We start from the raw sequence: 56,948 nt of genomic DNA, 5'->3' as shown, positions 1-56,948 counted from the left end.
TGTTTATTGCGTGATTCGCCTTTTTATCGAAATATTGAATGAAGGGTCCAATTAAGAGCAGAATCATAACTGTGCCAATTCCAATCGGGCCTCCAAGAGCGAGGGCAAGCACTAGCGCAAAGACTTCCGTCAACGTTTTCGCTGTTCGTAAACTGAGTCCGAATCTCTTTTGCAGAGCAACCATGAATCCATCGATGGGATTCAGAGAAAACTTCGGTTGTATGTATAAAGACACGCCGAAGGCTATAATGGCAATGCCCCCAACCAACACCGTCAGTTGCAGCCAGAATGAAGTCAGTCCGAAAGAATCAAATATCGACAACATCCAGAAATCAATGAATCGTCCAATAACAAAAATGGTAATAACCGCTAATAAATCCGGCTTTTCTCTAGCTATGAGAGCGTTCGTAAAAATCAGCAGGCCCCCAATGATCATGACCCAGCTCCCCACAGTAAATCCGACCGTTTCAGAAAGACCGACATTCACAGCATCCCAAGCCCCAGCTCCGAGATCTGATTTAATCGTTAATGTTATCCCAAGGGATATGATGATTAACCCAATAAGATAAAAGAAAGCTTTGATTACGATATTCTTCATTCCATCCTCTCCTCTTCCCTTGAAGCATTGTCACATTTTCACTAACCCAATTTAAAATTCCATAATATGAAAAAAGTTGTAGAAAACTCGATTTCGAGATGTTAGTGTGAGTGGTTGGGGCTGCGGGGAATAGCTCGCTTTCCGCGGGAGCGCGGTGAGACCCCGGAAGGCGTAGCCTGAGGAGACTCACCGCCGGCCCCATGGAAAGCGAACGGTTTCCCGGACCCCCTAAACTCACCCAAACACCTCGAAACTGAGTCTTAAAGAAAAGGGAGCTTATTCGCAAGAGAATAAAGCACAAAAAAAGAGCGCTTATCCAAATTCAGGATAAGGCTCTTTCATTTTACTTGCTTAGTTGAATGCACTCAAGCGTTTCTTCTACCTCAATACTATTTTGAACCGATTGAACCATGGAGCAATTCTTCTGGGAAATATCCAGGTTCTTCAACAATTTATCCTGATTCAAGTGATACCCTTTAATCACATAGTGAAGGTAGATTTTTTCAATACGGTTGGCTTCATCAGGATTTCTCTCAACCTCAGCCGTAATTTTAATATCCTCATAGTCCGTTTTTTGTTTGTCCAGAATCTTCCTGAACACACCGATGCTACAGCCTGCAATAGATGCAACCATAAGCTGATATGGGCGGAAACCAAACGTTTCATCCCCAGAAATATTCAATTGGCCGTACTCAAACGATGTTCTTACACCGTTCTCTTTTAAATAAAAGTCCATGATTCATTCACTCCTTTGACTTTTTGATGCGCCTTTAGTCTTATAATAACCGTTTTTAGTAAGGAAATAACCTGCTTCTTTCAGAAGAAAGGCTTGTCCCCTTCTATCCATTTCTTATACGATAAGGAAGTATGAAAAAAGGAGGCCTTCCGCTTATGGTATCCAAACAAAAGAGATTCTGGATTCTAATTGGACTCGTAACCATATCAGGTTTTTCCCAAGGGATGCTCCTACCATTGATTGCTGTCATTCTAGAACAGAACGGTATATCTTCTTCCATCAATGGATTGCATGCCACGGGGCTTTATATAGGTATTCTGATCTCTTCTCCATTCATGGAAAAACCTCTGCAAAGAATTGGATATAAACCCATGATTATGATTGGTGGAGCGCTAGTCATCATATCTCTTGCCTTATTTCCATTCTGGCAGGCGCTATGGTTCTGGTTCATTTTAAGAGTCACCATTGGAATTGGCGATCAAATCCTGCATTTTGGGACCCAAACGTGGATCACAGCTACTGCTGAAAAGCACAACCGTGGTCGAAGCATTGCTTACTACGGTTTATTCTTCAGTGTCGGATTTACAATAGGACCTTTAATGACGAATTTATTGGTTTTTGGTATCTTCGTACCGTTTATCATTTCCTCACTCTTAAGTTTAATGGTGTGGATATTTATGATTTGGGTTAGAAACGAGACACCTGAAAAAGACCATACCACAGCCTATGGAACAAGTTCAATCAAAAGGTTCTCCAAAGCCATCAGGCTTGCTTGGGCCGCTTTTTTACCACCACTTGCCTATGGATTCCTGGAAGCAACCCTTCATGGCATTTTTCCTGTGTACGGGATGAGGATTGGCCATGAAGTGAACTTGTTATCTTTGATTATTCCATGTTTCGCTGCCGCAAGTTTATTTTCTCAAATTCCCTTAGGTGCATTGAGTGATCGGATTGGACGAAAAAAAGTCATTTTGACCGTTGTAGCGGGTGGAATCATTGCTTTCCTTGCCGCTGCCCTATTCGAAAATTCCGTGGCTGCTCTTTTCATCACATTCGCACTCGGTGGTTTGTTCGTCGGCTCCTTGTTCTCTCTTGGCATATCGTTCATGACAGACTTGCTGCCAAAAGACCTACTTCCAGCTGGGAATATTTTGTGTGGCATGGCCTTTAGTGTAGGAAGTATTCTCGGCCCTTTCTTGTCCGGATTTTTCTTGGACCTTTGGCCGAACCTTTCGTTTTTCTACGTCATCGTCACATTGCTGATCATCGTCTTCGCAGCTACTCTTTACAAAAAAGATCCAAGAGTTGCATCACTACAGCACTCCTAAAGCTACTCTTACGAAAAAGCTATTCAACTATATGGCTGGATTGTGGAAGACTCAGTTTCGAGACTTTCTGGGGTTCGTTTGCTATGGGAGGCGTCAGGGGTGGCTGGGAAGTTACTCGCTTTCCTGTGGGGGAGTGGCGAGCTTCCTCGGGCGGTCTGCCGCACTAAGGGATCTCGCCGATCTCCTTTCTCCCACGGGAGTCTCGCAGCTTCCCAACCACCCCATTCCATATTGTGATAAACGAACCCCTATACCAGGAAGGAGCATCCCCACCATCATTACCTATTGTAAGAAAGCGCTCTATAACAAGTGGTTATGAGCTCTATCTATACAATGGAGGTTTTGTGTTATTGCTCCTAAAACGTATAAAGAGCCTAATTCTGGAGGTAGTTTCGAGATACTTATATGGCAGAGGGGCGGAGGGGAATGGCGAGACTCCTATCTTAAGTGTGCAGGCGCCTCGATCAGCGGCGTATGGACTGGACTGAGCTGGCGGAGATAAAGGAAACACGAAGAACGAAGTGATTCGATGTTGACTTATCGTACAGAAGCGAGGGAAGTCTCACTAGCCGCTTGGCGCCGGAACCGGATATCTACGAGGAAAAAAGTGCTTGGTGAGACCCCACAGGACGCAGTCCGAGGAGGCTCACCGCGCTCCCGCGGAAAGCGAGTCATTCCCCGCAGCCCCCATCCACTCAACAAACGTCTCGAAACTGAGTCTTCAAGAAATGGGAGCTTTTGTTTATTATTTAGCGTTCAAGTTTTATATGAATAAGACAGAAAAAAGCCAGAGAAGATATTCTTCTCTGGCTTTCATCGTTTATAGATATCGGTTGTGACGCTTCTCCAGGTAATCTTGAAGAGCGGAGAAAATCATAGTTAGCGGCCAATAAACCAGTGCTGCTGTAATATACATCGTCATCGAATCGACCGTTCGTCCCGCTGCAATCTGCGCTTTGTTCAAAATCTCAGGAACAGAAATCATAGCAGCAAGCGATGTGGCTTTCAATAAATCAAGAAAGACATTCCCAAGCGGTGGAATAGCAATTCTTGTTGCCTGAGGCATGATAATCCTTCTGATTGATTGCCAGTACGTAAATCCGAGTGCACGGGAAGATTCCCATTGCCCATTCGGGACACTGTTCAGTGAAGCACGATTGATTTCTGCAATGTATGCTGCACTGTTTGTTCCGAATCCGATGATGGCGGCTACAGTAGCCGGCATTTTTATACCTACGACAGGAAGTCCGAAATATAAAACGAATAAATACACGAGGATCGGTGTACCTCGCATAAAAGAAATATAAAATCGGGCTGGCCATCTGAGCCAGACGTAATCTGATCCTCTCGCGAGTGCTAAAAAGAAACCCAGAATGAGCCCGACCAGCATACCACTTAAAGCGACCAGTAAGGTCAGCGGCACACCTTCGAGAATAAAAGGAAGGTTTGACCAGGCGCGCTCTGCATTAAACAGCTTTTCGATCTGTATCTCGTTAAATTCGATACCTAACATATGGGAGCTCCTTACAGATCGAGCCCTTCGATTTCACGGATATCCGCTTCTGGTTTTTTAGAAGCATCCTTGCCACCGAAGAACTCTTCAGAAAGCTTCGTCAGGGTGCCATCTTCCCTCATCTCTTGAAGGACAGCGTCGATTTCCTCTTTCATTTCGGTTGCTTCATTCGGGAGTACAATCGCTGAGTTTGTCGGATGAAACTTCAATTCCGGGTGAAGTTGAACTTCGATATTAGGCAGGGCTTTCAATGCAAGGGACTGCAAGTAATAATCATTGATGATAAAGTCTGTGTTCCCGTTTTCAACATCACGGAGGTACACATCATTTGTCACATTCCCATAAGTTTTTGTCTCTGCACCGAAATGTTCAGCAATTTGAGAGAAAACAGTTGTTGCTCCTCCTCCGTGAGTCTTTCCTTCAAGATCTTCCAACTTCTCAATTCCAGATAAATCAGACTCACGGACAATCATCGTGGAATAAGAATATTTGTATGGCTCACTAAATGTAAACTGCTCTTGACGAGCCTTCGTCACTTCCATGTCATTGATGACAGCATCAATTCGACCACTGTTAATAGCAGAAAGCAGACCGTCCACTCCGTATTCTTCAAATTTCAGCTCCAGGCCAAGACGATCAGCCACTTCTCTCATGATTTCTACATCATAACCAGTCATCTCATCAGAGTCTTCTGGATAGTATGAAGCTGGGAATAGCGTTCCAGATGTACCGACAACAATTTCCCCTTCTTCTTGAATTTCGCTCCATTTGCTATCGGAAGCCTCTTCGCTTTCATTGCTATCTGAACTGCTTTCCCCTTCTTCACTTGAACCACAAGCAGCGAGGAATGCGGCAAGCACAAGCATAAGTATAAATAAAAGACCTTTACGCATTCGTTGTATCCACCTTCCATATGTTTTTTGCACCTGTCTAATATAGCAACTTGACACCTGTAATATCAACTGCCTTGTTTCTTTTTTACACATTCCTTTATTTCCACTTGTATTATCACCCTTACATGGTATTATGATAATATATATTAAATTAAAATAATTTTAAATAAACTCTCTGATTTTCCGCATTAATTGACTTTGATTCTCAATTAACAAAAGGAGTTGAAAATTGTATGGAACAATTACGAACGTTCTCTTCCTTGAAGTGGTGGAAATTACCATCCTTGTCTACCCTGAAGGAACACACTGAATTGATTGCAGCTGTCATCAGCGGATTCCTTATTTTACTCGCGTGGTATGGAGAACACCATTGGGCATCTTCTGTTTATGTCAGTTTATATGTAACTGCCTTTCTTATTGGGGGGTTTGCCAAAGCGAAAGAAGGCTTGGAGGAAACCGTTAAAGAAAAATCACTCAATGTAGAATTACTTATGATTCTAGCCGCTATAGGCTCTGCTTCGATTGGATATTGGATGGAAGGAGCAATCCTTATCTTCATCTTTGCTCTAAGCGGAGCTCTGGAGACTTATACTATGAACAAAAGTCATAAAGAGATCTCTTCATTGATGAGTTTACAGCCAGAAGAAGCCTTCCTTATTACGAATGCCGGGTATGAGTGGGTCCCTGTAAGAACGCTGCAAATCGGTGATCAAATTTTAATCAAACCTGGAGAACGTGTTCCTGCAGATGGATGTATTGTGAAAGGGAGCTCAACATTAAACGAAAGTGCCATCACAGGTGAATCCCTTCCTGTAAGCAAAACAGAAACCGGAGAAGTTTTCGCTGGGACGATGAATATTGACGGAAGCCTCGTCGTAACTGTCACCAAACCATCAAATGAAACACTTTTTCAAAAGATTATTGCAATGGTCCAAAATGCTCAAAGTGAAAAATCCCCTTCACAATTGTTCATCGAAAAGTTTGAAAGTACGTATGTAAAAATCGTATTGGTTGTGGTGGGGCTCATGTTATTCCTCCCTCACTTTCTATTCGGATGGACGTGGATGGAAACCATTTACAGGGCGATGATTCTACTCGTTGTAGCCTCTCCTTGCGCCCTTGTTGCTTCCATTATGCCTGCAACATTATCAGCAATTTCTAAGGGGGCACGTCATGGTATTTTATTCAAGGGGGGCGTACACCTCGAACACCTTTCCCATCTCAAGGCGGTGGCCTTTGATAAAACGGGCACCCTGACGAAAGGGGAACCGGAAGTCACAGACTTCATTCCATTACAAGAGGACATGAAACCTTCCATTCTTTCTGTCGTCTCTTCCATTGAAAATGAATCCAACCACCCTCTTGCCAAAGCGATTGTGGGTTATGGAAAAAACAATGGCTGCTCTATATCTTCCATTGAAAACGTCAAAGATCATAGTGGAATGGGTGTAAGCGGCCATTACGAAAACGAAGAGTGGAAAGTCGGCAAAGCTGATTTCGTCGGGAAAGAAAAAGCTGCTGCCTACAAAGATAACTATGCAGAAACCCTTGCAACAGAAGGAAAGACCGTCATTTTTGTGGCAAAGAATGAGTCGATTGTCGCCCTCTTTGCCCTGAAAGATACGGTCCGAAAAGAAGCGAAAGAAGCGATCTCAACATTAAGAGCGCACGGTATATACACCATCATGTTGACAGGTGACAATGATCGCACAGCAAAAGCCATCGCTGATGAAGTCGGAATGGATAACTACATCGCTGAATGTATGCCTGATCAAAAATTGCGGGAAATGAAAACCTTAAAAGAACATTTTTCTCATGTTGGTATGGTCGGGGACGGGATCAATGATGCACCAGCGCTGGCAGAAGCGGATGTCGGGGTCGCGATGGGTGAAGGTACGGATGTCGCATTGGAAACAGCCGATGTTGTCTTAATGAAAAATGACCTCCCGAAAATCGGGGAAGCTATACAAGTTTCTCGTAAAATGAACAAAATCATTAAGCAGAACATCATTTTTTCCATCACCGTAATCATGCTCTTGATCGTAAGTAATTTCTTACAAATCCTTGATCTTCCTATAGGAGTCATTGGACATGAAGGGAGTACCATCCTTGTTATATTGAATGGGCTCCGATTATTAAAATAAAGACAGTAAAGGCGGAACCATAGATGGCTCCGCCTTTACACATATGCTCTATCCCCATGTTTCTTTTGTTCTACGATGGTGACTCATAGCGTTGATCTCCCCTCCCAGAATAATGACAACGCCTGAAAGGTATAACCAGATCATAAGTACAATCACCGTACCTAAACTCCCATATGTCGCAGAAAAATTGCCGAGACTGCTCACATAGAAGGAGAACAACAAGGAAACTAACTGCCATCCGAATGTGGCAAACACTGCTCCGGGGACGGTATCACGGTATTTTAACCGTTTATTTGGTGCCATGACGTACAAAAAAGACAAAACGATGTAAAAGATGATGGATGAGATTACCCACCTCATCCCATTCCATAACGTCAGGAAGTTTTCTGACAGTCCAAATACCGAAAAGAGTTGGATGCCGATCGTATGGCCGAGTACAGGAAGCAGAAAAGCAATGCCGATGACGAAAACCATGGCTACGGTCAGAACAATAGCGATGATTCGCGATACGAAAAACGACCGGTTCTCCCTTACGTTATGAGCACGATTGAATGCTCGCATAATGGCATTCACTCCATTAGAAGCGGCCCAAAGGGTTCCCAGTAAACCGATGGAAAGTAAACTTCCATTTTCGCTGCTCAATAAAGACGAAACATTTTCCGTAATCAAATCGAATGTTTCGGGTGGTGCATAGGTACTGACGAAAGCAAGGACTCGTTCTTCGTCAATATGTAAATACCCAAGCAGTGTAAGCAGGAATATCATAAAAGGAAACAAAGACAGTAGAAAAAAATAGGACAATTGAGCTGCCATCCCTCCGACATCATCTTCTCCGAAGCGAGTAAACAGCTCTTTGCCAAAATTCTTGATGATTTTCACGACATTCCCTCACCTCTTGTGATCAAGAAGCTTCTTTTGAATCGTCGACAGCCTTAAGCTGTTCTTTCACTTCTTGATTGATTTCCCCTACTTTATTCAGCATACTCTCTGCCTTGTCTAATAATTCCAGAAGATCTTCCACGCCCTTATTTATCTGAGAAGAAAAAGCTTCATAATTCACTCTAATTGTATGAATTGCTTCTGAAGGGTGCTTCACATAACTTTGGCACTTTGCCCCTGTTACTCGTGATTTCTCTCCTACATACTGTCTGGTTTCCTTATCCATAAGAGCAGCAATTCCTCCAACCAAAGCTCCTAAAAGGACACCTTTCCAAAGTTTACTCTGTCCCATAAACATCCTCCTCAAAGATTATGATCGTTTTTTATTTTCTCTAGAAGATTCGAACACCCATCATGAACGAGTTCATACACATATTCAAAATTACCGGTGAAATATGGATCCGGCACTTCGCTTTCCTTCGAATGAGGAGCGAAGTCCAGCAGTTTACCGACCACCACATCATTCTTTTCTCGAATCCCATTCAAATCCTGAATGTTTTTATTATCCATGGCAATCAAGTAATCAAAATCATCCCAGTCGGATTCCTTTACTTGTCTTGCACTCATCCCCTCATACGAAATGTTCTTATCATCAAGGATTGCTCGCGTTCCTTCATGAGGTTCGGCGCCAATATGCCAATGACCGATTCCTGCAGAATCGACAGATAATTTCTCTTCTAACCCCTCTTTTTTAACCAAGTCTTTAAAAATAGCTTCTGCCATAGGTGAACGACAAATGTTACCGAGGCAGACAAATAATACACGAATCATAACTTTGTTCCTCCAATGTAGTATTTCTCATCTGTTTATTTTCTATGAAATCGTAGAAAATCCTGCCGAATAAAAACAGTTCACCTAAATATCTTCCCTTTCCATGTCGAAATCAACCGTTTTTTTAATTTTTGTGCTCAAATGACCTTGACTTTTGTTTGTAATTTTCGGAATATTTAATATATGGACTATTATTAACAATATAGATAGGGGGAAGAAAATGGGGGAAGATAGTGCTCTACACAGTTTCTTAAGTGAATTGAGTGGAATCGTATGGGGACCGTTTCTTTTAGTTTTATTAGTCGGAACAGGGGTATATTTAACACTTCGTCTAGGTTTTCTTCAGTTTAAAACACTGCCGTACGCTTTGAAACTTGCTTTCAAACCAAGCAAGGAGAAGAACAAAAAGGAAAAGGGAGATATTTCCCATTACCAGGCACTTACTACAGCTCTTGCTGCTACCATCGGGACAGGTAACATCGCTGGTGTAGCAACAGCAGTTGTCTTAGGTGGACCTGGAGCCGTTTTCTGGATGTGGGTCACCGCTGTGTTCGGTATGGCTACCAAATATGCGGAAGCCGTGCTAGCCGTCAAATATCGGATTGAAGGAAAAAACGGTGAAATGTCCGGCGGGCCGATGTATTATTTGTCCCGCGGTTTGAAGACAAAGTGGCTTGGACGGCCTCTCGGTTTCTTATTCGCGATCTTCGGTGCAGTAGCTGCCTTCGGAATTGGCAACATGGTCCAGTCTAATTCAGTTTCTGACGTCATGGAAGGCACGTTTAATGTTTCTCCATGGGTGACGGGAGTTCTGCTGACTCTTTTAGCAGGCTTAGTGTTACTCGGAGGAATAAAAAGTATCGGAAAAGTCACGGCCTTCTTTGTTCCAATTATGGCTATCTTCTATGTAATTGGTGCATTAATCATACTTATTCTAAATTACAACATGGTCATCCCGGCATTTGGTACGATTTTAAATGATGCCTTTACAGCTAGTGCCCTCGGGGGCGGTCTACTTGGAACAGTTATTCGTTATGGTGTCGCACGTGGGGTGTTCTCCAATGAAGCTGGCCTCGGTTCTGCGCCGATTGCAGCAGCTGCTGCCCGCACAGACTATGCAGGGCGCCAGGCACTCGTTTCTATGACACAGGTATTCATTGATACCATTATTGTTTGTACAATGACAGGATTAACAATCGTCATGGCAGGGCAATATCAAGGCGGGCTGGACGGCGCCGACTTGACTTCTACTTCATTCCAGATCTTCCTTGGTGATGCAGGAGCGTATATTGTCACCATCGGCTTAGTCTTCTTTGCCTTCTCAACCATTGTGGGATGGTCCTATTATGGAGAGAAATGTTTCGGTTACTTGACGAATCAACGATTCATCGGCGTGTACAAGATTGTGTTCGTAGCATTTGTCCTCGTCGGAGCCGTATCGCAACTGAGTACCGTATGGGTTTTCGCTGATGTGATGAATGGCTTAATGGCCTTCCCGAACTTAATCGGACTATTGCTCCTCTCTGGAGTTGTAGCCGCCGAAACGAACAAGTTCTTGAAAGTCGCCAAAAAAGAAAAACAGCAAGAACGCGAACAACGCCAAGCTGGATAACCTTACAACCAATATTCAAAAAGAGCGTACAACACAAAGTTGTGTTGTACGCTCTTTTTATGGACCTCTACTTCAGAAACGCTCCCTTTTCTTGAAGACTCAGTTTCGAGATGTTTGTTGAGTGGATGGGGGCTGCGGGGAATGACTCGCTTTCCGCGGGAGCGCGGTGAGCCTCCTCGGACTGCGTCCTGTGGGGTCTCACCCTGCACTTTTTTCCCGCAGGAGTCTCGCCATTCCCCTCCGCCCCTTTTCCATATAAGTATCTCGAAACTACTTCCAGAATAAGCAGCTGTCCAGCGTAATGTAAGTTCGTGAATCCAACTAAAAACAAGCAGTTCTCTGCACTTTAACGCTTGCTATGAAGCGCTTTTTTTACTGGAAAGCAGTGTTAATGGAAAATGCTCCAATTGTGTAGGTGGGTTCGTTTCTCACAATATCGAATGGGGTGGTTGGGAAGCTGCGAGACTCCCGTGGGAGAAAGGAGATCGGCGAGATCCCGCAGGGCGTTTGCCCGAGGAAGCTCGCCACTCCCCCACAGGAAAGCGAGTTGCTTCCCAACCACCCCTAACACTCAATTCAGCAACGAACCCTGAAACATCTCGATACTGAGTCTTCAACAATCCTGCCATATTCTTTAATAAAGTGATGATTAGTCTATTGGAGTGATACAGTCGGGGCCTTCGTTTTTTGCTGAATTGACATAGTCACTAACCTCGTAGGCACAAAGGTCCTCCATGGTCAGCTGTTCAACAAATCCTTTAGCGTCTGCAGGTGCCCATTTCAATGGTTCAATCCACTGGTCCTGCTTTCCTTCAGGCAGTATAACAGGCATCCGGTGGTGGATTGGAGACATGAAATCATTCGCATCCTGCGTGAGAATCGTGCACGTGTAGAGGGGTTCTTCATCTCCATCCCATTGATCCCACAATCCAGCAAAAGCAAAAAGAGTACGGTTTTCCGGTTGAATTCTTACGGGTTGTTTCCCTGACTCTTTCTTTTGCCATTCATAAAAACTATCCGCTATGATCAAGCAACGCTTTCGACTCATCAATCTTTTATAGCTCGGTTTCTCATGAGCTGTTTCACTTCTGGCGTTAATCATTTTGTAGCCGATTTTAGGGTCTTTGGACCATGAAGGGACAAGCCCCCATTTCATATAACCTGCGCGCTTCTGTTTGCCGTCATGGATGACCGCCAGTACTTTTTGACCTGGTGCGATGTTGTACCTTGGTTCATATCCATCGATTGGTCGTTCTATTCCGAACTCTTTCAGGATTTCAGCTTCTTCGGCTAATAGGGTGTATCTTCCGCACATAAGAGTACCTCATCCTCTCTATTGACATTCGTCTCTGTGTTTCTAAGCTTGGACATTTTGGGTAAAGAGTATTAAAAATTTTTCCATTCTACCCTTCCACTTATTTAACGGATTTGAGCGCGGCTCAGAAGCCAAAACGGCGATCAATCTTCCTTTGATATTGCTTGAACGCTCCTGATTGGTTCATCTTCCTCTTTTCCATCATCATATCAAAACGAAGCTTTTTCTCTTTCCACTCCTTTTTATAGTGGGCGGATAACTGTGGATCTTTGATCTCAGCTAACAGGTCTTCAATCTCTACCATTTCTTTTTTCAGGATCATTTCTTCAGGAAGCATATTGGCATTCTTCAGAATACGGTAGCTGTTTCTGAGTTCCGGAGGCAGATGAGCAAATTCATCTTTTGGCAGCGGCTTTCCTTTCCCCGGCAAGTTGTCGAAGTCCCCTTTTTCCATGGACTGTTTAATTTTTTCCTCAACCAAGTGCCCAAAGTCCATCTTTAAGCCTCCTATCCTTTTTTCGTAGCATAGGCTTGCATAGCATCCCATTCTTTAGTTTCAACGGGTTCATGAATCATATTGATTTCCCGTTGTTCCTTCGGCTTTTTGAGGTCTTGATAAACTTTTTCTGAAAGGGTGAGTCCGACACGACTGGCCTCTTCAACGGATTGAGAATAAATAATTTCTTTCAGATTAGAGAAATACATGGCGGTGAGGCACATGGCACAAGGTTCCGCACTTGCATACATCGTGCAATCACTCAAATCGATGGACCCCCGTGCTTTTTGAGCTTTCTTTATTGCTACCAGTTCAGCATGAGCACTAACGTCCGGGTACACATGCAACTCGTTCACACCTTCAGCAATGATTTCTCCATTACAAACAAGGACAGCTCCGAACGGGTGACCCCCATCTTCCACATTTTTCACAGCTAATTGTAAGGCACGTTCTGAAAAAGGATTCATTGACCCTCCCCCTCTACTTTTTGTAAACGCGTGGTCAGTGATTGCTTCAAGCCATCAGCTAGTGGTTCTACAGCTACAATCCGGCTAAGTTTTCCTGTGTTGTCTCGATCGTGATAGCGCACTTCATTGACATCCTCTACCGTCACTCCATCAGGATGTTGTTCAATAAGCGTCATGTAATCGCCCGGGGTCACTTCCCCCTCCCGTAGCACTCTCAAATAAAATCCTGAAAATCCTTTTTCCATGACACGAGCTGGAAAGTCGTCAATACCATGAGTACGGGCAATGATGTAACAAGGCTTCCTCGGCTCTGATACTTGCAGAACCGCTTCTCCAAGTTGGAAAACATCACCAATTCGGATGCCCCGCTCATCAATCCCTTCCACCGTCAGATTCTCCCCGAAAGAAGGAAAGGTAAATTCTTGACCGTAATGACTTTCCCAGTGTCTATAGTGTTGGGCAGGATAGAGACAGACGGCCTTATCCCGTCCGCCATGATTCTTTTTATCCGCTTGTTCATCACCTTTAAAGTTCAAATAAGTTAAATGAACTGAACCATCGACAGGGGTTTTCCGGTAGGCACTGTTTAACTCGCCTTTATCTGTTTTATATGTTTCCGGACGACCGACATTTAAAGATAAGAGTTTATACTTCACTTAAAGTCCCTTCTTTCCATTGCTTGATCCAGGCCGGGAGGTAATCATAACTCCAGGCATCCATCGGATAATCCACAAAAACATCCTCACCATTTTCATATAGCGCTTGAATCAACTCATTGATGCTTCCAAAATAAAATTGATAAAGAAATTCATAACTGAACGGTTCTTTTGGCATGTGCTGATCCGCACAAACCTGTGGGTCACTATAATTTAAATACGTGCGACAAGGAATCGGCCGCACTTCATAGGCCATACATAATTGAGTCTCCGGGTCCAGCAGCGGACAGGGCAGGTTCAATTTTTTGTATTCAAGCTTTGTCTCTGGTGCTTCATAGTCCATAGCCATTGCTGCTTGTAATTTGCCCTGCTGTTTTTCATAATAATTTTCCCAGTGAGCATAGATTGCTTTTTTTCGATCTTCCGGGAAATGATCAATGGAACGAAATAACATTTTCGCCTCCATTTTTGTAATGACAATAGGGAAATAGCAGCAAAAAGCACACCCCATAAAACAATTCGGTTTCATGGAGGTAAATTCCTCCATCCGCTCAATCTCGTGGTCTACTTCGGTAAGCAGACGCTGAAAACCACTCAATATCACGGTTTCAGTATCCTGTTCACTATCTAATAAATCATCGACTATTTCATCGAAAAAAGAAGCATCAATTTCATACGATTGGTTTATTTTTTCGCACCGCTTAATAATCTCTTCATGTTTCAAATAACTCATAAAAAAACTCCTCTGTGTATCGTTAGTCCCATTATACATGGAGGATGATACCGGACACCACTGTCTCCCCGACCACGAATTTCCTGTTGTTCAACCCCCAAAAAAATCCTATGATATGAGAAGACCTATATATAGAATATTTTTACCTTTGGAGGTACGTCTACATGTTATCAAACGCAGAAATCGGTATCGATCTTGGTACTGCTAATATATTGATTTATTCAAAATCAAAAGGAATCTTACTCAACGAACCGTCAGTTGTTGCTTACAATACAGAAACAAAAAATGTCGTAGCTGTCGGAAAAGAAGCAAAAGAAATGGTCGGAAAAACACCGAGAAACATCATCCCTGTCCGCCCGCTGAGAGATGGTGTCATCGCTGATTATGATATGACCGCACAAATGTTAAAAGAGCTTCTGAAAAAAGTGTCCAAAAAATCCGGTATATCCATGCGTAAACCGACCGTCGTCATTTGCACACCTTCGGGTTCGACTTCTGTAGAACGCCGCGCCATTCACAATGCGGTTAAAAGCTACGGAGCTAAAAACGTACACTTGATTGAAGAGCCTATTGCCGCTGCAATCGGGGCTGATCTACCCGTTGATGAACCGATTGCAAACGTAGTTGTAGATATCGGCGGAGGAACAAGTGAAGTGGCCATCATCTCCTTCGGTGGTGTCGTATCCTGCAAATCTATCCGTACAGGTGGAGATGTCATGGATGAGGAGATCATCCAGCACGTCCGGAAAGCCTACAACGTATTAATCGGAGAGCGCACAGCTGAGCAAATCAAAATGGAAATCGGCTACGCACTCATCGACCACCCGGAAGAAACGATGGAAGTCAGAGGGCGTGACATGGTCACAGGTCTTCCTAAAACCATTGAACTAAAATCCACGGAAATTCAAGGAGCATTGAAAGAGTCCCTTGAACAGCTCTTGGAAACCATTCGCGCAACCCTTGAAGATTGCCCACCAGAACTAAGTGGCGATATCGTAGATCATGGTGTCATTCTTACAGGAGGCGGATCCTTGCTAAACGGCATGCAGGATTGGCTAGCCAACGAAATTTCCGTACCCGTACACATGGCCCCAAGCCCACTCGAATCCGTAGCCATCGGAACCGGCCGCAGCTTGAAGATGATACAGAAACTGCAAAAAGCAAGTAAGTAAATTTGAAGTGTGGAACCACCCTGGGAGACTCGACAAGCATAAGACAAGCGGCGCAGTGGAGTGTTCTTCCTCCACGGAGGCGATTGACTTATGTCTCGAGAGTCTGGGTGGTGGAACCGGACAATCCGATATGCGGAAACGCCTCGGGAGCCCCGACAAGCATAAGACGAGGGGCGCAGTGAGGTGACCTTTCCTCACGGAGGCCATCGACTTATGTCTCGAGGGGCTAGGTGTTGGAGCTGGACAGACTAAAGTGTGGAACCACCCTGGGAGACTCGACAAGCATAAGACAAGCGGCGCAGTGGAGTGTTCTTCCTCCACGGAGGCGATTGACTTATGTCTCGAGAGTCTGGGTGGTGGAACCGGACAATCCGATATGCGGAAACGCCTTGGGAGACCCGACAAGCATAAGGCGAGGGGCGCAGTGAGGGGATTTTCCCTCACGGAGGCCATCGACTTATGTCTCGAGGGACTAGGCGTTAGAAAGTCCCCCCTACCTTGTCTAAAAATAAAAAGATGACAAAACCCTCGGGATTCCCGAGGGTTTTGTTGATTCAGCCACCTCTTTCATTCCTAATGAAGAAAAGCTTCATGAAGAAATTTCTCTTATAAGAGAGGGAATACCACCATTTGTGTCGAAATAACGCAGGTAGAAGTAAAGAATGATTCAAGGTTTTGATAAAATGTTTCGAAACAACCCCCAGAGTGGAAAGATGTGAGTAGCGTACGAAAGAACCACTCGGCAATCCACACGCAAAAGTTTACACAATAAGGAGCAGATTCCAATGAAACTTTCTACATTACTCAAGTGGTTAACAGGTGGGAGTGAAGCATTTTTAGCTATTCCGATTGCAGGGGGAGCCTTCATATTCAGTAACGGCTGGCTGCCACTTTTATTCATGTTTGTATTCCATTTGATTACACTCGTCCTATCAGCTAAAGATAAACGATCTTACGCAGGGAGTATTCTTGGTATGATCACAAGCGCCATAGGAGCCATCCCTTTTGTCGGCTGGGTCATGCACACAGTGACAGCCATTGTTCTTCTCATTGATGCCGGACGATCTACAAGGCTAGATAATAAATCCTGAGGGATTATATCATTGCAGGGGGAATCAAGATGTTTACGGTCATTTGTCTTTTTCGAGTGAACAAACAAAAATTGGATCAATTCATGGAATTGACCACAAAATCCGGTCAACTTTTAATGTCACATGGAGTTTTAGACCATAACATCTATTTCTCAAATAAGCTGACTGGCAGCCAAGGGTCCATGGGATTTTTGAACGTGGTTGATGTTGAGGAAGATGAAGAACTCATTCTCGGCCAATCCATTTTCAACAGTGAAGATCATTACTATGAAATTATGAGAACAGCAGGTTTTGATGATATGATCCAATACTTGGATGACCATATTAAAGATGTTGTAGATACAACCAGAATTATTACATCAAGCTTCACAACAGAACGTAGCAAAGAACTAGAAGCATAATTTCTTCGGAGGTGTCGGAAATATGAAAATCGTAGTCTTAGGAGCAGGAGCTTTAGGAGCCTATTTTGGAGCACGCTGGCAGGAAGCTGGACATGATGTCATTAATCTTGTCCGTGAAGGAAGAGCCGGACAGATCGAAAAAAACGGATTGAAACTACATAGCGAAATGGGCGATTACGAAGTTCCCGATCCAGTAATCGCTAGAAATCCAGAGGAAATTGAAAACCCAGACCTTGTTTTTCTGGCCGTCAAAGGCTACCACCTTCACGGGACTCTGGACTGGCTTAAAGCTCTAGTAAACAAAGGGGCTAAAGTGTATCCCGTTTTAAACGGTATGGAACACATCAGTATTTTACAGAAAGAATTGGGAGAGGAAGCTGTCATTGGTGGACTTTCCTACATCATTGCAACCCTTGATGAAGAAGGTCATGTTGTTCACACGAGTCCGTTTCATGACCTTGTATTTGGTCCGCTCCATACTTCCCAGCAAGCCATCTGTGAAGAACTTGCTCTTGCCTGCAACCAGGCGAATTTAAACGGAACGTTGAGCATGAATATTTTAGAAGACATGTGGAAGAAATACATGTTCATCACTGCTTTTTCTGGAATTACGACATCTGTCAATCAACCCATTGGTGTTGTGCGGAGTTACCCTCAAACCTTCCGTATTGCCGAGCGTATGCTTAAAGAAATGAAGGAGCTTGCGAACGCGCATCACATCAGTCTAACGGATGAACAAGTGAATCAGGCATTCGAGCGCTTACGCGGATTCGATCACGAAATGACCTCGTCCATGCATCAAGACAGACGAAAAGGGCTTCCTCTGGAAGTAGAGCACCTTCATGGAGGAGCTTTACGCTTAGGAAGTGAAGTCAATGTAAGCATGCCTTATATCGAAACCATTCATGCGATGATCAAGCCCTACGAAGAATACCAACAATGAAAAAGGTGCCCCATGGAGGGCACCTTTTTTATCTACTCTTTATCCGCATATTCATCAACTTTAGGACGCTTCCCTCTTTCTAACTCCCTTATGGATAATCCGAAATCCATCTGCAAGTGGGGGTAATCTTTGAAATTCTTCCAGTCGCCTCCCCACTCAAATCCAAGATCCTTAGCAACGTCTACAATTTCCAACCAATCCGATCGACCGTTACCATTCCCATCGTATTCTGTATCCCAAATGATCTGCCCATCTTGGTTTTCTAAGGCAAAATCGATGGCAAGGCCATAATTATGATAAGACTCTCCACCTCTTGCATACGTAACAATTTGCCCATCGGATGAACGGCCTTGTTCATATAACTGATCCTGTCGTTGAACAGAACGATGCCCTTCCGTAATGACAATGTTTATTCCTGCTCTCTCTACTTTTTCAACCAGTTGTTCTTTTCGCTTTTCTACTGTCGGGTGAAGGTTGGTGGGCATGGGAACATCTTTTTTATAGAACACACCTTGAGGAAGTTCCTTTTCTACTTGTGGGACCAAAAAGAGAAACACCAGAGCAACGATGCCGGCAAAATAGAAAAAGCCCTTGAGGTTAGTTAGAATCCGCACTTATACTTCCCTTCCATTCTATTAGTAATTAATTTGAGAATACCACACAGAACTCGTTAGAGAAACGAATAACTTTCTTTTCATAGTTTCCTATAGTATATTTACAAAAACATCCAATTTGGAGAGAGTTCAATGATATCCATCTACTTACTGCTACCAAACACAGGTACGTTCACAAACCAGGCCATCAAAGCATTTCCGATCTATCCATATCAACCTAGTCATAAGCAAAAGTAACCACCCCGGTCTACCCCAGGGTGGTTACTTTTCGGCTTATTCAAATGTTCCTTTAACTAAAGGTTCACCATTTCTAGCCATTTCCTTGCCTAATGCGATGACACGTGAAAGTTCCAATGACTCTGGATCCATCATGACGAGGTCTGCATCTTTGCCTTTTTCTAACTTGCCTTTCGTATAGAGCCCTAGAATAGAAGCCGGGTTGAGGGTGATAACCTTCAACGCATCTTCCAGGCTCACCTTATGTTCCAAGACTGCATCTCGAAAAGCCTCGTACAAGGAGGCGACCCTGCCTACTTTCAAGCCAATCAAATTACCTAATTCATCAAAATCCGGGAGGCTCCCCTGTGCGTCGGAAGTAAAGGTGATTTGTTCGACCGGCACTCCCTGATCAAGCATCCGTTTTAGGGCTTCACTGCTTTTCACTTCTCCGTCCTCTAAAAATTTCGGTATCGTACTCGTTGTAAAATCAACGTATCCTCCCTTTTTAGCGAATTGAATACCCGCCTCAAAAAGGTCAGGGTTTCGGTTGATGTGCGTCGGATAAAACTGTGTTATGGGTAGATCAGTCGTCTCAATGACTCTCTCTATAAGTTCTAATTTATCTGGACTATCTCCGACGTGCACGTTCACAATCCCTTTTTTCCCTGAAAGCATCCCGCCAATTCGGGATTCAGAAGCGATTTTAGCCATTTCTTCGACCGTAGGCTGGGAAGATCGGTGGTCTGATATCGCGATTTCTCCCGCCCCGATAATCAAATCAATCAATAGAATGTCGTCTTCTATGTTACCTGTCAATGTTTTCACAGGGACCTGATAGGAACCGGTGTGACAATAGCAAGTGATCCCTTCTTCTCTCAAGGCGCGGGCTTTAGCGACAAGGTTTGTCATGGTCCGGGTCGTGCCGTCTGTACCAATCACACCTACAAGGGTCGTCACTCCGCTTAAAGTCGCATCAGTGAGCATCAATTCTGGTGTGCGGGACCGGAAACTGCCTTCTCCGCCCCCTCCGGTAATATGAACATGACCATCGATAAACCCGGGGGCTAAAATCTCCCCTTTAGCCTCAATGACGTTCACTTGTTCACCGGTCAAGTCTATATGATCTTGGATATCTGCAATTCGTCCATCGGCAATCAGTACATCTTTTTCTCCTAAAAACTCAGGAGCATATACGGTTGCCTGTTTTATTAGAGTGATCAAATCTCATACCTCCTGTGTTCTTGCATTAATTAAAATTGATGATAACAGCAACGATGATAAAAACAGATGCGAGTCCGAAGAGGATCAACTGGAATTTAAAGATAAAACGAAACCAGTTGGACCAATCCAGTCTTGCCGCTCCTAGTGTACCCATAAGGGCTGCAGATGTAGGTACGATGATGTTCGTCAAACCGTCTCCCAGTTGGAAAGCAAGTACGGCTACCTGTCTCGTTACCCCCGCAATATCAGCTAGCGGGGCCATCAATGGCATCGTCAGAGCAGCCTGACCTGATCCTGATACAACAAAAAAGTTGAAGACCGATTGAAATAAGAACATCAACCAGGCTGAGATGACCTCAGGAACGCCCTCGAACAGCTGCCCCGCTGAATGAAGAACGGTATTCAGGACAGAAGCTGATGCTGGATCGTCTCCCCCTAATATGATGATGATCCCTTTAGCCATCCCTACGACCAATGCAGCCGGCAACAAATCCTTCGCCCCTTGAGCAAATCCTTCTGCAATATCATTGACTCTCATATTATTCAATTTAAAGATGACGCCGATGATTCCCGCAACAAGACCTATCGTAAAGAACTGACTCGCAATTTCCGGTATATAATAGGCATGTTGAATCACTCCCCAAATGATCCACGCTATCCCCAGGACAACGGTCAAAATAACAAGCACGTGTCCCAATTTGAAATTGACCTTCAAGTCTTTTTGCTCAAAGTCATCCCTGAAATATTGATCGGATTCATAAGCTAGTGATCGGGTCGGATCTTTCTTTACAGAACTGGCATATTTCCACGTATAAAAAGTACCAATAGCTGTAAAAACAATCCACATGGTAAACCGGAACGGTGTTCCTGATAGGACAGGTACGTCTGAAACCCCTTGGGCAATCGCTACACCAAATGGATTCATCCAGGACGTCGCAAACCCAATTTGTGTGGCTACATAAGTAATCATGATTCCTGTAATGGCATCATAACCAAGCGCCACCACAAGAGGCACAAGAATCATAGCGAAAGCGATGGCTTCTTCTCCCATTCCGAAGACAGCTCCGCCCAGGGAAAATAGGAAGAACATGATTGGAATGATCATCACTTCTTTCCCCTTCGTTCGATCGATGACGGAAAGAATGCCTTCTTCGACAGCCCTCGTTTTCATGATAATCCCAAAGGCACCTCCGATAATCAAGATAAAAGCGACGACTCCGACTGCAGACCCCCACTTATCTCCTGAAACTAAACCTTCAAATACATAATTTAATAAACCAGCTCCTCCGAATGGTTCAAATAAACTTGTCCCTTGCTGAGCATTTTCTTCAGCCACTGAAAAGCTATCCGGAACCAGAACGGTCCTTGTTTCTTCTGAGCCTGAATTGTCATACGTCACTTCTTTGGTTTCAAATGTCCCAGCAGGTATTAAATAAGTTAACAGAGCTGCGAATAGGACAACGAAAAAGATAATGACATACGTATGAGGCATCTCAAACTTCTTTTTCCGCTTTTTGTCCATTTGTTTTCCCCCTTAATGATCCTTCTCCTATACTACTTGCAAGTTTCATGCCAAAAACATTTTCTGAAAATTCCCGCTCAAAAAAGGGTATCTACCTATTATAGGTTTTAATTGGGTGTTATAATATTAACCAATAAGAGCCAAAAGGGTGGTAAGATGAAATACCAATTAACCTTGATAACAGGAACGAAAGAAACAAAAGCGACACTTCACGAACAGCTGGAAGACATTTTAGGTGAGTTCATTCATATTAAAAGCTATGCCGTTGACGAATATGTCCCTGATCAAGTCAGCGATGATTTAATCATATTTTCTTCCTATTTAGTTGAAAAAGAAGCCGCTCCCTATATTGCCCCGGGATCACCACGTAAAACAGCCATTCGTACAATCAATTACCAACACATCGAGCGCTTGTTAGAACTAGAAGAAGGAACCTCCGTCCTGTGTGTCAACGACACGTCCGAAATGGCGGAAGAGACGATCGATACTTTAAAAAAGATGGGGATGGACCACCTCTCCTTCACTGCTTATTATCCAGGACAAAGGAATACCTATGACCTATCGACCGCCATTACTCCTGGTGAAGGGATACTTGCTCCCACGACAGTAGAGAAAATCATCGATATCGGCGTCCGCCTGATCGATATTACTACATTGATTGAAATTCTCGATCACTTCCATTTAAAAGAAGAGCTTGGCGGAATGATATCGAACCGTTACACAGGAAAAATTATTGAGTTAAGCAAGAAACTATCAGAAATGAACAAGCAAACCGAGCTTTTGAACCAGCACCTTCAACAGGTGGTCGACGGAGTGAACGATGGCGTGATGGCGATTGACTCTGACCAAAAAGTAACGGTGTTCAACCCATTCATCGAAAAATACAGTGGGCTCACACACAAGCACGCCATGGGAAAGTCCGTTCATCAATTGTTCAAGGACCCAAAGCTACTAGAATTTATAACGACCCCTCAGGATGAAGGCATGTACTTTTCTTTAAATGGCTACAATCTTATGATCTACCGGGTCCAGTGGGAGGAAAGCGACAATGTGATTTTCATTTTCAAAAACTCAGATGAAACCATCACCATGGAAAAAGCAGCCCGAAAGCAATTGTTGAAAACGGGCTATATTGCGAAGTACACATTCGAAGATATCATCGGAAGCAGCCCAGCGATTCAAAAAGCGAAAACCATCGGATTCAAGCTTGCGAAAACTCCCCTTCCCGTTTTAATTCACGGGGAAAGCGGCACAGGTAAGGAACTGTTCGCCCATGCGATCCACCATGAATCCGACCGCCTCTATGAACCATTTCTCGCTGTGAATTTCAGCGCCCTCCCCGAAGACTTACTGGAAAGTGAACTGTTCGGTTATGAAGAAGGAGCTTTTACAGGTGCAAAAAAAGGAGGAAAGAAAGGACTCTTTGAGCAAGCGGATGGCGGAACCATTTTCCTTGATGAAATTGGAGATATCAGTTTGAAGCTGCAAGCGCGTCTGTTGCGTGTGATCCAAGAGATGGAAATTCGCAAGATCGGAGGCTCCAAGACCATCCCCATCAACGTACGAATCATTGCTGCTACGAACAAGGATCTGCTCGAGCTGATCGATCAAGGAAAATTTAGAGAAGACCTTTACCACAGGCTAAAAGTTCTTTACGTGGCTGTCCCTCCACTAAGAGAACGAAAAACAGACATCCCCTCCCTTGTGGAGCAATTTTTACTGGAAAACCACACGCCTAATAAAGGGTTGGGCAAAGGTCTGATTGGAGCTTTGATGAGCTACGACTGGTTCGGAAACATTCGTGAATTAAAAAATACAATATCTTATCTTCTCACGGTTTCAGAAGGAGACATAATTACGACCAATGATCTTCCCGGTGAAGATTTTTTCCAGAAACCGAAAAAAAACACGAAGCAGGGAACAACCAGCCTTGTGGATGATCAAGTGAATAAAAAAGTTTTATCGATCGTGTTGTCATTGAATGAATCGATGATCAATGCAAGTCGTAAAAAAATCTATGAACAACTCTCTAGAGAAGATTCCAATCCTTTATCAGAACAACAGATTCGCAGAGTGCTGGAAAAGTTAAAAGAACGAGGATTCGTTACAATCAAACGCGGGCGGGCAGGCACTCAGATTACCGAAGCCGGAGCCAATTACATCCACCAAGAGTAATGTTCTCCTCTTGATAGAATGATATACTAGTGGAGATTCGACAAAATCAGGAAGAGAGGCAAGACGATGGGACTACAAAGCAGAAATTCCAGTAAAACATTCTATGAGTTATTCATGGTCGCCCTAGCCGCCCTGTCCGTCGCAACGATTTGGCAGCAAACCGGCTACAATAGCGTCATCGTGTGGACGACATGGTCCATCTTCTTCCTTGACTTCCTTTATCGTTTATATAGGGCCGAGAGCAAATGGGGTTTCATTAAAAAACACCCTTTCATCGTAATCGCCGCTATTCCACTTGATGCTATTTTTCAGTTTGCAAGATTTGCAAGAATCCTTCATCTGTTGAGGCTGAAGTCTATTACAAAGTATTATACGATGCCCTTCATCCGCTTCCTTAAAAAACAGCATCTCCTCACGGTCACAGGCGCCACCTTCATTCTTGTGTTCCTTTTGATTATTCCTTTAAATTTGCTTGAAAATGAATTGGACAGTTATGGAGACGCTTGGATTAGCGCCATCCTTTCCCTCACCTTTTTTGGGAGATCTGGATTTGAACCAGAAACGACCGCGGGACATATCATTATCGTTGCTTTCACTATTCTCGGAGTCATCATACACGGACTGGTCATCAGCACGACGTTTGATTATTTGATGCGTACCCCGCTGTTTCAATCCATTAAAAGCAAATTCACCGATAAATAAAAGCCGCCCTAATATGGCCGGCTTTTTTTCATGTTTCTTACGAAGGATCCAACGTTTAACTCCTGATATAAAAAGGAATTATATTCGAGATACCCATTTTCTGGAGGTGAAAGCAATGGCTGATCAAAAACGAAACAAAGTAACTGAAAGTGATCAAAGCTTCCAAGAAAAACTAAAAAAAGAACGCTTGATAGATGGCATTCCTGATCAGGAAGTAAAAAAGGAAGAACAAGAACAGGAAAAAGGAAGAAAATCCAAACAAGACTCCATTACGGAAGAAGATTACGATGAGGACCTTCGTCCTTAATCATAAAATGAGGTGAAACATTGACAAGATTCAAAGCATATAAAATCGATCAAACAGAAGAAGGAGTAGAAGGTTCAATACAAAAACTTTCCTATTCGGACTTGCCTTCTGAAGATGTATTAATTAAAGTCCACTATTCCAGCATCAACTACAAAGATGCGATGGTTTCCCAGCCGGAAAACCCGCTCGTCAAAGATTATCCAATCATACCAGGCATTGATTTGGCCGGAGAAGTGGTGCGTTCATCTGTAGAATCGTTTAAAAAGGGCGATGCCGTCATCGCTACCAGTTATGAAATCGGCGTCAACCATCATGGTGGATATAGTGAATACGCAAGCATCCCTGCCGAATGGGTCGTCCCTCTTCCAGAAGGTTTAACGACAGAAGAAGCGATGATTTATGGTACCGCTGGTTTTACCGCCGCCCTGTCACTTCATCGATTAGAAGAAAACGGACTGACACCTGAACAGGGCCCTGTACTTGTAACCGGAGCTTCCGGGGGTGTCGGCAGTATTGAGGTTGCCATGCTTGCCAAGAGAGGCTATACCGTACACGCCAGCACGGGTAGCCCCGAACACGAAGAATACTTAAAAGATCTGGGCGCTTCTAAGGTCATCTCTCGAGAAGAGGTTTATGACGGAAAACTCCAAGCCATAGCAAGCGGACGTTGGGCTGGGGCTGTCGATTCTGTAGGAGGAGAACAACTCGCCGCCCTTCTTAGTCAATTGATGTACGGAGGCGGTGCAGCTATAAGCGGATTAACAGGAGGAACGAAGATTCCCACACAGGTTTACCCTTTTATCTTACGGGGTATTAGTCTTATTGGTATTGATTCCGTTAATTGCCCAATGAACCAAAGGAAAAAAGTGTGGCATCGGATGGCTAATGACTTAAAAATCAAGGAGGTCTTCGACCGGATTAAAGTTGTCCATACTCTAAACGAAGTTCCTGAAACCCTCGAAAATATTCTACAAGGAAAAACTCGCGGTCGGTCGATTGTGAAACTTACAAATGAACGGTAGTATAACAAAACGTACACTATTGACATCTACGGATGTAGAGTTTATAATGTTTTGATAGTGCCTTCTTGAGAAGGTAACTCGGAAAAGAAAAGAGTGATTTGTATGAGACTGGCATTCTGCTACGTTTTGATACAACTTAATCACACTGGATCAGCTTCGGAGCTGTAAGGATGCAATAGAGGTAGGGATTGCGTCGTTTAAGTTGCCAAAAACTACCATGTAGAATTTTTAACCGCGGCATTAACATGGACAAAGTTCCACAATACTTGTGATAAGCACAAGTAGGTAAAACTTGATATTTTCCGAAAGTATACAAAGCGAGAAGGACTGCAGTCCTTCTCGCTTTTCCAATTTACATAGGTTTAAAGAGGATATTTCATGGTAATATAAGCCTTAGATATATAGAAGGAGGCTTACTCAATGTCTCGTTACCTAGAACGGATGGAACCTGAAGATGTCCGCTTTCTTATGGACGTGTCTGAATTCAAAACTTTCGTATTAGAAATGCTCGGTGAAGCTCAGCATTTAGTCAACTTACAGATCAACTACGATCTTCTGAAAGAACCTGAAGGGGACACGCTTATCCGGCCTTTGGTCGAACTCAATGAAAACAGTAAGTTCACCGGAAAAGATCACCACACATTGCTCGAGACCGGTTTTTCCATTGATCATGAGCCTTTCGACAACGGAGACTATGCCATGGAGCAAATTTTCGGTACAGATTACACCATCCTCGCGGTTACAGAAGATGAAGATGGTGCTTTTTTCACGATTGAAATGCCTTATAGAATTTTTGAAAAGCAGATGAGTCCATTTAAATAAATTTTTATACAGAAGAGCCCATGTTTTGCACATGGGCTCCTTGACGTTACTTAAAAACTGAGGGTTAAGAATGTATGTTTTTCACTCGACCAACTTGACCGTCTTCCAGTCGTACTTTTATTCCGTGGGGATGATTTGGGGACTTCGTCAGAATATCCTTCACTTTCCCGCTTGTCAGCGCACCTGTTCGTTGGTCTTTTTTCAGGACGATGTCTACTTCTGCCCCTATTTTAATGTCACTTCTTTTTTGTCCATTCATTTTGGAACCTCCACATTCAGTCTACTCCGTATTCTATCACACTTCCCTATCCCATCACCCTTATTCAACCAAAGCTCCCTTTAGCGGAAGACTCAGCTTCGAGATGTTCCCGGGGTTCGTTTGCCGTGTTGGGCGCCAGGGGTGGTTGGGAAGCAACTCGCTTTCCTGCGGGAGTCTCGCAGCTTCCCAACCATCCCTTTCATAGTAAGGAGAAACGAACCCCTATACCTAAAGGAAGTGTCTCCCATTTCCCCTCTTAAGGCAGGCATAAAGCGCTCTGTATCAAGATTATAGATTCTGTATGACCGCTGTGGAGTGGTTATATGATCCACTTTTCTCAATCATCAAAGCTGATTTTCCCAGAAGTGATTTCGAGAGTCTCCCATGGCAAAGGGGCGGAGGGAAACGGTGAGACTCCTGTGGGAAGTGCGTGGTAGATGAGACCCCGCAGAGAGTTAGCTCGAGGAGGCTCATCACTCGCCCACGGAAAGCGAACCTTTTCCCGGAGCCCCTAACCCCCACAAAAGTCTCGAAATCGAGTCTTCAAGAATCCTGCCATTTTGTTTAATATTGCTTTATCTATTAAAGACATAAAAAAAGCACTCGCTTTGGAGTGCTTTTTTTATGTGTGATTAGCTGCTGTAGTTGTAATGATTTTGAATTTTACCTTCTTTAGTATGGATGACCGCAGAAGTCCCTTTGTTTTGGGCAATTTCTTTTGCACGATCAATCGCATCCTGTTTGTTTTCGTAAACTTTCGTCGGTTGTTCAGCACCTTCTGCTTTTACTGCCCAGCCATCTTCATGAGAAACTACATGTTCAGCTTGATTTCTACTTTCAGCCACTTTGAATTCCTCCTTGAATTTTTATTATATAAGCTATATAACCAGCTAGGATTAGATATAAACCTAAGATTCTCCATCCATTGACATTTTTTCCTTAATACTACCATCTTTTTTATGAATCACTACTTGCGTTCCTTTATTTTTGGCGATCTCTTTCGCTCGTTCAATGGCCTCTTGTTTATTATCAAAAACATTGGACGGTTGTTTTGCCTTTTCCGTTTTCACTGCCCATCCTTCACCGTGTGCGACTACATGCTGTCCTTTTTCCAAAAGTTCTGGACGACTCTCTCCCTTTGGTCCTTCTCCATCCCTTGTTTTCAAGTTTTTATCGCTCATTTGCTTCACAGAATTGATTTCTTTTTCATCTGCATTTTCATACCATTCTTTTGCCTGTTCTGTAGCGATCGGAATGGCCTGTCCTTCTTTATACCCTTCATCAATCATAGCATTCGCAATGGCAATCGCTTTTTTTCGGATTGGTGTCTCTAAGTTTTTAAGAGAGCTTGGATAATCGTCCGTATCCCACGGCATTTCATTGTCCTCCTTATTGATTCATTTTGTGTTATATTTCCTGCTATAAAGGGTTATTAAACCAATGGGGTCCTTGGTCGAATTGAAAGAGCAGAAAAAATAGGATACGATATTAACGTCGATAAGTTAGAAAAAATGACATACGGTGAAATATTCTGATTGAAACTACGGCTGGTTTACACAAAAATGTTTACACCCTTTCATCTTTCAGGGGCTTATCATCACCATTTTATTATGCATAGGAGGTATTTTTTTGAATATAAGCATTCATCCTCTTGGAGATCAGGCGCTCCTTGTTGATTTTGGACAATCTATAAATGAGGAAACCAATCAACAGGTACGTCAAGCTGCTGCAAAATTAGATGAACAAAAGCCTGACTGGATGATTGAATACATCCCAGCTTTTACTACTCTAACCATTCTCTACAACCCCTATTACATAGCTAAACAAACGCGTTCGCAAGATACCCTCCCCTACGAGTGGGCAAGGAAAAAAGTACACGCATTATTATCCCAGGCCTCTTCCTATCAATTTGACGAAAGAACGATAGAAATTCCTGTGTGTTACGGAGGAGAATTGGGACCAGATCTCTCCTTTGTCGCTTCACACAATAGCATGAGCGAAGAAGAAGTGATAGAAACGCACATGAAGGGGAACTATCTTGTGTATATGATAGGATTCGCACCAGGTTTTCCTTATATAGGAGGCATGGATAAAAACATTGCCGCACCACGTCGCGACAATCCCAGGCTCTCGATCCCTTCAGGCTCCGTTGGAATTGCAGGAGAGCAAACAGGAGTATATCCTATCGAAACTCCAGGTGGATGGCAGTTAATCGGACAAACCCCACTTAAACTCTTTGAACCAGACAAAGACCACCCTTCTCTCCTTCAATCGGGAGACCGCATTCGTTTTACTCGTATTGATAAAGCGGAATTTGATCAATGTAAGGAGGGGAACTAATGATTTCGGTATTAAAATCAGGATTGATGACAACCATCCAAGATACAGGCCGGTTTGGCTATCAAAAGGATGGAGTCATTGTCAGTGGAGCCATGGATCAACAGGCCCACCGAATCGCAAACCTCCTCGTCGGAAATTCTCCCGATGCAGCTACGATGGAAATTACGCTCATGGGACCTGTCCTTGAATTTCAAGAGGATGCCTACATTTCAATTTGTGGTGGTAACCTTACGCCGATGATCGATGGTGACAGTGTTTCCATGTGGAAGCCTTTGTTCATAAAAAAAGGAAGCGAACTTCGTTTCGGTCAACCCAAGAAAGGGTTCAGAACCTACCTTTCCATTGCAGGAGGATTTCAGGTACCGAAGATTATGGGGAGCTCGTCCACCTATCTGCGCGCAGGCTTGGGTGGTTTCAATGGACGAACATTAGAAAAAGGGGACCAACTCCGTTTGGAACATCGTGATTCCCAATCTGTTCATTTAGAAAAACTAGCAAAAACTGCAGAAAAGTCTCAGTCTTTTAAAGAAGCGTCCTGGTTTGTCGGTACGGAATTCACCGATTACATGAAGAACGATCAGCCGATCAGAGTCATGCCCGGCCGTGAATTTGACTTATTCACAAAGCAAAGCCAAGAACATTTTTTTAACGAGGCATTTCAAATTGATTCAAAATCAGATCGGATGGGCTACCGCTTAAACGGAACGATCCTACATCTTGACAATAAGAAAGATATCGTTTCAGAAGCTGTCACATTCGGCACCATTCAAGTGCCTCCTGACGGGAATCCAATTCTATTGTTAGCGGATCACCAGACTACAGGTGGCTACCCGAAAATTGGACAAGTGGTTTCCATTGATTTGCCGAAAATCGCACAAATGCGTCCTGGAGAGGAAATCCGTTTCTCATGGATCACCCATGAAGAAGCTCAACACCTCCTATTAGAAAAAGAAAGTAATTTAAAACAATTACAAAGAGGAATAGAAACGAAACTTCGTTAAGGAGGAGATTCCATGCATATGGTCGATTTGAATTGTGATATGGGAGAAAGTTTTGGTCGCTATACCATCGGCCGCGACGAAGAAATTTTAAAATACGTAACGTCCGCCAACATCGCATGCGGTTATCACGCTGGTGATCCATCCACTATGAGAAAAACAGTTCAGATGGCATTGGAGCATAACGTTGGACTCGGCGCCCATCCAGGGCTGCCAGATCTAGCTGGCTTCGGACGACGACCTATGGATATTTCTGAAGAAGAAGCCTATGATATGGTTGTCTATCAAATCGGAGCACTCAAGGGGTTTGCGGATACCGAAGGAGCTCGTTTACAACACGTCAAGCCTCACGGTGCCCTGTTTAACATGGCTGCAAAAGATCCAGTGTTGGCCCGTGCCATTTCCAAAGCCGTTTACGATGTGGACCCAGAACTCATTCTCTTTGGTCTGGCAGGAAGTGAACTCGTAAAAGCCGGACACGAACAAGGACTGAAGACAGCCAATGAAGTTTTCTCAGATCGTACCTATCAAAATGATGGATCTCTTACTTCCCGGAGAGAACCGAACGCGCTTATCACTGATCACAAGCAGGCCGTAGAACAAGTCATTCGTATGATTAAAGAAAACAAAGTTCGGACCATCCAGGAAACCGATATTGATATTGATGTTCAAACCATCTGTATCCATGGTGACGGAGCGAGCGCCATCGATTTTGCCAATTACATTACAAAAGCTTTGAAAGAATCGGATATCACCCTTCAATCTATCGGGGATTTCATTCAAAGATAAGCAAACCATAGAACAATACACACAGCAAAGGAGCTACTCCATGAAGGAACAATCTACAAGAAGTCTCCTGTTAGGAGCCGCTTTCCTGATGGCGACATCCGCCATTGGTCCTGGCTTTCTAACACAAACGACTCACTTCACTCAACAACTTGCAGCTAGTTTTGGATTCGTCATCTTAATTTCCATTATTATAGATATCGGGGCCCAACTGAATATCTGGCGGATCATTGCCATATCAGAAAAACCAGCCCAGGACATCGCCAACAGCCTCCTCCCCGGCCTTGGAGTATTTTTATCTGTGCTCATTGTCGCCGGTGGATTGGCCTTTAATATTGGAAACATTGCAGGGGCAGGCCTTGGTACCAATGTTCTTTTCGGAATCTCCCCTGAAATGGGTGCATTATTCAGCGGCATTGTAGCTGTCGCCGTATTTCTTGTTCGAGAAGCTGGTAAAGTCATGGATCGTTTCGCACAAATTGCGGGATTCATCATGATTGCATTAACGATTTTCGTTATGTTCTCAGCTCAACCTCCTGTTGGGGAAGCCGTCACGAAAACTTTCGTCCCTGATACGATCGATTTCCTTGCGATTATCACGCTCGTAGGGGGAACCGTTGGAGGATATATAACCTTCGCAGGTGGGCACCGCCTCCTAGACGCTGGCGTAAAAGGGAAAGAAGCACTTCCGCAAGTCACGAAAAGTTCCGTGTCGGCCATCGGAATTGCTTCTGTCATGAGAATTTTCCTTTTCCTTGCTTCCTTAGGCGTTGTAGCTTCAGGCTTCACACTGAACCCTGAAAACCCACCAGCATCTGTTTTCCAGGCAGCCGCAGGAAATGTCGGATACAAAATCTTTGGTGTCATCATGTGGGCCGCTGCCGTAACTTCTGTAGTAGGAGCCGCTTATACATCCGTTTCATTCATTCGTACATTCAGTAAAACCATCAACAAACATCACAAGTGGTTCATTGTCGCATTTATTGTCATTTCAACGACCGTGTTCGTTTCTGTAGGAAAACCTGTAAAAGTATTGATCCTTGTTGGATCGTTAAATGGTTTGATCCTACCTATTGCGTTGGGTGTCATGTTGATAGCCGCGTATAAACAAAAAATCGTCGGGGATTACAAACACCCTCTATGGTTGACTATCTTCGGAGTCCTTATCGTCATTGCCATGTCCTACATGGGCGGCATGTCCCTCATCCAGGGAATACCAAGACTCTTCAGTTAACCTCCCAAAGAGCTCAGGCCAACTGAGCTCCTTTTTTTCGTGTTTCCTTTATCTCCGTCCAGTCCATTCCCGCTGATCGAGGCGCCTCCACACATATGGATAGGGGTCTACCCATCCCTCGCAGCTCCTTGCCATATAAGTATCTTGAAACAAAGACTATCAAATGACAGAGAACCACGACTAACGCACAGATATTAGAGGTGTACATCCACTACCCAACCAACCCTGCCGCTCAACATAGCAGCGAACTCCAGTAATACTCGAAACCACGTCTTAAACAAGACTGCTCCATCATTTAATAAAGAACTGTTTATAAGAAGTAGCTTTTCGCTCGTATTTTTAATGAAGGAAGATTACACTAGAATCAACTTGTTCATAAGGAGTGGTTTGGTTGAGTAATTTGAATACCTGGAAGCAAGTGGATCAGTATTTTGTTGATCAGTTAATCTCCTCAGATCCTGTCATGGAGAGTGTGCTAAAAGCAAACGAAGAAGCAGGACTCCCTTCCATTGACGTGTCGGCAACCCAAGGGAAGATGCTGCAGCTGTTTGTGAAAATGAAAGCGGCGAAAAATGTATTGGAAATTGGTACACTCGGCGGATACAGCACGATCTGGATGGCGAAAGCCCTGCCTGAAGATGGCCAGATCACAACTCTAGAATTCAATCCGAAACATGCGGAAGTTGCAACCGGGAACATGGAAAAGGCAGAAGTGAGAGATAAGATAGAGGTAATTGTCGGACCCGCGCTAGAATCCCTGCCTACCTTGGAGGGACGTGAACCCTACGATTTCATTTTCATCGATGCTGATAAAAATAATAACCCCCACTACATTCAAGAAGTCATGAAGTTATCCAGACCTGGAACGACGATCTTAGTGGATAATGTGGTCCGGGATGGAAAAGTACTTGATTCAGAAAGCACCGACAAGAGTATTGTCGGCATCCGGAAAATGTTCGATTTATTAAAAAACCACCCACACCTTGATTCCACAGCCTTTCAAACGGTTGGAAGCAAAGGGTATGACGGGTTTGTCCTGGCTGTCGTAACATGAGCAACCAAAACTAAGTGTACCTTAAACAAGGTACACTTAGTTCAGTTTAATCCACACAGCTGTTCTGTCATCTATATGGAGGTCATGTTTTTTCAAGTAGTCGGTCAACTCATCAATATAGGGTTCCAACCCTACTTCACGAATGTTACGAAAGGTTTCTTCTAGGGTAAGCTGTGGATGAAAAAGACCATCAGAGATCAGTAATAGGCTTCGGATCCCTTTTCTATCTATGACGCCTCTATCTATGTAGTCCATCACTTCAGGCATTCCATTCGCGACCGTATACCCACCTTCCACATTCGCGAGCCGTCGATTATAACGAAGTTGGTTCATTCGTATATCAAAGTAGCTTTCGGGAGGGAGTTTTTCCCCACGCTTTCGAGCTTCGGTACGTTTTTGCTTCGCCCTTCCGCTAATCCCCTTTACAGAGTCTTTGGTAACGACAGCAACCTTTCCATGCTCATCCTCTACAAGAATCATAGAGTCTCCCAGCTGAACATAATGAATGTGTTCATCCATGACTTCAACTGCGGCCACACATGTGGACCAGCGTTCCTCTCCGAAATCTGTCTTTACAGAGTACCTTTCCATCTCTTGTTTCAGATGGAGGTTCGCCTCTTCTACTGCTCTTGTTAATCCTTCTCCACCCTTTAACCCTTCTAATTGATCTTTGAAAATTTGCGCGGCAAGATATGCTCCATTATGACCTGCTTCGTCCGCAAAACAGACGAGGGGAGTAGCTCCGTCTAAAACGCCATAAATGCAAGCCTGCTCGTTCATTACATAGGCATCTTCACATTCCTTTTTAACCGGGCTCTTTTTTTGAATTTGTTGAACAGACGTGATGGTCAAGTGACATCCTCCTTCTTCATCCATTCCTCTTTTAACATGCCATAAACGACATGGTCCGTATATTCGTCATAGAGACGCGCTGCCTGCCGAATAACACCTTCCTGCTTGAAACCCAATCGCTCCGGTACTCCCCGACTCTTTTTATTTTCAGATGCCGCCCGAATCTCAATACGGTTCATACCCAGATTTTCAAATGCATAGTCGAACAGGGCTCGGCAGGAACGTGTAAGCAGTCCTTTTCCCTTGTAATCGGCTCCCATCCAGTAGCCGATGCTTGTAACTTTGTTCTTTTCATCCAATTCATGAAAGTCCACCACGCCTGCAAGGTTTCCTTGATAAAGAATACAAACGGTCAGACCGTTGTTTTCTGCATACCTGCGCAAACTCATCTTTATGTAGTTTCTCGTATCTTCAACTTCATTCGTAAAATGGATCCAAGGCAGCCACGTCTTTATGTGGTCCCTGGAACGATCCGAGAGGGCAAATAACTCTTCCGCGTCACGGTGGTCAATCAATTTAAGTGATAAATCTTTATCGATTCTGTGTTCAAACATTGGTCTTCTCCCCCTTTTTATCTGTGACCACTTGTATTCGACAAAATCCTCTCTTCTTCCTGCAAAAAAATACGACAGAACAAGTCTGCCGCACTTTTCATGTTATGGCTTCAAGACAAGCTTTCCTTTTGTCTTCCTTCCTTGCATGACCTCATGCACATGAGCCGCTTCTTCCAATTGAAACACTCCGCCTACAGTCAACTTCAGTTCACCGGTCGTTACCATTTTCAATAAATGATTCAAGCTTTTTTCAAAAAGGACGGGTTTCTTCATAATCTGTGGCAAAAAGAATCCGATCACTGATAAATTCCGATTCATGAGTCCTGATGGATACATTTGAGCAGACTCTCCGCTTGCCACTCCATAAACAACCACTCTCCCGAATGCTCTCATACATTTGACGGTCTCGTGAAAAATATCTCCTCCCGCCATTTCGAGCGCAACATCGACTCCTCGCCCATCAGTGGCCTCGAGGACTTCTTCACGCCAATTGGCATTCGTATAATTAATAGCATGATTCGCTCCTAAATCCCGGGCTAACTTCAGCTTTTCGTCCGAGCTTGCTGTCGCGATGACATTTCCAGCGCCGAAATGTTTAGCAAGCTGAACGGCAAGCGAACCAACTCCACCGGCCGCTGCATGAACAAGAACAGTTTCTCCTTTCTCCAACCTTCCCATAGTTGTGAGAATATGATAAGCGGTTAGACCTTGTAAGGGTAAAGCAACAGCCGCTTCATCAGTAACCTCATTCGGAATAGGAATCAAAGTGCTTTCTTTCGTCTTCACATATTCCGCATAGCCACCTGATCCGATAAGAGTGACGGCACGGTCTCCTTTAGAAACACGGTTCACCCCTTCGCCAACTTCTTCCACTACTCCGGCTACTTCCGCACCAGGAATAAAAGGAAGAGGTGTGGGTACAACATACGCCCCCTCACGCCTTGCTGTGTCCGCATAATTCACTCCAATGGCATGAACCTTGAGGAGAACTTCTCCCTCCTCAAGCTCTGGACGGTCGACATCCACTTCTTCCAATACGGAAGGTCCTCCATATTCTTTAAACTGAATCGCTCTCATTGTATTCCTCCTTATTTCCCTACGAAATTAGGTTTTCGCTTTTCTTTAAATGCTTGCACGCCTTCTTTATGATCTTCCGTTGAGATCATCATGGTCTGTGTCATTCTCTCTTGCTCAAGAATCGCAGCTAAGTCTGAGCGTTCAGCCTGATCAACGATCTTTTTCATCATCCCCATCGCTCTACCCGGACCTTTTGAAAGAGCAAGGGCATAGTTCATCGCCTCTTCTTCTAAAGAAGTTAGTGGTATGACACGATTGACAAGTCCCCATTCAGCTGCGGTCTCAACAGGAATGGGTTCTGCACGGAATAGCAATTCTTTCGTCCGGTAAGGACCCAACAATCTAGATAAGAAGTAATGGCCTCCACCGTCCGCCACGAGTCCAACTTGTGCAAAACTGAGAACGAACTTACTCTCTTCTCCTGCGAGAATCTGGTCACAGGCAAGGGCGAGGTTGAATCCGGCTCCCGCTGCATACCCATGCACGACAGCCACCACCGGCTTAGCTAAATCTTTGATCTTTAAAATCAATTGATTAAGTTCTCCGACGTGATCGTACAATTGTTGGGCATCACCCGTCCCCATAGATTTCACATCTCCACCAGCTGAAAAAGACCGACCGGCCCCTGAAAGAACCACAACTTTCACTTCATCATTACGTTCCGCTTCAGCTAATGCTCCCTGCAATCCCAAAATCATTTGATCTGAAAAAGCATTCAAGGCATCCGGTCTGTTCAGCACACAAGACATGACTGGTCCTTTAATGTCGACAGTTAAGTGATCATTTCCTAATTTCATTTCTATCATCTCCTTTTTTATGATACAAACTGACCTGCTGCAATCATTCGGTTGGCAAGCTCACGGTTTCTTTCTATCGATCCTTCCCACTGATATTCACTCAATAGTGCGGGAATATGACGTAACGTTTGAACCCGTTCCTCCCCTTTTAAAAGAGTGGACAGGAGTTGTGAAATCGAACATTGTACGTTTAAAGTAGAGTGCTCGATTAATGTATAGGTCATCATCTCCTTTAATGGAAGGTTTGGATCTTTCGATTGTGCTGCTTTTCTTGTCCGCAAAACCGCTGACTCGACACGATAGATTTCAATCGCAAGATCAGCGAGCTTCATTAAAATTTCCTGTTCTTCCTGAATGCCTTTTCCGTACATGCGATAAGCAGCACCTGCAGATACGAGATACAAATCCTTAAGTAAAGCAACAGCTTCCTGCCTTGGATCAGGGCGTTTAAAACCACCGTTTTTCAAAGAATGTTCCGCTTTTCCCATTAAAGATGCGGCGTCGAATTCTCCTTTCGCTGCTTTTTGTAGAAAGGCACCCGGTATCAATAGACGGTTAATTTCATTAGTGCCTTCAAAAATCCGGTTGATTCTAGAATCCCGATACGCCTGTTCAATCGGATATTCTTTAATAAATCCAGCTCCTCCATGCAACTGCAAAGCCTCATCGACTATCTCATCCAGCGTTTCAGACCCAGTAACCTTACAAATCGCCGCTTCGAGTTTATGCTCATTCATCGCTTTAGCTGTGGCTAAACGATCCTCAGAATCATAGTGACTATAAAGCGAAGCTTCTATATGGCCGGCCGTTCGATAAAGTAAAGATTCTGTGCCATAGATTTGTGCAGCCATCCTGGCGAGTTTCTCCTTCGTTACAGGAAATTCTGCAATACTTCTATTAAACTGTCTCCTTTCTCTTACATGTGTGAGGGCTAACTGAAAGCTGTACTTAGCTGCTCCCATTGTGGCAAATCCTAAATTGAAACGTCCTAAATTCAGTACGTTAAGAGCAATCAGATGTCCTTTACCAACATCTCCAAGCAGGTTTTCAACCGGCACCTCACAATCTTCCATGACTACTGAACATGTAGAGGAACCTCTAATGCCCATCTTCTTTTCTTCAGGTCCGATTGAAAGGCCGGGAAAATCCTTCTCCACGATAAATGCGGTAAAATGTTCTCCGTCCACTTTCGCGTAGACAATAAACGTATCAGAGAAAGCCGCATTGGTTATATAAATCTTTGTCCCATTTAATAGATAGTGAGATTCTGTATCATTAAGGACAGCGGTCGTTTTAGCGGAAAGGGCATCTGATCCGGCTTCAGGCTCTGTTAGACAATAAGCTCCTATGTACTCTCCTGATGCGAGCTTGGGCAAATACCTTTCTTTTTGCTGCTTATTGCCAAAATAGGTGATGGGTAATGTAGCGATACACGTATGGTTGGAATGGGCAACACTATAGCCACTTGCATTTCCCAAGGCCTCACCAACGATCCCTTTACTGATTTTATCTAACCCTAAACCCCCATAGTTCTCCGGAATACTGTGACCAAGAAGCCCTAATTCTCCAGCTTGGCGCATCTTTTTCGCTACGAAATCAAAATCTCCGTTTTCAATACGTTCCCTATTCGGGTGGATTTCCCGGGTAATAAATTGTCGAGCAGTGGAAGCTATCATTTTATGCTCATCTGTCCGATCCTCCGGTGTGAACACAGACTCCTCGGATACTTCCGAAAATAAGAACTCACCGCCACGAATGTTATGCTGAACTGGTTGCATTATTTTCCTCCTTGATTTGTCCGCTTTCACGGTCATACGTTAGTATCGAATCGAATAAACCTTCCTCAGCAACAAAGTCAATTTCTTTCGGATCAAGCCCAGCGTTTACAAGCAATTTTCCTATCCTGCAGTTCCTTAATAATTCCTTTCCAGCACCACACCCTTCGTAAAATCCGAGTGCCGTGACAGCCGCGTCGGAGAGCTCCCAATTTCCCTTCTGTTGCATGTGATAGATTAAACTGCCTACGCCATAAAAATCTTCAACCGTATATTTTCCACTTGAACCTGCACAAATAAGAACGACATGGTCTCCTTTATGGCGCTCTGCCATATGCACAGCCATCGCTGGATTGTTCAAGAGTGAAGATGCATAAAGAGAGGAAGCAAGCCTTGATTGGTGTAAAGCCACCGTCCCATTTGTCGTCGTCAAAATTAAGTGCTTATTCTTTATGATTGACTTTAAGTGGGTTCTTAGCGGTGGGAGGAAACCGTCAATCCTTCTCCCTTTATCTTCACCGGCCATGACGAAAGGATCGTTGAATTGTTCCGCTTTTTTCCGGGCTTCTTCCGCACTGAACACAGGGATGACACTGGATGCACCATCCGCGATAGCCGCTGTGATCGTTGAGGTAGCGAATAAGACATCAAAGACAACGACGACTTTCCCTTTCAGCTCTTCCGGCTGTATATCTTCTTTCTTAAAGATGACCTGGACTTCTCCCATACTATAGACCTGCTGTTTCTTCCGCATGACGGATGAGTTGGTTGACGAAAACATGCATTCCTGAGAATCTTGGATCCTCTGTTTGTCCTTTTTTGTAGCGGTAATAGATTTGCTGGACAATCCCGGCCAGTTTGAAATAAGCGAAGGTCAAGTAATAATCGATATCTTCTACATTACGACCACTCTTTTCAGCATAGCGGTGAATGAATTCACCTCTTGTATAGAACCCCTCACGAACCGTGAGCGGCGGCTTCCCTAGTCCTGTCTTCAGAAGTTCCGGGTCGTCTTTTTGAATCCAATAGCTCATAGCAGCACCAACATCGGCCATAGGATCACCGACGGTCGTCATTTCCCAGTCAAACAAACCTACCATCTCAGAAGGATCATCTTTACTGAACATGGCATTATTCAACTTATAGTCGTAATGAATGATGGATACATCATTGGAAGTGGGAATATGATCCGCCAACCACTTTTTCAAACGCTCTCCCGAAACCACATCGTCCGTTCTCGCTTTTTCATAACGTTGTATCCACCCGTGCACTTGTCTCTCCATAAAACCTTCTGGCTTGACCATCTGTTTCAAGGAAGTATCCCGATAATCCAGGGAATGAAGTTCTGCGAGACGGTCGACCATCGTTTCTGATAGTTGTCTCCCCAGTTCCTCCGTCGGTTCCACCCCATCTGGGAAAGTGTGATCAAAAACAAGACCCTCTCTGCGTTCCATGAGAAAAAAAGGCCGTCCGATCAGATGGCCAGATTCATAGAGATAGGGTTTCGGTGCTAAAGGATAGACCGGATGTAACGATTGTAGAACTTTAAATTCACGTTCCATATCGTGCGCCTTGGGAGCCACCGGCCCCATTGGCGGGCGACGTAAGACCGCTTTCCACTCCTTCCCCACCGACAGTTCATAGGTCAAGTTGGAATGACCCGCGCCGAACTGCCTGATCTGCATGTCTCCTGTAGGAATTTCTAAATTCTCCCTCAAATAACGCTCGATCTTATCTCCATCAAGTTCCTCCCCTTGACGGACAGGTCTAGTATCTTCTGTATAAACCATGAAGGACCTCCCTTAATTAGCTGCCAGTTGATAGGATGATAAAGACTCTTTCATCTCTGGTGTCAATGCGATACTTTTTTGCTGCTCAAAGTCAAATTGAACAATGACCGACAAGCCTTTGGCGACAAGCTCTCCCGATTCTTTTTCGTACATGTCCTGCTCTAAATGAAAGCTGGAATTTCCAACTTTTACGACATGACTCTGAATCAAAAGCGTCTGATTAAAATACACCTGCTTAATGAAATCACATTTGGTCGAAGCAAGAATGAAGTTCCAATCGTCTCCTACCAGCGCTAAGTCATTAAAAAATCGAATACGTGCATCCTCCATATAGACAAAGAAATTATTGTTGTTCACGTGCCCCAATAAATCGGTTTCACAAAACCTGACGTTCACTTCCATTTCATGCATTCGCTTTCCTCCTCAACTTTTTACAGGACTCTCATACGTGTAGAAACCCTTCCCTGTTTTGCGACCGAGCTCTCCCGCTTTCATTTTCTCTTCCAGCGTTTTAGATGGACGGTCTTTCGGATCGCCTGTTTCCGCAAATTGTTGCTGCATGACATAATAACCAACATCAATTCCCGACAAATCCATCAATTCAAACGGTCCAATCGGATGGTTCAGTGCTTTCTTCACAATTTTATCGATATCTTCATAACCGGCGTATCCAACCTCATACAAGCTCATCGCTTCTTTTTGTATGGCAAACAAAATGCGGTTGGCGATAAATCCCGAGATTTCCTTTTGCAGGAGGACTGCTGTTCGATTCATGTCTTCGCATACTTTCATAGCAACAGCTCCTGTTTCTTCTGAGGTGTGTTCACCTTTGACGACTTCCACACAATCCATCACGAGTGGCGGGAAGAAAAAGTGCATGTTGCACACCTTTTCAGGCCTGGACGTTGCATCAGCAACCAAAGAACTGACGATGGTGGATGAATTGGTCGCAAAGATCGTATGAGACGGTGCATACGCATCCAACTCGGCAAACACTTCCCGTTTTACTTCCAATTTTTCAACGACAGCTTCAATAACTAGGTCCGCTTCAGATACCGCTTCCTGCAGGTCTGTTGTAAATTGAAGGCGGGCAAAAGCATCTTCACGTACGTCTTGAGTAATCTTTTCTTTTTTCACCCACCGATCCATAATCCCTGTCAGCTTCACCTCAGCCTTTTCCAAAGATTCCTGACTGATGTCCTGAAGCTTGGTTTCATACCCGGCTAATGCACCGAGCATAGCAATCTGATGTCCCATACTGCCCGCTCCGACAACCGCTAAATGTTTAATGGTCATTGGTCTCCTCCTTAATTCCGCTGAAAATCAAACGCATATATACATGCACCAGTGACTGTTCATCCACCTCTCCGTCAGGTTCGTACCAAAAATAACTCCAGTTTGCCATCCCTAAGACCGCATAAGACAACATATCCGCACGCAAGTCTTTCTTGAATTCTCCAGTCTTCATCCCCTCTTCCAACACATGCTGAATATTCGCTTGAAACTGTTGGCGTTTCGGCAATATGATTGCTGTCTTTTCATCACTCAGATGTCTCATTTCTTGAAAAAAGACAAGCGCACTATGACCGTTGGTGCGTATATTTTGAATCAACAATTCTACGATGTGATACAATTGATCACTTCTGGAAAGGTCCTTATTATTGATGATCCTCTCCTGCCCTTCCAAAAGGTGATCAATAAACGATTGATGAATATGAACGAGCACATCTTCTTTGTTCTTGAAATAGTAATAAAATGTCCCCTTCGTCACTCCGTTCGCTTCAACAATGTCCTGGATTGAAGTGGCCTGGAACCCCTTTTTACCGAATAATTTTATAATCGTGTCCATCATTTTTTGTTTCATCTCTACCGTCCTAACTAAACAAAATCCATTAACAAGAGGCGTGCATACCACCATCGACAACAAGAACGTCTCCAGTTACATAATTGGATGCTCGACTTGCCAGAAAAAGAGCAGCTCCTTTTAACTCCTCCTCTGAACCGAATCGGCCGAGAGGGGTCCGATCAAGTATGAAATCTCCACCGTGCTCAAGCACACCTTTCGACATTTTAGTCGGGAAAAATCCTGGTGCGAGCGCGTTCACCTGAATATTATGCCTTCCCCACTTCACAGCAAGATCCTTCGTAAATGTGATGACCGCCCCTTTGCTCGCATTGTAACCGACCGTCTCCATAAACCTTGGATCCGCTCCACCCAGGCCGGCAACAGAAGCGATGTTGATGATTTTTCCTGATTTTTGCTTGACCATATGCTCGCCGACCTTCTGGGACATAAGAAAAGTCCCCGTCACATTGACATTCATAACCTTCTGGAAAGCTTCGAGCGGCATGTCGAGGGTCGGCGCTCCCCATGTAGCCCCACTGTTGTTAACAAGAATATCGATCGCTCCGAATTTAGCGATCGTTTCATCGACAACACGGTCAATATCTTCAGGGTTCGTCACATCGCATTCAAGGGCTAGGGTTTCCACATCACATTCACTTGCCAGTCGGAGCGCCGTCTGCTCACACGCCTCTTTTTTGCGGGAACAAACAATGATATTCGCTCCTGCTTCCGCAAGACCTTCTGCTATTTGCTCACCAAGTCCACGGCCGCCTCCCGTAATCAATGCCGTCTTTCCCTTCAAGTCAAAAAGATCTTTTACATGCATGATTTCACTCCTCGTATTTGGATAATTCAAGTTTTGCAATTTGTCTCCTGTGAACCTCATCAGGTCCGTCAGCCAGCCTCAATGTACGGGAGTTCGCCCACTGAGCAGCTAAAGTGAAATCATCACTGACCCCAGCCGCTCCATGAGCCTGGATCGCACGATCGATGACTTTCAATGCCATATTCGGGGCTACTACCTTAATCATCGCAATTTCTGTTTTCGCTTCTTTATTACCAACGGTGTCCATCATATAAGCCGCTTTCAAAGTAAGCAGCCGAGCCTGTTCAAGCTCAATCCTGGAATCGGCAATCCATTCCCGGATGACTCCCTGCTCGGCTAAAGGACGATGAAAGGCTTCTCTTTTTTGTACGCGCTTACATAATTCTTCAAGCGCTCGTTCCGCAGCCCCAATCAATCGCATGCAATGATGAATTCTTCCAGGGCCAAGACGCCCTTGTGCAATAGCAAACCCCTTTCCCTCTCCCCAAATCATGTTTTCCTTCGGTACACGGACATCGTGGAAATCTATCTCCGCATGGCCATGAGGAGCATGGTCGTATCCGAACACAGGCAACATGCGCTTCATGTGAACACCTTCTGTATCCAAAGGGACAAGAATCATCGACTGCTGCTCATAACGATTAGCTTCTGGATCTGTTTTCCCCATAAAAATCGCTATTTTACACCTTGGATCTCCTGCTCCTGAAGACCACCACTTTCGACCATTGATCACATAATCATCACCATCTCGTGTGATGCTTGATGTAATGTTCGTCGCATCAGAAGAAGCCACATCTGGTTCGGTCATCGAAAAACAAGAGCGGATTTCCCCTTCCAAAAGAGGTTCCAGCCATTCGTCTTTTTGAGCATCACTTCCATAACGGGCTAGCACTTCCATATTTCCCGTATCAGGTGCATTGCAATTGAAAATCTCGGGACCTATGAGCGAGCGTCCCATCATCTCACAGAGCGGAGCGTATTCAAGATTTGAGAGGCCTGCTCCATATGTATCATCAGGTAAAAATAAATTCCAAAGCCCTTCCTCTTTGGCTTTCGATTTCAGCTCTTCCATAATTGGAGGCACTTTAGAAAAGCGATTCTTTTGTGCATTTAACTGGTCCTCATACACCGACTCATTAGGATAAACCTGTTCATCCATAAACCGTTGGAGCTTTTCCAGGTACCCTTTCACTTTCTCAGAGTAATCGAAGTTCACCCTTTTCCCTCCTTCTCCAAAAACATACCAAACGGTTAGTATGCATCCATTTTATACCTACTATTCTGAAAATTCAACAAAAGTGAATGAATATTCATTTACGCTGATCAATTCGTAGCTGCCAACTAAGGCCTTTACTGTGGAAGAGGCCGTTCATAGACCATTTTCGTCCGGCTATGTGAACTGTAAAAGCAAAAAAAAGATGCCAGTGTACGCTGGCATCCATACCGTAGGGAAATTTTCCATGGTCTGTGGTAAACCATGAACCTTGAGCTTGTATGAACTCTTAGTACTATAAGATATGCCTCTATCCTCTCGTTGCCTTGGCGTTCACCTAACATTTTACAATCTATGAAGATTCTTAGAATCATAGGCCTCTATACAAGCACTCTCTATTAAATTCCATAAAATGTATAGAAAAAGATAAAGGAGGCGAATGTTTTTATGAGTTGTAAAGGAAAAGATAAGGACTGTGTGCGTGATGTTATTAAAGAAATCATCAAGGCACAAGATGAAGTGGCTGCTTTGATGGACAACGGTTGCTGTGATGTCAGCTGTGACCGATCCATTCGTGATCTGCTGTCACCTGCTGATGAGACACCACGCAACACAACCATCCCGTTCATTTTGTACTGCAAAGACTGCAAACCATTCATCGGTAGTGGAGTAATTCGTAAGCACGTAAGAATGTCTGAAAGCACATATCTTGATTGCTTGAGCTCTCCTATTTTTAGAGCGAAAAAATTCACGAACGATGGCAAATGCGTCAAACTTGAGCTTTTAATTCCTGTAAATACAGAGGGGTCACAACCAGAGAGATCTTGTAAGAAAAAAGACGTTTGTGACTATTTCCCAGGAAACTCGATCCGTAACCTTCGTGCGACAGGCGTCTGCATAACTGTAGACCTTGACTGTTTCTGCAGCATTTCGTGTTTAGAGCCGACGACACCATTGATGGCAACACGTCATGAAGCGAACGACGCTATGTCTCAATTTGAAGAATAATTTAAAAAGCGTGCAAGGAACCTCGTTCCTGCACGTTTTTTAAATAATTTTTACTGCGATCGGATAGTAAGCTCGCGTCGTTTTTCCATCCCCATGCTTCCACTGAACCCCTATACGGTAGAACTTTTCAACTCCATCCAGGCCATAAACTTCAAAACTCATCCCTTTTACAGATTTTGTTCGGACTGAACCTGGTTTTATTTCATCATAAGAGATGATGTCAGGATCTCTACTAGAAAAAGAAAGCTTCAATTCTGTCCCTCGCTCCAATGTAAACTTTTTGATATCGAATTCATGCTTCAACTGCGTGAGGGAACGTTCCTCTTCAGGAGCCGTACAATTTTTTTCGTGGGTACAGACGACTTTTCCACCGAGTGAATAGGTCTCCCCTTTTATTTCTACAGCTATTTGTTGAATGGAATCTTTATTCAAAACCCCCTGCTTTTCACTTCCTTCCCCAACGACATAACTGACAATAATAAGAATGACTAAGCCTGCAAGAGTGGCACTGTATTTTTTCATAAAAGCTAACCTTTCACTACTGGATTGATTCCCCACCATCCGTTGCGCTTACGGATGGTTACAATTTGACCGATATGGTAAGCATTGTGCATAAATAAACTCGAAAGCGTCTCTGCCCACATCTCCAATTTTTCTTGACTGCAGGAAAGAAGCTCTTGTCTGAACATCGTCATAACGTTATGAAATTCAGCCAATCGAGCATGCCACTCCAAGTGTCCGTGATTTTGAAATGTGTCATAATGTCTTGGGTGTTCGGCGACTTCCTCTCCCCGGAAGCGACTCAGGTACCGTTCGTTGTAAAAATAAAGATGATGGACGATCTCCGCAATCGAATGGGGTTGATCTTGATGTTTTTCTACCGCCTGTGGTTCTTCCAATTCCTTTACAGCATAATTGAAACAGACGAACCAGCTATTCTCATCATGGATGGATTTCAACTGCTCTACTAACACTTCCCTTAAAGCCATTTCACCACCTCCTTCTTTGTATGTTCCCTTTTTTATAAACCTTAAGTCAATCCTATTGGAAATGAGTAGTTATACCATTTATAATAGGAATAACTGATGATCCTCTCACCCCACGCAAATAGAGGCTCATAGAACAGAGAGGAGCTTGTGAATGGAATCCAACCAGGCTTTACATGACTTTCTTTTGGAGAAAGCAGAGGTCTTAACAGAAGAATGGTACGATTCGTTAAATCAACATGATGTATCAGGGGTATATGCAGCCCGGGATACAGAAACCATTAACAATTTAAAAGCTCAAAATTTTGAATTTCATAAATATATGCGTCAACTTTTTATTTTGGAGCGCGATGAATTCTTTAAACAGATCAACGGCTGGATTATCGATGTCGGGCGTGATCCCCACCACCTAGAAACCCCTACACACGAAATCATCAGGGAGTTCATGCGCGTTCGTGAACAGTACATGGATTTTTTGGAAGAGTTTATCCTTCAACATGATGCCCCCATTTCCCGCGATTTGGAAAATGAATGGCAGCGGTTATTAATCGAAGTCTTCGATGAAATCATGATCAAGGTCACGGAAGAAAAATCAAATCAGCTGAATAAAAAGATTGATCAGCAACGGACCGTGATCAATGAATTGAGTTCACCTCTTATACAGTTATCCAATGAACGAGCCCTTCTTCCTCTTGTGGGTAGTATTGATACGGAGCGGGCTACAGCCATTTTGGAAAACACTTTGAAAAATTGTACGGAAGAAGACATTGATGTCCTCTACATCGATCTCTCCGGTGTTTATCTGGTCGACACAATGGTAGCTCAACAAATTTTTCAATTGATCGATAGTTTGCAATTGATCGGTGTTTCCTCAACCGTAGTCGGTATTCGACCTGAAATCGCTCAGACAGCGGTTCAACTCGGGGTCGACTTTAAAAATATCACAACAACGGCGACGCTCTCCCAGGCGATGGCCGGCCAATCTTTCTAAATGATAGAACTCCCATTACGAGGGAGTTCTATTTTTCATTTCTGCAATCATTCTCTTCAAAAATGGCAGGGTGTACGTTTCTTGTCCCCAACACTCTTCAAGCCACTCCAGGTGTGTATCCATAATCTCAGCCATTTGGACGACAGCTTTTTCATGGTGGTCCAATGAAATGTGACGATATACGCTTTCTATCTCCCGCACGTGAGAGGACGGTAGCGAACGCGGAACAGCCTTCAACCCCAGTTGCGCTCGATCCGGTGCGAATTTTTGTAATAAGATTTTCGCTACATTTACCCCTATATCCTGGGCTACCTTCACAGCCCAAAGGTCATTCCCACGCTCTGCTGCTTTTTTGTATTGTAGAAAAAAGAAAGCCACATCATCGACCGCATATAAAAAGTCCTGAGCATCCAAATCGAGGTTCTGATGCGTCTCATGTTTCTCCATACGTTTTTCTGGATCGTAAAGAACACGAAAAAAATCTTTATGTACGAGCGTTTCGTCTGTAACAGTAAAAAGGTCGACATGCAGCAAGTTTTCATATACAGCAATGATTTGCGGAGCGATAATAAAGATATCATCATAAAAAATGATGCGATCGTAGCTTTGTAGATGCTTTTGCCTATTTTTCAGAAAAGACTCCTTATCCTCCTCGTCGACCAACACATACAGATCCACATCAGAGTGTTCGTCTTCCTCCCCGCGCCCCATTGAACCTTTAAGAAACACAGCCTTCACAAGATCATCGCTTTTCAAACTTTCCGTTATCGCTTCAACTGCTTCTCTCTGTCTCATCCAATCCCTCCTAAAAATAAAGATTACACCATCATATAGTAGAATCAAATTTTTGTAAAAGGAGTTTTTATATGTCACGAGAAAAATCACCAGAATTTCAGAAGCTTGAATCTCTTCTTCATAGGATCTCCTCCCACCACCCTCAGAAAGACGAAATAGCAAACCATCTGGGCCGTTTATCTGCCGGACACTATGGCGAATCTACAGCGGATCATTACATGAAGTACTTGCCGGGGAAAAGCCTGCAGGATGTCCGACTTCACGATGGCGTCCGACCTTTTCAGATCGATGCTCTCCTCCTTTCTCACGAATGCTTGATCATTCTAGAGGTGAAGAACTACAAAGGAGAGCTCCAGTTCGATCTGGATCAACGGAAGCTCATAAGAACGACAGAAGGAAAAAGTGAGATATTTCAGGATCCTTTTGTACAAGTAGAATTGCAGGAATTCCAGTTGCAACGCTGGATCCAAAGCTCTCCATTTCCCTCCATCCCTATCTACTCTTTCATAGTCATCGCTAACTCGAACGCCTCCCTTTCCTTTAAAGGAGAAGACCACAACAAACGACAAAGGGTCCTTCTCGTTAAACAACTTCCTACTCACCTGACAGCCTTTATGAATAGTTTCAAAGGAGAACAAGTGTGGACAGACGCTCACTTGAATGAATTTCCCTCATGTATTGAAGCAGAATACACCCTTTACCAATCGGATGTCATGAAGCAGTATAAAATAGCTGAAGATGAGCTTATTTGGGGCGTGCGCTGTCCTTCGTGCGGCTTTCTTGATATGGCCCGACGCCGTGATCACTGGCTTTGTGATCGGTGTGGAGGGAAATCGAAGGATGCGCATTTGCATTTGTTGAGAGATTATCAATTGCTGATTGGAGAAACGATTACAAATGCAGAGTTTCGTGAGGCTGCTGAGATTGGATCTGTGAAGGTGGCTCGTACTCTCCTAAACCAATGTTGCACCCACAACAATCGTCACTCGAAAGCAAGAAAATATACGATAGATTTAGTTAGGTAACTTTCAGTAGTCGTTAAGTCACTTTCCTTACTAGTTAGGACACTTTAAAATTCGTTAGGACACTTTGTGGCACCGTTAAGTCACTTTCCACAACCGTTAGGGCACTTTCCTACCCTCCACAGTATAAAAAAGAAGGGAAACTCTTAAGAGTTTCCCTTCTGCTAATAATCTTATCGGATTTGGCCGGTACCCTTCATCAAGAACTTCACTGTTGTCAGTGCAGGAAGTCCCATTGGGCCGCGGGCATGCAATTTTTGTGTGGAAATACCGATTTCGGCTCCGAAGCCTAGCGCACCACCGTCTGTGAAACGTGTGGATGCATTGTGATAAAGAGCGGCAGCATCCACAAGGGCAAAGAATTGCTTTGCTGCTTCTGCATCTTCGGTCACAATCGCTTCTGAGTGTTTCGTGCCGTACGTTTCGATGTGTGCGATCGCGTCAGTGAGATCGTCAACAGCTTTCACGGCAATATCTGTGCTCAAGTATTCGCTCGCCCAGTCTTCTTCGCCGGCAAGGACAGAGCCAGGGATGATATCCAGGATATACTCATCGCCGTGTACAGCAATGTTGTTTTCTTTCAATGCCGCGATAAGTGCATCTTTATTCTCGTTCAACCACTCTTTGTGGACAACGAGTGTTTCTGCAGCGTTACATACCGCCGGGCGGTCTGTTTTCGCGTTCACGAGAATGTTGATCGCTTTTTCAACGTCCGCATGCTTATCTACATAGATGTGGCAGTTTCCAACACCTGTTTCAAGTACAGGGACCGTCGCGTTTTCAACAACCGCTTGGATCAATTTGCCACCACCTCGTGGAATGAGGACGTCAATGTGTTCTTTCATTTTGAAAAGTTCATTTGTTGCTGCGCGGTCTGTAGATGCGATGAATTGCACGGCTTCTTTTGGAATCTTCGTTTCTTCCAAACCACGGTGCATAACTTCAACGATGGCCTGGTTGGAGTTGATCGCGGAAGATCCACCTTTCAGAACAATCGCATTCCCGGATTTAAGCGCAAGGCCTGTCGCATCAACGGTAACATTCGGACGTGCTTCATAAATCATACCGATAACGCCTAGAGGTGCAGTGACTTTTTCAACTTGCAGACCGTTTTCAAGTGTCCAATCTGTCAGTACTTTACCTGTTGGATCTTCAAGTTTAGAAACGTCACGCAGCCCTTGAGCAAAATCAGCTACACGCTCTTGGGAAAGGGATAGACGATCCATAAATGCGTCAGTGAATCCTTTTTCACGGCCATTAGCCAAATCTTTCTCATTGGCTGCCAGAATCGTTTCATATTCACGTTCTAGTACATCGGCCAAGTGATTAAGCGCCTCGTTCTTCTCTTCTTCAGTAAGAATCATCAATTTTTTCGAAGCTTTCTTCGCTTCAATTGCTTGTGCTTCAACGTTCACATTTGTTGTTAGTGTCATCAAAGACCTCCTTGATTATTTTAAACGCCTACGGGCAGGGCAACTTCTAAGTGGCAGACAAAATCTTTACGTTCGATTGCTGCTTGTTCATACGATTCGAGTTCAGGTTCAGTCAGGCTGATCATTTCTTCCATCTCTTCTGAAGAATAATTAACAACGCCTAGTCCGATTTCTTCTCCATCAAGGTCGTGAATGTGGACTACGGCACCTTTTTCAAAACGTCCTTTCACGTGGTGAACGTTCGTTGGTAGAAGGCTCTTCTTCATTTCAACGATTGATTCTTTTGCGCGATGGTCGATAATGACTTCCCCTTCTGGTCCTGAGTTGAAGGCAATCCACTGTTTCTTTTGATCAAGGTTTTCAGAATCTGTCGTTGTTTCAAAATACGTTCCTGTTGCATTTCCGTATACAGCATCATAAACGATGTTCGGTGTGTTTGCTTTTCCTAAGAAGGAAGAGATACCGGATGCCATGGAAATTTTGAATGCGTCAATCTTGGATTTCATACCGCCTGTACCAACAGCACTACCTGGGTCACCAGCTGCGGCTTCAATTTCTGGGGTGATTTCGTGGACTTTATCGAGTAGTTTCGCATCCTCATTTTTTCTAGGGTCTGCATCGTAAAGTCCGTCAATATCGGAAAGGATGATCAGTTGATCTGCATCGACAAGTCCTGCGACTTTTGCAGAAAGGGTATCGTTATCTCCGAATTTCAAACGGTCGATCGTGATCGTGTCGTTTTCATTGACGATTGGGATAATGCCGCGTTCGAGCAGGACATTAATTGTATTACGTGCATTGTTGTAACGATCTTCATCAGAGAAGTCACTACGTGTAATGAGAATTTGAGAACCCATATAACCGTGGGATAGGAAAAGATCGGAATAAGATTCCATCAACAATCCTTGGCCAATGGATGCGGCTGCTTGTTTTTCAGGTAATGAGCTTGGGCGCTCAAGGCAACCTAGCTTACGATACCCTGCAGCTACGGCTCCTGAGGATACAAGTAGAACTTCGTGGCCGTCGTCTTTCAGTTGAACGACTTCATCTACTAATTTTTCTAGTTTACGGCGGCTAACTTCACCGTGCATGCTGGTGAGGGAACTACTCCCTATTTTAATTACTACCCTTTTTTTATCTTGACTCAACATATCACTCCTGTTTAACATTTTCGCGTCGATTTGGTCTGTTTACTTACTGCCTACAAGTAGTCCTTCTAGTTCTTTACTCAATTCTTTCGAACGACTGGCTGCTCCTTTAATCGCTTCAGAGATCGCGTGGCCTCCACCAGCCTCATTTAGAGCGTCTAGACCAGCGGCTGTTGTGCCATTCGGAGATGTCACATTTTCGCGTAATTCTGTCGGGCTTTCATCACGTTCCAGCATCATTTTTGCTGCTCCAAGTAATGTTTGGGCTCCGATTTCGCGTAGCGTTTCACGATCCATGCCTTCTGCACGACCGGTTTCTTCAATGTGCTCCATCAAGTAATAGAAGTAAGCAGGTCCGCTTCCGGCAATTCCAGTAAAGACGTCCATTTTATCTTCTTCAATGACGAATACTTCGCCAATGGATTTCAATAATTCTTTTGCAACAAGTACATTGTCCATATCTGCAAAACGTCCTGGCGTAATGGCTGTCGCTGATTCGCGAAGCATGCTTGACGTATTCGGCATCACACGGATGACTTGCTGTCCTTCATTCAATCGTTCTTCCATATAAGATGTTGAGATTCCCGCAAGTACAGAAACAAGTACTTGGTTTGGTGTCAATTTATCTTTTAAATCGGCAAGAACTGCATCAATATCTTTTGGCTTCATTGCCAAAATGAATTGGTCGACTTCTGCAAAGTTCAATTCATCTTTTAATACCGTGCGTACGCCGTATTTATGATTGATTGTGTTTAAACGTTCTTGATTACTTCTATTGGTTACGATGATGTTCTCAGCTGGAATATTACCGGATTCCACCATGCCTGAAATCATCGCTTCAGCCATAGAGCCTGCACCTAGAAAAGCAATCGTTTGTTTAATCATATTGGGTTAATCTCTCCCGTTCGCATTTTTTGTTCGCTTTGTTTAAGACGTTTTTCATCATAACATTGAGCAATACTTATTCAAGGGGTTTTCTGCAAGTCGGGTCTATATACGCCAATTAGTTAGTGTAAACGGTTTCATGGAGAGATATTTCTTATTCATCGCTTCTCATCGCAAATAATCTCGTCTCAGACATATATTTGCGCATTGAATTTTCAAGAAAAGCCGGAGAAAGCAAAATTGAGCGAATTATCAGACTATATATGCCGCATAAGATGGCATAAAAAAACCACCTGTTGAGGGGTTCAACAGATGGTTATTCTTCATTAATGAAATGATTTAGTTTGGCCAGTTGCTGGTTCAGCTCTCCGATCGGAACAAAGCGGGCCTTACGGAATAGTTCTTTTCCTTCGGCGTAGATCAAAACGGCAGGGACCGTCATGACTGCAAACTCCCCGGCTACTTGCGGGACTTCATCAGCGTTTACGTGCCTGGATTCAATTTTAGGATACTCCATCAACAAACCTTCTACTTGTGGAAGCAAGCCATGACAGACGGAACATCCCGTCCTAGAAACATAAACAATCGAAAGTGGTTGTTCGTTAACGAATGCGTGGAGTTCTTCAATGGTATTTATGGATTCCACTCTTCTCACCTCTGTTCCATTATATCAAGGAATAGATCAAAATGCCTGCATGGGGCCTTAATTCAAACGATCGGGATGAATCTGCTGGTGTTGTTTTGTTTCTACTTCTTTAAATAAATCTTCTCCAGGCGGCGGTGGCGTTGGGATTTGTGTGGCTTGATTTGGGTTCAACATTTGTTTTAATGAAAGGATCTGTTGAGATAAATCATCGATATCCTGCTTAGTCGCCGGCCTTTTGTGTTCTTTCAACTCAAAGCCAACCTGGCCATTGGGTTCTAAGGTCGCCGACTTAACATCAGCAATTGATGTAATGTTGCTTTGTCTTAACTTCATTTCCAACTGATCGACAGTAAAACGCAGCTTTTTAATATTTTTCTCATTCAGCTGTCCATTTTCAATCACCGAAACAGCCCTGCCTGTGAGAAAACGTTCCATAAAATCGAATTTCACCTGCGTGAATTCCATGGCAATTAAGGTTAGAACGAGTACTCCTCCCACCCCAAACGTGACCCAAATATTCTTTCCTGCCACAGGCTGAATTAATAAAGAGCCGATCGCAATCATAATAACCGTTTGCGATAACGTCATCTGCGAAATAGACTTTCTCCCAGCAATTCGCAGGATAATCGTCCCTACGACAATAATGAGAACAGCTTTCCAGATCCAATCCATCACCCATCACCTCTATTCGTATGTTCACCTAATTTAAATAGGCTATTCGCAAGGAAGAGATTGCAAAAGAGAATCGTTTCCGCTATAATCTTTTCAAATATAGAAATTCTAGGAAAAAGAGAGTAGCTGCCAGAAACAGATCAGCGACTCAGGGGTGGTGGAAGCCTGAGCAGGATTTCAGTAGTGAAACGGACTTTTGAGAAGCTTTCCTGAATGATAGAGTAGGGAAAAGCCGGGGACGTCCCCGTTAACAACATCGAGTGGCTATGTGATAGCTATAAGAGTGGTACCGCGAGCACAAACCTCGTCTCTTTTTTAGAGACGAGGTTTTTTTACTTTTGGAGGTGTCGTTGATGGAAAAACAAATTCTTGCTTTGCAAATCGCCCATATCCTCGGAGAAAAGTATCCACGAGAATGGGTACAACAACAGATTGAAGTTCCCAAGCAGCCGAGTTACGGCGACATGGCTTTCCCCTGCTTTCCACTGGCCAAGACGTTGAAGAAAAGCCCACAGCTGATTGCTGAAGAAATTTCCAACCAATTAAAACATCCGGTCTTTCAAAAAGTGCAAACGGTAGGCGGGTATATCAACATTTTTCTGGACCAGACGTTTGTGGCAAACCAGGCATTGAATCAGTTTTATCAGGACCCGGAAGCTTATGGATCCCATGAATTTGGAAAAGGGAAGACTGTCGTCCTTGATATGTCTGCGCCGAATATTGCCAAACCCTTTTCCATGGGGCATTTACGATCCACAGTCATCGGGAATGCTCTCTCAAACCTTGCACAAAAATGTGGCTATGAGACAGTCAAGATCAATTACATCGGAGATTACGGAACACAGTTCGGAAAACTATTAGCCGCTTACCTTAAATGGGGAGAGGAAGAAAGTCTCAAAAACCATCCCATTCGAGAATTGACGCGTGTGTATGTGAAATTTCATCATGCTTCAAAAGAAGACCCATCTTTAATAGAAGAAGGAAGAGAATGGTTTAAAAAATTGGAGAATAATGATGAAGAGGCCGTGACCTTGTGGAAATGGTTCAAAGACGTATCGCTGGAAGAGTTTGAAAACATTTATAAACTCCTTGGGATCACCTTCGACTTGACCCGTGGCGAAGCCTATTACAATAACAAAATGGATGCGACCATCGAAATGTTGAAGGAAAAAGGATTGTTGGAGAAATCTGATGGTGCTCAGGTCGTCCGTCTTGATGAGGAAGGTTTGCCGCCTTGTCTCATTCAAAAAAGTAACGGGACGACGATTTATGCAACGAGAGATTTAACAGCCGCCATCGACCGCAAGCAGACGTATAACTTTGACGAAGCGCTCTACGTGGTCGGTCATGAACAAACTCTTCATTTTCAGCAGGTTAAATACGTGTTGAAAAAAGCAGGCTATCCCTGGGCGGATCAGTTAAAACACATTTCTTTTGGAATGATGCTTCAAGATGGCAAGAAAATGTCTACGCGCCAAGGAAAGACGGTCTTGCTCGAACAAGCGTTGGAAGAGGCGATCTCGCAGGCTGCCAAAAATATAAAAGAAAAGAATCCTGAATTGAAGAATGCTGAAAAGGTCGCCGAACAAGTAGGCGTAGGTGCTGTCATCTTTCACGATCTTAAACACGACCGTCGCAACGATGTCGAGTTCTCATTGGAGGATATGCTTACTTTTGAGGGCCATACAGCTCCTTACTTACAATACACCCATGCACGAACCGTTTCCTTACTGGAAAAAGGAAACTTCAACCCAAATCAACCTACAACAGACGTTCAAACAGAATCGGCATGGCCACTGATTAAAACCATTCGTCTCTTCCCGGAAGTCATTGAGAAGGCCTATAAAGCGTATGATCCTTCGAAACTTGCTAAACACCTATTGGATGTCGCGCGTCACTTCAATAAATTTTATTCACATACAAAGGTGGTGGGAAGTGAAGAGGAACAAGCACTCCTATCGTTGATTTATGCCGTTCAATTTCAATTGAACGAAGGTTTATCCATTCTTGGTATCCAGGCGCCTGAAAATATGTAGCATAGAGAAGTTTAGCACTTTCCCCTTTCTTCCATTATAATAAAAGTAACAAGAGGGAGAGGAGCATATCCTATGTACCCGATTTATTATGGACTTGCAATCATTGTCTCGATCGTTGCATTGATCGGCACGATCGTCATAGCTAAAAATGTAAACAAACCTGAAAACACATCTTCCCCCGAAGATGACGCCAAACAGTTGAAAAGCGCAGGCAGTGACATTGGAAGTATCCCTTTACTGACGACCATTTACGCGATCACGTTTATCATTACAGCCATTCTTATGTGGATCTTTATCTTTTAATAGGTGCAAGGAGAAAAGGCCCGCCTTTTCTCCTTTTTTGTTTTCACAAAGAAGACGTTACAATAAAATCCGCCTGTCTTTCAGGCTGAACGGTCGCGATGTAGTAATCTTCCGCTTTCCAGTACCGGTCTTTGAATTGATCAATGTTTTTTCTCGTTTCCTCCCTCTCTCTTAAAAACCTTTCTTCTCTTGAACACTGGACGTACACCACAAGGTCAAAAAAGCTCCGCCACTCCTGCCTTTGCAGAAATACACCTTCGATTACAACGAACGCTTCCTCTTTTTCTAGTGATTCAAATAACTCTTTCTGTAAACCTTTAACATCCCATTGTAAAAAATAATATTCATACCAGGGTTCATATCCGGTATGGTACCTTTTCTCGCTTTTCACAACATAATCATCCATATGATAGGTCACGACAGGAATAGACGCTTGGTGCAGGTTGTTTTTTAGCTTCTCGGTAAGCGTCGTTTTTCCTGAACGGCTCAAACCATCGATTCCTAATACGAACTTTCTTCCTTCTTTTAATGAAGGAATTCTTCGAAGAATCTCCTCTACCACCGTTCCGTCCCCTCCTTTTCCTCAGCTTTATTACATTCTTGTATGGGAATTTTTAACTTTGATTTCCTTTTTCTCGCTTTCCAGTGCTGAATCCTTTGCCACACGGCTTAATAACTACCTAAATTCAGGAAAAAGCACATAATTTTTTTAACACTGACACATACTTTCGATAAATTCATGTTATCTTTCGAGTAGGTCTATGAATATCTTAATAACAGAATGGTCACTAGCTCATGGACGTACAATCCCTTTCTTTTGAAAAATTTAAGGAGTTGGCTACTGTGAACCAATCCCATGTATTTCAAAACCTTACCCATAAAAAAATGAAGTTCGAAGAAGTGTTTTCTCATATATTGACCTTTATGAAAAATGACCCCATAGGCGAGTACAAGCTCATGATGGGTACAGACTCCCAAGTCCATCCCTCCCATACCCTTTTCATTACCGGCATCGTTATCCAACGCGTAGGGAAAGGGGCCTGGGGTTGTTTCCGCAAAGAATTGGTGCACAGAGAAATGACGACATTACATGAACGCATCTCCTATGAGACATCGTTAACAGAACAAGTAGCTTCCTTATTTACGGAAGAAAAGAAGAATGACCTCATCGAAGTCGTCCTCCCCTACATCTACAAAGGAGCAACGTTTA

At 43.8% G+C, this 56,948-nt stretch carries 62 protein-coding genes and 1 other annotated feature (2 of these 63 running past the window's edge); of the genes, 23 read left to right on the top strand and 39 right to left on the bottom strand.

The window, feature by feature from the left end; translation table 11 throughout:
• On the bottom strand, positions 1 to 598 hold the 5' portion of the coding sequence (locus ACXACN_RS19125; RefSeq protein ID WP_474966615.1) for a YczE/YyaS/YitT family protein. 14 nt of this gene lie to the left of the window's left edge; the window shows 598 of its 612 coding nt (coding positions 1-598); the start codon lies at positions 596 to 598; its stop codon lies beyond the left edge, outside the window.
• Positions 599 to 941: 343 nt separating this feature from the next.
• Positions 942 to 1,334, bottom strand: a complete 393-nt coding sequence (locus tag ACXACN_RS19120) for an OsmC family protein (RefSeq protein WP_474966613.1) — start codon at positions 1,332 to 1,334, stop codon at positions 942 to 944.
• Positions 1,335 to 1,489: 155 nt separating this feature from the next.
• On the opposite strand from ACXACN_RS19120, the gene ACXACN_RS19115 reads away from it, so the two are divergent.
• A complete protein-coding gene (locus ACXACN_RS19115; protein ID WP_474966612.1) occupies positions 1,490 to 2,662 on the top strand; it encodes an MFS transporter in 1,173 nt (390 codons plus the stop codon).
• Between the two features lie 820 nt (positions 2,663 to 3,482).
• Here ACXACN_RS19115 and ACXACN_RS19110 read toward each other — a convergent pair.
• A complete protein-coding gene (locus ACXACN_RS19110) occupies positions 3,483 to 4,175 on the bottom strand; it encodes an amino acid ABC transporter permease (protein ID WP_474966610.1) in 693 nt (230 codons plus the stop codon).
• Positions 4,176 to 4,186: 11 nt separating this feature from the next.
• Positions 4,187 to 5,068: a transporter substrate-binding domain-containing protein gene (locus ACXACN_RS19105; protein ID WP_474966609.1), complete on the bottom strand. Its 882-nt coding sequence runs from the start codon at positions 5,066 to 5,068 to the stop codon at positions 4,187 to 4,189.
• Between the two features lie 233 nt (positions 5,069 to 5,301).
• Here ACXACN_RS19105 and ACXACN_RS19100 point away from each other — a divergent pair, with 233 nt between their 5' ends.
• On the top strand, positions 5,302 to 7,212 hold the full coding sequence (locus tag ACXACN_RS19100; RefSeq protein WP_474966608.1) for a heavy metal translocating P-type ATPase: 1,911 nt from the start codon (positions 5,302 to 5,304) through the stop codon (positions 7,210 to 7,212).
• 48 nt (positions 7,213 to 7,260) lie between these two features.
• Here the strand turns inward: ACXACN_RS19100 and ACXACN_RS19095 are convergent, their stop codons facing one another.
• Genes ACXACN_RS19095 through ACXACN_RS19085 form a run of 3 tightly spaced genes read right to left on the bottom strand, consistent with a single transcriptional unit; the run spans position 7,261 to position 8,922 of the window.
• Entirely contained in the window at positions 7,261 to 8,091 is an 831-nt protein-coding gene (locus tag ACXACN_RS19095) for a YihY/virulence factor BrkB family protein (protein WP_474966606.1), read from the bottom strand.
• 22 nt (positions 8,092 to 8,113) lie between these two features.
• On the bottom strand, positions 8,114 to 8,443 hold the full coding sequence (locus ACXACN_RS19090) for a YtxH domain-containing protein (protein ID WP_474966605.1): 330 nt from the start codon (positions 8,441 to 8,443) through the stop codon (positions 8,114 to 8,116).
• A gap of 11 nt (positions 8,444 to 8,454) precedes the next feature.
• Positions 8,455 to 8,922: a low molecular weight protein-tyrosine-phosphatase gene (locus ACXACN_RS19085; RefSeq protein WP_474966603.1), complete on the bottom strand. Its 468-nt coding sequence runs from the start codon at positions 8,920 to 8,922 to the stop codon at positions 8,455 to 8,457.
• A gap of 220 nt (positions 8,923 to 9,142) precedes the next feature.
• Between ACXACN_RS19085 and ACXACN_RS19080 the strand changes: the two genes are divergently transcribed.
• On the top strand, positions 9,143 to 10,534 hold the full coding sequence (locus ACXACN_RS19080; protein ID WP_474966602.1) for an alanine/glycine:cation symporter family protein: 1,392 nt from the start codon (positions 9,143 to 9,145) through the stop codon (positions 10,532 to 10,534).
• A gap of 649 nt (positions 10,535 to 11,183) precedes the next feature.
• Here the strand turns inward: ACXACN_RS19080 and ACXACN_RS19075 are convergent.
• The 5 genes from ACXACN_RS19075 to ACXACN_RS19055 form a co-directional block, all read right to left on the bottom strand.
• Positions 11,184 to 11,849, bottom strand: coding sequence for an SOS response-associated peptidase (locus ACXACN_RS19075; RefSeq protein WP_474966600.1), 666 nt, complete (start codon positions 11,847 to 11,849; stop codon positions 11,184 to 11,186).
• 124 nt (positions 11,850 to 11,973) lie between these two features.
• Entirely contained in the window at positions 11,974 to 12,345 is a 372-nt protein-coding gene (locus ACXACN_RS19070; RefSeq protein WP_474966599.1) for a DnaJ family domain-containing protein, read from the bottom strand.
• A gap of 11 nt (positions 12,346 to 12,356) precedes the next feature.
• Positions 12,357 to 12,812, bottom strand: a complete 456-nt coding sequence (locus ACXACN_RS19065; RefSeq protein ID WP_474966598.1) for a nucleoside deaminase — start codon at positions 12,810 to 12,812, stop codon at positions 12,357 to 12,359.
• The gene (locus ACXACN_RS19060; protein WP_474966596.1) at positions 12,809 to 13,468 is read right to left on the bottom strand and encodes an MOSC domain-containing protein; all 660 of its coding nucleotides are present in this window, start codon (positions 13,466 to 13,468) and stop codon (positions 12,809 to 12,811) included. The genes ACXACN_RS19065 and ACXACN_RS19060 overlap by 4 nt, the downstream gene beginning before the upstream one ends.
• Positions 13,458 to 14,201 (bottom strand): YkgJ family cysteine cluster protein, encoded by a 744-nt coding sequence (locus ACXACN_RS19055; RefSeq protein WP_474966595.1) that lies wholly within the window; start codon positions 14,199 to 14,201, stop codon positions 13,458 to 13,460. The genes ACXACN_RS19060 and ACXACN_RS19055 overlap by 11 nt, the downstream gene beginning before the upstream one ends.
• Before the next feature lie 164 nt (positions 14,202 to 14,365).
• Between ACXACN_RS19055 and mreBH the strand changes: the two genes are divergently transcribed.
• From mreBH to ACXACN_RS19035, 4 genes are all read left to right on the top strand, one after another.
• A complete protein-coding gene (gene mreBH, locus ACXACN_RS19050; RefSeq protein WP_474966594.1) occupies positions 14,366 to 15,373 on the top strand; it encodes a rod-share determining protein MreBH in 1,008 nt (335 codons plus the stop codon).
• Between the two features lie 785 nt (positions 15,374 to 16,158).
• Positions 16,159 to 16,464 (top strand): hypothetical protein, encoded by a 306-nt coding sequence (locus tag ACXACN_RS19045; protein ID WP_474966592.1) that lies wholly within the window; start codon positions 16,159 to 16,161, stop codon positions 16,462 to 16,464.
• A 29-nt stretch (positions 16,465 to 16,493) separates the two neighbouring features.
• Positions 16,494 to 16,865, top strand: a complete 372-nt coding sequence (locus ACXACN_RS19040; RefSeq protein ID WP_474966591.1) for a DUF1428 family protein — start codon at positions 16,494 to 16,496, stop codon at positions 16,863 to 16,865.
• 22 nt (positions 16,866 to 16,887) lie between these two features.
• Positions 16,888 to 17,808: a ketopantoate reductase family protein gene (locus ACXACN_RS19035; protein WP_474966590.1), complete on the top strand. Its 921-nt coding sequence runs from the start codon at positions 16,888 to 16,890 to the stop codon at positions 17,806 to 17,808.
• 32 nt (positions 17,809 to 17,840) lie between these two features.
• Here the strand turns inward: ACXACN_RS19035 and ACXACN_RS19030 are convergent, their stop codons facing one another.
• The 3 genes from ACXACN_RS19030 to yfcC form a co-directional block, all read right to left on the bottom strand.
• The gene (locus tag ACXACN_RS19030) at positions 17,841 to 18,353 is read right to left on the bottom strand and encodes a M15 family metallopeptidase (RefSeq protein WP_474966588.1); all 513 of its coding nucleotides are present in this window, start codon (positions 18,351 to 18,353) and stop codon (positions 17,841 to 17,843) included.
• Between the two features lie 342 nt (positions 18,354 to 18,695).
• Positions 18,696 to 19,862, bottom strand: a complete 1,167-nt coding sequence (gene iadA / locus ACXACN_RS19025) for a beta-aspartyl-peptidase (protein WP_474966587.1) — start codon at positions 19,860 to 19,862, stop codon at positions 18,696 to 18,698.
• Between the two features lie 25 nt (positions 19,863 to 19,887).
• Entirely contained in the window at positions 19,888 to 21,384 is a 1,497-nt protein-coding gene (yfcC, locus tag ACXACN_RS19020) for a putative basic amino acid antiporter YfcC (RefSeq protein ID WP_474966585.1), read from the bottom strand.
• 156 nt (positions 21,385 to 21,540) lie between these two features.
• Here yfcC and ACXACN_RS19015 point away from each other — a divergent pair, with 156 nt between their 5' ends.
• The 5 genes from ACXACN_RS19015 to ACXACN_RS18995 all read left to right on the top strand — a co-directional run bounded on the left by ACXACN_RS19015 (position 21,541) and on the right by ACXACN_RS18995 (position 26,412).
• Positions 21,541 to 23,559, top strand: coding sequence for a sigma 54-interacting transcriptional regulator (locus ACXACN_RS19015; protein ID WP_474966584.1), 2,019 nt, complete (start codon positions 21,541 to 21,543; stop codon positions 23,557 to 23,559).
• A 66-nt stretch (positions 23,560 to 23,625) separates the two neighbouring features.
• Positions 23,626 to 24,261 (top strand): hypothetical protein, encoded by a 636-nt coding sequence (locus tag ACXACN_RS19010; RefSeq protein WP_474966583.1) that lies wholly within the window; start codon positions 23,626 to 23,628, stop codon positions 24,259 to 24,261.
• A 115-nt stretch (positions 24,262 to 24,376) separates the two neighbouring features.
• Positions 24,377 to 24,568, top strand: a complete 192-nt coding sequence (locus tag ACXACN_RS19005; protein WP_474966581.1) for a hypothetical protein — start codon at positions 24,377 to 24,379, stop codon at positions 24,566 to 24,568.
• A 20-nt stretch (positions 24,569 to 24,588) separates the two neighbouring features.
• Positions 24,589 to 25,590 (top strand): acrylyl-CoA reductase family protein, encoded by a 1,002-nt coding sequence (locus ACXACN_RS19000; RefSeq protein WP_474966580.1) that lies wholly within the window; start codon positions 24,589 to 24,591, stop codon positions 25,588 to 25,590.
• Between the two features lie 420 nt (positions 25,591 to 26,010).
• The gene (locus ACXACN_RS18995) at positions 26,011 to 26,412 is read left to right on the top strand and encodes a hypothetical protein (RefSeq protein ID WP_474966579.1); all 402 of its coding nucleotides are present in this window, start codon (positions 26,011 to 26,013) and stop codon (positions 26,410 to 26,412) included.
• 64 nt (positions 26,413 to 26,476) lie between these two features.
• On the opposite strand, the gene ACXACN_RS18990 is transcribed toward ACXACN_RS18995, so the two are convergent.
• The 3 genes from ACXACN_RS18990 to ACXACN_RS18980 form a co-directional block, all read right to left on the bottom strand.
• A complete protein-coding gene (locus ACXACN_RS18990) occupies positions 26,477 to 26,671 on the bottom strand; it encodes a YwbE family protein (RefSeq protein ID WP_089651673.1) in 195 nt (64 codons plus the stop codon).
• Positions 26,672 to 27,303: 632 nt separating this feature from the next.
• Entirely contained in the window at positions 27,304 to 27,516 is a 213-nt protein-coding gene (locus tag ACXACN_RS18985; protein ID WP_474966577.1) for a DUF2188 domain-containing protein, read from the bottom strand.
• 63 nt (positions 27,517 to 27,579) lie between these two features.
• On the bottom strand, positions 27,580 to 28,047 hold the full coding sequence (locus tag ACXACN_RS18980; protein ID WP_474966576.1) for a DUF2188 domain-containing protein: 468 nt from the start codon (positions 28,045 to 28,047) through the stop codon (positions 27,580 to 27,582).
• A 253-nt stretch (positions 28,048 to 28,300) separates the two neighbouring features.
• Between ACXACN_RS18980 and pxpB the strand changes: the two genes are divergently transcribed.
• The 5 genes from pxpB (at position 28,301) to ACXACN_RS18955 (ending at position 33,083) form a co-directional block, all read left to right on the top strand.
• On the top strand, positions 28,301 to 29,011 hold the full coding sequence (gene pxpB, locus ACXACN_RS18975; RefSeq protein ID WP_474966575.1) for a 5-oxoprolinase subunit PxpB: 711 nt from the start codon (positions 28,301 to 28,303) through the stop codon (positions 29,009 to 29,011).
• A complete protein-coding gene (locus tag ACXACN_RS18970) occupies positions 29,011 to 30,012 on the top strand; it encodes a 5-oxoprolinase subunit C family protein (RefSeq protein ID WP_474966573.1) in 1,002 nt (333 codons plus the stop codon). Before pxpB ends, ACXACN_RS18970 begins: the two co-directional genes overlap by 1 nt.
• 12 nt (positions 30,013 to 30,024) lie before the next feature.
• Positions 30,025 to 30,798, top strand: a complete 774-nt coding sequence (locus ACXACN_RS18965) for a LamB/YcsF family protein (protein WP_474966572.1) — start codon at positions 30,025 to 30,027, stop codon at positions 30,796 to 30,798.
• A gap of 40 nt (positions 30,799 to 30,838) precedes the next feature.
• A complete protein-coding gene (locus tag ACXACN_RS18960; RefSeq protein ID WP_474966571.1) occupies positions 30,839 to 32,029 on the top strand; it encodes an NRAMP family divalent metal transporter in 1,191 nt (396 codons plus the stop codon).
• A 391-nt stretch (positions 32,030 to 32,420) separates the two neighbouring features.
• Positions 32,421 to 33,083, top strand: coding sequence for an O-methyltransferase (locus ACXACN_RS18955; RefSeq protein WP_474966569.1), 663 nt, complete (start codon positions 32,421 to 32,423; stop codon positions 33,081 to 33,083).
• Positions 33,084 to 33,119: 36 nt separating this feature from the next.
• On the opposite strand, the gene ACXACN_RS18950 is transcribed toward ACXACN_RS18955, so the two are convergent.
• The 12 genes from ACXACN_RS18950 to ACXACN_RS18895 form a co-directional block, all read right to left on the bottom strand.
• On the bottom strand, positions 33,120 to 33,935 hold the full coding sequence (locus ACXACN_RS18950; RefSeq protein WP_474966568.1) for a protein phosphatase 2C domain-containing protein: 816 nt from the start codon (positions 33,933 to 33,935) through the stop codon (positions 33,120 to 33,122).
• Positions 33,932 to 34,489, bottom strand: a complete 558-nt coding sequence (locus ACXACN_RS18945; RefSeq protein ID WP_474966566.1) for a GNAT family N-acetyltransferase — start codon at positions 34,487 to 34,489, stop codon at positions 33,932 to 33,934. Before ACXACN_RS18945 ends, ACXACN_RS18950 begins: the two co-directional genes overlap by 4 nt.
• A 102-nt stretch (positions 34,490 to 34,591) precedes the next feature.
• Positions 34,592 to 35,566, bottom strand: a complete 975-nt coding sequence (locus ACXACN_RS18940) for a quinone oxidoreductase family protein (protein ID WP_474966565.1) — start codon at positions 35,564 to 35,566, stop codon at positions 34,592 to 34,594.
• Positions 35,567 to 35,577: 11 nt separating this feature from the next.
• Positions 35,578 to 36,363, bottom strand: coding sequence for an enoyl-CoA hydratase/isomerase family protein (locus tag ACXACN_RS18935; RefSeq protein ID WP_474966563.1), 786 nt, complete (start codon positions 36,361 to 36,363; stop codon positions 35,578 to 35,580).
• A 17-nt stretch (positions 36,364 to 36,380) separates the two neighbouring features.
• On the bottom strand, positions 36,381 to 38,141 hold the full coding sequence (locus tag ACXACN_RS18930; RefSeq protein ID WP_474966562.1) for an acyl-CoA dehydrogenase family protein: 1,761 nt from the start codon (positions 38,139 to 38,141) through the stop codon (positions 36,381 to 36,383).
• Positions 38,122 to 38,865, bottom strand: a complete 744-nt coding sequence (locus ACXACN_RS18925; protein WP_474966560.1) for a 2-phosphosulfolactate phosphatase — start codon at positions 38,863 to 38,865, stop codon at positions 38,122 to 38,124. Before ACXACN_RS18925 ends, ACXACN_RS18930 begins: the two co-directional genes overlap by 20 nt.
• 1 nt (position 38,866) lies before the next feature.
• Positions 38,867 to 39,928, bottom strand: a complete 1,062-nt coding sequence (locus ACXACN_RS18920; RefSeq protein WP_474966559.1) for a phosphotransferase family protein — start codon at positions 39,926 to 39,928, stop codon at positions 38,867 to 38,869.
• Between the two features lie 12 nt (positions 39,929 to 39,940).
• On the bottom strand, positions 39,941 to 40,339 hold the full coding sequence (locus ACXACN_RS18915; protein ID WP_474966557.1) for an acyl-CoA thioesterase: 399 nt from the start codon (positions 40,337 to 40,339) through the stop codon (positions 39,941 to 39,943).
• A 12-nt stretch (positions 40,340 to 40,351) separates the two neighbouring features.
• Positions 40,352 to 41,224 carry a 3-hydroxyacyl-CoA dehydrogenase family protein gene (locus tag ACXACN_RS18910; RefSeq protein WP_474966555.1) on the bottom strand — a complete coding sequence of 291 codons (873 nt, stop codon included), beginning with the start codon at positions 41,222 to 41,224 and terminating at the stop codon, positions 40,352 to 40,354.
• Complete coding sequence (locus tag ACXACN_RS18905; protein ID WP_474966553.1) at positions 41,214 to 41,792, bottom strand: TetR/AcrR family transcriptional regulator; 579 nt, start codon at positions 41,790 to 41,792, stop codon at positions 41,214 to 41,216. The genes ACXACN_RS18910 and ACXACN_RS18905 overlap by 11 nt, the downstream gene beginning before the upstream one ends.
• Positions 41,793 to 41,820: 28 nt before the next feature.
• Positions 41,821 to 42,600, bottom strand: a complete 780-nt coding sequence (locus tag ACXACN_RS18900; RefSeq protein WP_474966551.1) for an SDR family oxidoreductase — start codon at positions 42,598 to 42,600, stop codon at positions 41,821 to 41,823.
• 4 nt (positions 42,601 to 42,604) lie between these two features.
• Entirely contained in the window at positions 42,605 to 43,816 is a 1,212-nt protein-coding gene (locus ACXACN_RS18895; RefSeq protein ID WP_474966550.1) for an acyl-CoA dehydrogenase family protein, read from the bottom strand.
• 444 nt (positions 43,817 to 44,260) lie between these two features.
• On the opposite strand from ACXACN_RS18895, the gene ACXACN_RS18890 reads away from it, so the two are divergent.
• Positions 44,261 to 44,821: a CotY/CotZ family spore coat protein gene (locus tag ACXACN_RS18890; RefSeq protein ID WP_474966549.1), complete on the top strand. Its 561-nt coding sequence runs from the start codon at positions 44,261 to 44,263 to the stop codon at positions 44,819 to 44,821.
• 39 nt (positions 44,822 to 44,860) lie between these two features.
• Here the strand turns inward: ACXACN_RS18890 and ACXACN_RS18885 are convergent, their stop codons facing one another.
• A complete protein-coding gene (locus tag ACXACN_RS18885; RefSeq protein ID WP_474966547.1) occupies positions 44,861 to 45,343 on the bottom strand; it encodes a hypothetical protein in 483 nt (160 codons plus the stop codon).
• Between the two features lie 5 nt (positions 45,344 to 45,348).
• Positions 45,349 to 45,810, bottom strand: coding sequence for a DinB family protein (locus ACXACN_RS18880; RefSeq protein WP_474966545.1), 462 nt, complete (start codon positions 45,808 to 45,810; stop codon positions 45,349 to 45,351).
• Between the two features lie 151 nt (positions 45,811 to 45,961).
• Between ACXACN_RS18880 and ACXACN_RS18875 the strand changes: the two genes are divergently transcribed.
• A complete protein-coding gene (locus tag ACXACN_RS18875) occupies positions 45,962 to 46,798 on the top strand; it encodes an STAS domain-containing protein (protein WP_474966543.1) in 837 nt (278 codons plus the stop codon).
• 15 nt (positions 46,799 to 46,813) lie between these two features.
• On the opposite strand, the gene ACXACN_RS18870 is transcribed toward ACXACN_RS18875, so the two are convergent.
• Positions 46,814 to 47,593, bottom strand: coding sequence for a nucleotidyltransferase domain-containing protein (locus ACXACN_RS18870; RefSeq protein WP_474966541.1), 780 nt, complete (start codon positions 47,591 to 47,593; stop codon positions 46,814 to 46,816).
• A gap of 71 nt (positions 47,594 to 47,664) precedes the next feature.
• Here ACXACN_RS18870 and ACXACN_RS18865 point away from each other — a divergent pair, with 71 nt between their 5' ends.
• A complete protein-coding gene (locus tag ACXACN_RS18865) occupies positions 47,665 to 48,618 on the top strand; it encodes a nuclease-related domain-containing protein (protein WP_474966539.1) in 954 nt (317 codons plus the stop codon).
• 170 nt (positions 48,619 to 48,788) lie between these two features.
• Here the strand turns inward: ACXACN_RS18865 and ACXACN_RS18860 are convergent, their stop codons facing one another.
• From ACXACN_RS18860 to ACXACN_RS18840, 5 genes are all read right to left on the bottom strand, one after another.
• Complete coding sequence (locus ACXACN_RS18860) at positions 48,789 to 50,048, bottom strand: glutamate-5-semialdehyde dehydrogenase (RefSeq protein WP_474966537.1); 1,260 nt, start codon at positions 50,046 to 50,048, stop codon at positions 48,789 to 48,791.
• 20 nt (positions 50,049 to 50,068) lie between these two features.
• Positions 50,069 to 51,199 carry a glutamate 5-kinase gene (gene proB, locus ACXACN_RS18855; RefSeq protein ID WP_474966535.1) on the bottom strand — a complete coding sequence of 377 codons (1,131 nt, stop codon included), beginning with the start codon at positions 51,197 to 51,199 and terminating at the stop codon, positions 50,069 to 50,071.
• A 39-nt stretch (positions 51,200 to 51,238) separates the two neighbouring features.
• Positions 51,239 to 52,081, bottom strand: a complete 843-nt coding sequence (gene proC / locus ACXACN_RS18850) for a pyrroline-5-carboxylate reductase (RefSeq protein ID WP_474966534.1) — start codon at positions 52,079 to 52,081, stop codon at positions 51,239 to 51,241.
• Positions 52,082 to 52,397: 316 nt separating this feature from the next.
• Positions 52,398 to 52,727 (bottom strand): thioredoxin family protein, encoded by a 330-nt coding sequence (locus tag ACXACN_RS18845; protein ID WP_474966533.1) that lies wholly within the window; start codon positions 52,725 to 52,727, stop codon positions 52,398 to 52,400.
• 57 nt (positions 52,728 to 52,784) lie between these two features.
• A complete protein-coding gene (locus tag ACXACN_RS18840) occupies positions 52,785 to 53,399 on the bottom strand; it encodes a DUF421 domain-containing protein (protein WP_474966532.1) in 615 nt (204 codons plus the stop codon).
• A 101-nt stretch (positions 53,400 to 53,500) separates the two neighbouring features.
• Positions 53,501 to 53,714, top strand: a binding site (T-box leader).
• Between the two features lie 38 nt (positions 53,715 to 53,752).
• Here ACXACN_RS18840 and argS point away from each other — a divergent pair.
• Both argS and ACXACN_RS18830 read left to right on the top strand, forming a co-directional pair.
• Entirely contained in the window at positions 53,753 to 55,435 is a 1,683-nt protein-coding gene (gene argS / locus ACXACN_RS18835; protein WP_474966531.1) for an arginine--tRNA ligase, read from the top strand.
• A 72-nt stretch (positions 55,436 to 55,507) separates the two neighbouring features.
• Positions 55,508 to 55,738, top strand: coding sequence for a hypothetical protein (locus tag ACXACN_RS18830; RefSeq protein WP_474966529.1), 231 nt, complete (start codon positions 55,508 to 55,510; stop codon positions 55,736 to 55,738).
• Between the two features lie 43 nt (positions 55,739 to 55,781).
• Here the strand turns inward: ACXACN_RS18830 and ACXACN_RS18825 are convergent, their stop codons facing one another.
• Complete coding sequence (locus ACXACN_RS18825; RefSeq protein ID WP_474966528.1) at positions 55,782 to 56,300, bottom strand: AAA family ATPase; 519 nt, start codon at positions 56,298 to 56,300, stop codon at positions 55,782 to 55,784.
• Between the two features lie 323 nt (positions 56,301 to 56,623).
• Here ACXACN_RS18825 and ACXACN_RS18820 point away from each other — a divergent pair, with 323 nt between their 5' ends.
• On the top strand, positions 56,624 to 56,948 hold the 5' portion of the coding sequence (locus ACXACN_RS18820; protein WP_474966920.1) for a ribonuclease H-like YkuK family protein. 158 nt of this gene lie beyond the right edge of the window; 325 of the gene's 483 nt are visible here — the first part of the coding sequence; its start codon is at positions 56,624 to 56,626; the stop codon falls past the right edge of the window.

The sequence above is a fragment of the Halobacillus sp. AWM4_238 genome, assembly GCF_056158265.1.
The sequence above is the reverse complement of the archived record's forward strand: the minus strand, read 5'-3'. Positions and strand labels throughout refer to the sequence as shown.

Bases quoted from the DNA above. Each gene is read 5' to 3' on its own strand.
- ACXACN_RS19120 (WP_474966613.1), bottom strand. From the start codon at position 1,334: ATGGACTTTTATTTAAAAGAGAACGGTGTAAGAACATCGTTTGAGTAC.
- ACXACN_RS19115 (WP_474966612.1), top strand. From the start codon at position 1,490: ATGGTATCCAAACAAAAGAGATTCTGGATTCTAATTGGACTCGTAACC.
- ACXACN_RS19110 (WP_474966610.1), bottom strand. From the start codon at position 4,175: ATGTTAGGTATCGAATTTAACGAGATACAGATCGAAAAGCTGTTTAAT.
- ACXACN_RS19105 (WP_474966609.1), bottom strand. From the start codon at position 5,068: ATGCGTAAAGGTCTTTTATTTATACTTATGCTTGTGCTTGCCGCATTC.
- ACXACN_RS19100 (WP_474966608.1), top strand. From the start codon at position 5,302: ATGGAACAATTACGAACGTTCTCTTCCTTGAAGTGGTGGAAATTACCA.
- ACXACN_RS19090 (WP_474966605.1), bottom strand. From the start codon at position 8,443: ATGGGACAGAGTAAACTTTGGAAAGGTGTCCTTTTAGGAGCTTTGGTT.
- ACXACN_RS19085 (WP_474966603.1), bottom strand. From the start codon at position 8,922: ATGATTCGTGTATTATTTGTCTGCCTCGGTAACATTTGTCGTTCACCT.
- ACXACN_RS19080 (WP_474966602.1), top strand. From the start codon at position 9,143: ATGGGGGAAGATAGTGCTCTACACAGTTTCTTAAGTGAATTGAGTGGA.
- ACXACN_RS19075 (WP_474966600.1), bottom strand. From the start codon at position 11,849: ATGTGCGGAAGATACACCCTATTAGCCGAAGAAGCTGAAATCCTGAAA.
- ACXACN_RS19070 (WP_474966599.1), bottom strand. From the start codon at position 12,345: ATGGACTTTGGGCACTTGGTTGAGGAAAAAATTAAACAGTCCATGGAA.
- ACXACN_RS19065 (WP_474966598.1), bottom strand. From the start codon at position 12,812: ATGAATCCTTTTTCAGAACGTGCCTTACAATTAGCTGTGAAAAATGTG.
- ACXACN_RS19055 (WP_474966595.1), bottom strand. From the start codon at position 14,201: ATGAGTTATTTGAAACATGAAGAGATTATTAAGCGGTGCGAAAAAATA.
- mreBH (WP_474966594.1), top strand. From the start codon at position 14,366: ATGTTATCAAACGCAGAAATCGGTATCGATCTTGGTACTGCTAATATA.
- ACXACN_RS19045 (WP_474966592.1), top strand. From the start codon at position 16,159: ATGAAACTTTCTACATTACTCAAGTGGTTAACAGGTGGGAGTGAAGCA.
- ACXACN_RS19040 (WP_474966591.1), top strand. From the start codon at position 16,494: ATGTTTACGGTCATTTGTCTTTTTCGAGTGAACAAACAAAAATTGGAT.
- ACXACN_RS19035 (WP_474966590.1), top strand. From the start codon at position 16,888: ATGAAAATCGTAGTCTTAGGAGCAGGAGCTTTAGGAGCCTATTTTGGA.
- yfcC (WP_474966585.1), bottom strand. From the start codon at position 21,384: ATGGACAAAAAGCGGAAAAAGAAGTTTGAGATGCCTCATACGTATGTC.
- ACXACN_RS19015 (WP_474966584.1), top strand. From the start codon at position 21,541: ATGAAATACCAATTAACCTTGATAACAGGAACGAAAGAAACAAAAGCG.
- ACXACN_RS19010 (WP_474966583.1), top strand. From the start codon at position 23,626: ATGGGACTACAAAGCAGAAATTCCAGTAAAACATTCTATGAGTTATTC.
- ACXACN_RS19005 (WP_474966581.1), top strand. From the start codon at position 24,377: ATGGCTGATCAAAAACGAAACAAAGTAACTGAAAGTGATCAAAGCTTC.
- ACXACN_RS18995 (WP_474966579.1), top strand. From the start codon at position 26,011: ATGTCTCGTTACCTAGAACGGATGGAACCTGAAGATGTCCGCTTTCTT.
- ACXACN_RS18990 (WP_089651673.1), bottom strand. From the start codon at position 26,671: ATGAATGGACAAAAAAGAAGTGACATTAAAATAGGGGCAGAAGTAGAC.
- ACXACN_RS18980 (WP_474966576.1), bottom strand. From the start codon at position 28,047: ATGCCGTGGGATACGGACGATTATCCAAGCTCTCTTAAAAACTTAGAG.
- ACXACN_RS18970 (WP_474966573.1), top strand. From the start codon at position 29,011: ATGATTTCGGTATTAAAATCAGGATTGATGACAACCATCCAAGATACA.
- ACXACN_RS18965 (WP_474966572.1), top strand. From the start codon at position 30,025: ATGCATATGGTCGATTTGAATTGTGATATGGGAGAAAGTTTTGGTCGC.
- ACXACN_RS18960 (WP_474966571.1), top strand. From the start codon at position 30,839: ATGAAGGAACAATCTACAAGAAGTCTCCTGTTAGGAGCCGCTTTCCTG.
- ACXACN_RS18945 (WP_474966566.1), bottom strand. From the start codon at position 34,489: ATGTTTGAACACAGAATCGATAAAGATTTATCACTTAAATTGATTGAC.
- ACXACN_RS18940 (WP_474966565.1), bottom strand. From the start codon at position 35,566: ATGAGAGCGATTCAGTTTAAAGAATATGGAGGACCTTCCGTATTGGAA.
- ACXACN_RS18935 (WP_474966563.1), bottom strand. From the start codon at position 36,363: ATGAAATTAGGAAATGATCACTTAACTGTCGACATTAAAGGACCAGTC.
- ACXACN_RS18930 (WP_474966562.1), bottom strand. From the start codon at position 38,141: ATGCAACCAGTTCAGCATAACATTCGTGGCGGTGAGTTCTTATTTTCG.
- ACXACN_RS18925 (WP_474966560.1), bottom strand. From the start codon at position 38,865: ATGGGAGAAGTCCAGGTCATCTTTAAGAAAGAAGATATACAGCCGGAA.
- ACXACN_RS18920 (WP_474966559.1), bottom strand. From the start codon at position 39,928: ATGGTTTATACAGAAGATACTAGACCTGTCCGTCAAGGGGAGGAACTT.
- ACXACN_RS18915 (WP_474966557.1), bottom strand. From the start codon at position 40,339: ATGCATGAAATGGAAGTGAACGTCAGGTTTTGTGAAACCGATTTATTG.
- ACXACN_RS18910 (WP_474966555.1), bottom strand. From the start codon at position 41,224: ATGACCATTAAACATTTAGCGGTTGTCGGAGCGGGCAGTATGGGACAT.
- ACXACN_RS18905 (WP_474966553.1), bottom strand. From the start codon at position 41,792: ATGAAACAAAAAATGATGGACACGATTATAAAATTATTCGGTAAAAAG.
- ACXACN_RS18900 (WP_474966551.1), bottom strand. From the start codon at position 42,600: ATGCATGTAAAAGATCTTTTTGACTTGAAGGGAAAGACGGCATTGATT.
- ACXACN_RS18890 (WP_474966549.1), top strand. From the start codon at position 44,261: ATGAGTTGTAAAGGAAAAGATAAGGACTGTGTGCGTGATGTTATTAAA.
- ACXACN_RS18885 (WP_474966547.1), bottom strand. From the start codon at position 45,343: ATGAAAAAATACAGTGCCACTCTTGCAGGCTTAGTCATTCTTATTATT.
- ACXACN_RS18880 (WP_474966545.1), bottom strand. From the start codon at position 45,810: ATGGCTTTAAGGGAAGTGTTAGTAGAGCAGTTGAAATCCATCCATGAT.
- ACXACN_RS18875 (WP_474966543.1), top strand. From the start codon at position 45,962: ATGGAATCCAACCAGGCTTTACATGACTTTCTTTTGGAGAAAGCAGAG.
- ACXACN_RS18870 (WP_474966541.1), bottom strand. From the start codon at position 47,593: ATGAGACAGAGAGAAGCAGTTGAAGCGATAACGGAAAGTTTGAAAAGC.
- ACXACN_RS18865 (WP_474966539.1), top strand. From the start codon at position 47,665: ATGTCACGAGAAAAATCACCAGAATTTCAGAAGCTTGAATCTCTTCTT.
- ACXACN_RS18860 (WP_474966537.1), bottom strand. From the start codon at position 50,048: ATGACACTAACAACAAATGTGAACGTTGAAGCACAAGCAATTGAAGCG.
- proB (WP_474966535.1), bottom strand. From the start codon at position 51,199: ATGTTGAGTCAAGATAAAAAAAGGGTAGTAATTAAAATAGGGAGTAGT.
- proC (WP_474966534.1), bottom strand. From the start codon at position 52,081: ATGATTAAACAAACGATTGCTTTTCTAGGTGCAGGCTCTATGGCTGAA.
- ACXACN_RS18840 (WP_474966532.1), bottom strand. From the start codon at position 53,399: ATGGATTGGATCTGGAAAGCTGTTCTCATTATTGTCGTAGGGACGATT.
- argS (WP_474966531.1), top strand. From the start codon at position 53,753: ATGGAAAAACAAATTCTTGCTTTGCAAATCGCCCATATCCTCGGAGAA.
- ACXACN_RS18830 (WP_474966529.1), top strand. From the start codon at position 55,508: ATGTACCCGATTTATTATGGACTTGCAATCATTGTCTCGATCGTTGCA.